Origin of the sequence: Nonomuraea sp. NPDC048901 (assembly GCF_040649695.1) — a bacterium.
GTDB lineage: Bacteria > Actinomycetota > Actinomycetes > Streptosporangiales > Streptosporangiaceae > Nonomuraea.
Genome location: NZ_JBEZFW010000029.1, coordinates 1 through 57,671 on the forward strand (window position 1 = coordinate 1; position 57,671 = coordinate 57,671).

At 71.2% G+C, this 57,671-nt stretch carries 44 protein-coding genes and 3 tRNA genes (1 of these 47 running past the window's edge); 33 read left to right on the forward strand and 14 right to left on the reverse strand.

Annotated elements, in window-relative coordinates:
- Nucleotides 1-132 precede the first annotated feature (132 nt).
- On the reverse strand, nucleotides 133-1,275 hold the full coding sequence (locus AB0C30_RS53570) for a nucleotide disphospho-sugar-binding domain-containing protein (protein ID WP_357959322.1): 1,143 nt from the start codon (nucleotides 1,273-1,275) through the stop codon (nucleotides 133-135).
- A gap of 135 nt (nucleotides 1,276-1,410) precedes the next feature.
- Here AB0C30_RS53570 and AB0C30_RS53575 point away from each other — a divergent pair, with 135 nt between their 5' ends.
- The 21 genes from AB0C30_RS53575 (at nucleotide 1,411) to AB0C30_RS53675 (ending at nucleotide 29,871) form a co-directional block, all read left to right on the forward strand.
- The gene (locus AB0C30_RS53575) at nucleotides 1,411-2,460 is read left to right on the forward strand and encodes an LLM class flavin-dependent oxidoreductase (RefSeq protein ID WP_357959325.1); all 1,050 of its coding nucleotides are present in this window, start codon (nucleotides 1,411-1,413) and stop codon (nucleotides 2,458-2,460) included.
- The gene (locus tag AB0C30_RS53580; RefSeq protein ID WP_357959328.1) at nucleotides 2,457-3,125 is read left to right on the forward strand and encodes an SDR family NAD(P)-dependent oxidoreductase; all 669 of its coding nucleotides are present in this window, start codon (nucleotides 2,457-2,459) and stop codon (nucleotides 3,123-3,125) included. The genes AB0C30_RS53575 and AB0C30_RS53580 overlap by 4 nt, the downstream gene beginning before the upstream one ends.
- Nucleotides 3,126-3,150: 25 nt before the next feature.
- A complete protein-coding gene (locus AB0C30_RS53585) occupies nucleotides 3,151-4,110 on the forward strand; it encodes an alkaline phosphatase family protein (RefSeq protein ID WP_357959331.1) in 960 nt (319 codons plus the stop codon).
- Entirely contained in the window at nucleotides 4,110-5,264 is a 1,155-nt protein-coding gene (locus AB0C30_RS53590; protein ID WP_357959334.1) for a nucleotide disphospho-sugar-binding domain-containing protein, read from the forward strand. Before AB0C30_RS53585 ends, AB0C30_RS53590 begins: the two co-directional genes overlap by 1 nt.
- A gap of 14 nt (nucleotides 5,265-5,278) precedes the next feature.
- Entirely contained in the window at nucleotides 5,279-7,771 is a 2,493-nt protein-coding gene (locus tag AB0C30_RS53595; protein WP_357959337.1) for a nucleotide disphospho-sugar-binding domain-containing protein, read from the forward strand.
- A 69-nt stretch (nucleotides 7,772-7,840) separates the two neighbouring features.
- The gene (locus AB0C30_RS53600; protein ID WP_357959340.1) at nucleotides 7,841-9,073 is read left to right on the forward strand and encodes a nucleotide disphospho-sugar-binding domain-containing protein; all 1,233 of its coding nucleotides are present in this window, start codon (nucleotides 7,841-7,843) and stop codon (nucleotides 9,071-9,073) included.
- Nucleotides 9,070-10,260 carry a nucleotide disphospho-sugar-binding domain-containing protein gene (locus AB0C30_RS53605; RefSeq protein WP_357959343.1) on the forward strand — a complete coding sequence of 397 codons (1,191 nt, stop codon included), beginning with the start codon at nucleotides 9,070-9,072 and terminating at the stop codon, nucleotides 10,258-10,260. Before AB0C30_RS53600 ends, AB0C30_RS53605 begins: the two co-directional genes overlap by 4 nt.
- The gene (locus tag AB0C30_RS53610) at nucleotides 10,257-13,463 is read left to right on the forward strand and encodes an AMP-binding protein (RefSeq protein ID WP_357959346.1); all 3,207 of its coding nucleotides are present in this window, start codon (nucleotides 10,257-10,259) and stop codon (nucleotides 13,461-13,463) included. Before AB0C30_RS53605 ends, AB0C30_RS53610 begins: the two co-directional genes overlap by 4 nt.
- A gap of 29 nt (nucleotides 13,464-13,492) precedes the next feature.
- On the forward strand, nucleotides 13,493-14,686 hold the full coding sequence (locus AB0C30_RS53615) for a cytochrome P450 (protein WP_357959349.1): 1,194 nt from the start codon (nucleotides 13,493-13,495) through the stop codon (nucleotides 14,684-14,686).
- Nucleotides 14,673-15,713: a Gfo/Idh/MocA family oxidoreductase gene (locus AB0C30_RS53620; protein WP_357959353.1), complete on the forward strand. Its 1,041-nt coding sequence runs from the start codon at nucleotides 14,673-14,675 to the stop codon at nucleotides 15,711-15,713. The genes AB0C30_RS53615 and AB0C30_RS53620 overlap by 14 nt, the downstream gene beginning before the upstream one ends.
- Nucleotides 15,710-17,341, forward strand: a complete 1,632-nt coding sequence (locus AB0C30_RS53625; RefSeq protein ID WP_357959356.1) for an FAD-dependent oxidoreductase — start codon at nucleotides 15,710-15,712, stop codon at nucleotides 17,339-17,341. Before AB0C30_RS53620 ends, AB0C30_RS53625 begins: the two co-directional genes overlap by 4 nt.
- A 22-nt stretch (nucleotides 17,342-17,363) precedes the next feature.
- Nucleotides 17,364-18,431: a glucose-1-phosphate thymidylyltransferase gene (locus AB0C30_RS53630; protein WP_357959359.1), complete on the forward strand. Its 1,068-nt coding sequence runs from the start codon at nucleotides 17,364-17,366 to the stop codon at nucleotides 18,429-18,431.
- On the forward strand, nucleotides 18,428-19,411 hold the full coding sequence (gene rfbB / locus AB0C30_RS53635; RefSeq protein ID WP_357959361.1) for a dTDP-glucose 4,6-dehydratase: 984 nt from the start codon (nucleotides 18,428-18,430) through the stop codon (nucleotides 19,409-19,411). The genes AB0C30_RS53630 and rfbB overlap by 4 nt, the downstream gene beginning before the upstream one ends.
- Complete coding sequence (locus tag AB0C30_RS53640) at nucleotides 19,401-20,138, forward strand: class I SAM-dependent methyltransferase (RefSeq protein ID WP_357959364.1); 738 nt, start codon at nucleotides 19,401-19,403, stop codon at nucleotides 20,136-20,138. The genes rfbB and AB0C30_RS53640 overlap by 11 nt, the downstream gene beginning before the upstream one ends.
- A gap of 15 nt (nucleotides 20,139-20,153) precedes the next feature.
- A complete protein-coding gene (locus AB0C30_RS53645) occupies nucleotides 20,154-21,362 on the forward strand; it encodes a macrolide family glycosyltransferase (RefSeq protein ID WP_357959366.1) in 1,209 nt (402 codons plus the stop codon).
- A 102-nt stretch (nucleotides 21,363-21,464) separates the two neighbouring features.
- Nucleotides 21,465-23,078 carry an FAD-dependent monooxygenase gene (locus AB0C30_RS53650; RefSeq protein WP_357959368.1) on the forward strand — a complete coding sequence of 538 codons (1,614 nt, stop codon included), beginning with the start codon at nucleotides 21,465-21,467 and terminating at the stop codon, nucleotides 23,076-23,078.
- Between the two features lie 15 nt (nucleotides 23,079-23,093).
- On the forward strand, nucleotides 23,094-24,332 hold the full coding sequence (locus AB0C30_RS53655) for an FAD-dependent monooxygenase (protein ID WP_357959371.1): 1,239 nt from the start codon (nucleotides 23,094-23,096) through the stop codon (nucleotides 24,330-24,332).
- 92 nt (nucleotides 24,333-24,424) lie between these two features.
- A complete protein-coding gene (locus AB0C30_RS53660) occupies nucleotides 24,425-25,777 on the forward strand; it encodes an NDP-hexose 2,3-dehydratase family protein (RefSeq protein WP_357959374.1) in 1,353 nt (450 codons plus the stop codon).
- Between the two features lie 9 nt (nucleotides 25,778-25,786).
- Nucleotides 25,787-26,536, forward strand: coding sequence for an NAD-dependent epimerase/dehydratase family protein (locus AB0C30_RS53665; RefSeq protein ID WP_357959377.1), 750 nt, complete (start codon nucleotides 25,787-25,789; stop codon nucleotides 26,534-26,536).
- A gap of 28 nt (nucleotides 26,537-26,564) precedes the next feature.
- Nucleotides 26,565-28,109 (forward strand): tryptophan halogenase family protein, encoded by a 1,545-nt coding sequence (locus AB0C30_RS53670; RefSeq protein ID WP_357959379.1) that lies wholly within the window; start codon nucleotides 26,565-26,567, stop codon nucleotides 28,107-28,109.
- Nucleotides 28,110-28,113: 4 nt separating this feature from the next.
- A complete protein-coding gene (locus AB0C30_RS53675) occupies nucleotides 28,114-29,871 on the forward strand; it encodes a cation:proton antiporter (protein WP_357959382.1) in 1,758 nt (585 codons plus the stop codon).
- Here the strand turns inward: AB0C30_RS53675 and AB0C30_RS53680 are convergent.
- Both AB0C30_RS53680 and AB0C30_RS53685 read right to left on the reverse strand, forming a co-directional pair.
- Nucleotides 29,865-30,938: a hypothetical protein gene (locus AB0C30_RS53680; RefSeq protein WP_357959384.1), complete on the reverse strand. Its 1,074-nt coding sequence runs from the start codon at nucleotides 30,936-30,938 to the stop codon at nucleotides 29,865-29,867. The genes AB0C30_RS53675 and AB0C30_RS53680 overlap by 7 nt on opposite strands.
- Complete coding sequence (locus AB0C30_RS53685) at nucleotides 30,935-31,891, reverse strand: hypothetical protein (RefSeq protein WP_357959386.1); 957 nt, start codon at nucleotides 31,889-31,891, stop codon at nucleotides 30,935-30,937. Before AB0C30_RS53685 ends, AB0C30_RS53680 begins: the two co-directional genes overlap by 4 nt.
- A gap of 168 nt (nucleotides 31,892-32,059) precedes the next feature.
- Between AB0C30_RS53685 and AB0C30_RS53690 the strand changes: the two genes are divergently transcribed.
- Nucleotides 32,060-35,080 (forward strand): BRCT domain-containing protein, encoded by a 3,021-nt coding sequence (locus AB0C30_RS53690; protein WP_357959389.1) that lies wholly within the window; start codon nucleotides 32,060-32,062, stop codon nucleotides 35,078-35,080.
- 383 nt (nucleotides 35,081-35,463) lie between these two features.
- Complete coding sequence (locus tag AB0C30_RS53695) at nucleotides 35,464-36,351, forward strand: PhzF family phenazine biosynthesis protein (RefSeq protein ID WP_357959392.1); 888 nt, start codon at nucleotides 35,464-35,466, stop codon at nucleotides 36,349-36,351.
- Between the two features lie 190 nt (nucleotides 36,352-36,541).
- Here AB0C30_RS53695 and AB0C30_RS53700 read toward each other — a convergent pair whose 3' ends face one another.
- From AB0C30_RS53700 to AB0C30_RS53720, 5 genes are all read right to left on the reverse strand, one after another.
- Nucleotides 36,542-37,132, reverse strand: a complete 591-nt coding sequence (locus tag AB0C30_RS53700) for an HD domain-containing protein (protein WP_357959395.1) — start codon at nucleotides 37,130-37,132, stop codon at nucleotides 36,542-36,544.
- Between the two features lie 204 nt (nucleotides 37,133-37,336).
- Nucleotides 37,337-37,411 (reverse strand) — tRNA-Val (locus tag AB0C30_RS53705).
- A 1-nt stretch (nucleotide 37,412) separates the two neighbouring features.
- Nucleotides 37,413-37,486: transfer RNA gene (locus tag AB0C30_RS53710), tRNA-Cys, on the reverse strand.
- Nucleotides 37,487-37,500: 14 nt separating this feature from the next.
- Nucleotides 37,501-37,572 (reverse strand) — tRNA-Gly (locus AB0C30_RS53715).
- A gap of 38 nt (nucleotides 37,573-37,610) precedes the next feature.
- Nucleotides 37,611-38,246 carry an ACT domain-containing protein gene (locus tag AB0C30_RS53720; protein WP_357959398.1) on the reverse strand — a complete coding sequence of 212 codons (636 nt, stop codon included), beginning with the start codon at nucleotides 38,244-38,246 and terminating at the stop codon, nucleotides 37,611-37,613.
- Between the two features lie 81 nt (nucleotides 38,247-38,327).
- On the opposite strand from AB0C30_RS53720, the gene dusB reads away from it, so the two are divergent.
- Entirely contained in the window at nucleotides 38,328-39,437 is a 1,110-nt protein-coding gene (dusB, locus tag AB0C30_RS53725) for a tRNA dihydrouridine synthase DusB (protein WP_357959401.1), read from the forward strand.
- A gap of 9 nt (nucleotides 39,438-39,446) precedes the next feature.
- On the opposite strand, the gene AB0C30_RS53730 is transcribed toward dusB, so the two are convergent.
- Complete coding sequence (locus tag AB0C30_RS53730; protein ID WP_357959404.1) at nucleotides 39,447-40,226, reverse strand: phytanoyl-CoA dioxygenase family protein; 780 nt, start codon at nucleotides 40,224-40,226, stop codon at nucleotides 39,447-39,449.
- A gap of 34 nt (nucleotides 40,227-40,260) precedes the next feature.
- Between AB0C30_RS53730 and AB0C30_RS53735 the strand changes: the two genes are divergently transcribed.
- Complete coding sequence (locus AB0C30_RS53735) at nucleotides 40,261-41,238, forward strand: helix-turn-helix domain-containing protein (protein ID WP_357959578.1); 978 nt, start codon at nucleotides 40,261-40,263, stop codon at nucleotides 41,236-41,238.
- A 29-nt stretch (nucleotides 41,239-41,267) separates the two neighbouring features.
- On the opposite strand, the gene AB0C30_RS53740 is transcribed toward AB0C30_RS53735, so the two are convergent.
- Nucleotides 41,268-42,419: an ROK family protein gene (locus AB0C30_RS53740; protein WP_357959407.1), complete on the reverse strand. Its 1,152-nt coding sequence runs from the start codon at nucleotides 42,417-42,419 to the stop codon at nucleotides 41,268-41,270.
- A 166-nt stretch (nucleotides 42,420-42,585) separates the two neighbouring features.
- Between AB0C30_RS53740 and AB0C30_RS53745 the strand changes: the two genes are divergently transcribed.
- Genes AB0C30_RS53745 through AB0C30_RS53775 form a run of 7 tightly spaced genes read left to right on the forward strand, consistent with a single transcriptional unit; the run spans nucleotide 42,586 to nucleotide 52,024 of the window.
- On the forward strand, nucleotides 42,586-43,884 hold the full coding sequence (locus AB0C30_RS53745) for a glycoside hydrolase family 36 protein (RefSeq protein WP_357959411.1): 1,299 nt from the start codon (nucleotides 42,586-42,588) through the stop codon (nucleotides 43,882-43,884).
- Nucleotides 43,881-44,762, forward strand: coding sequence for a sugar ABC transporter permease (locus tag AB0C30_RS53750; protein ID WP_357959414.1), 882 nt, complete (start codon nucleotides 43,881-43,883; stop codon nucleotides 44,760-44,762). Before AB0C30_RS53745 ends, AB0C30_RS53750 begins: the two co-directional genes overlap by 4 nt.
- An 8-nt stretch (nucleotides 44,763-44,770) precedes the next feature.
- Nucleotides 44,771-45,580, forward strand: a complete 810-nt coding sequence (locus tag AB0C30_RS53755; RefSeq protein WP_357959416.1) for a carbohydrate ABC transporter permease — start codon at nucleotides 44,771-44,773, stop codon at nucleotides 45,578-45,580.
- Nucleotides 45,581-45,590: 10 nt separating this feature from the next.
- On the forward strand, nucleotides 45,591-46,919 hold the full coding sequence (locus tag AB0C30_RS53760) for a sugar ABC transporter substrate-binding protein (RefSeq protein WP_357959419.1): 1,329 nt from the start codon (nucleotides 45,591-45,593) through the stop codon (nucleotides 46,917-46,919).
- On the forward strand, nucleotides 46,916-48,460 hold the full coding sequence (locus AB0C30_RS53765) for an alkaline phosphatase D family protein (RefSeq protein WP_357959422.1): 1,545 nt from the start codon (nucleotides 46,916-46,918) through the stop codon (nucleotides 48,458-48,460). Before AB0C30_RS53760 ends, AB0C30_RS53765 begins: the two co-directional genes overlap by 4 nt.
- 10 nt (nucleotides 48,461-48,470) lie before the next feature.
- Nucleotides 48,471-50,408 (forward strand): NPCBM/NEW2 domain-containing protein, encoded by a 1,938-nt coding sequence (locus AB0C30_RS53770; protein WP_357959425.1) that lies wholly within the window; start codon nucleotides 48,471-48,473, stop codon nucleotides 50,406-50,408.
- An 11-nt stretch (nucleotides 50,409-50,419) separates the two neighbouring features.
- Nucleotides 50,420-52,024 (forward strand): beta-N-acetylhexosaminidase, encoded by a 1,605-nt coding sequence (locus AB0C30_RS53775; RefSeq protein ID WP_357959428.1) that lies wholly within the window; start codon nucleotides 50,420-50,422, stop codon nucleotides 52,022-52,024.
- On the opposite strand, the gene AB0C30_RS53780 is transcribed toward AB0C30_RS53775, so the two are convergent.
- The 4 genes from AB0C30_RS53780 to AB0C30_RS53795 form a co-directional block, all read right to left on the reverse strand.
- Nucleotides 52,021-52,518 (reverse strand): DUF2087 domain-containing protein, encoded by a 498-nt coding sequence (locus AB0C30_RS53780; protein ID WP_357959431.1) that lies wholly within the window; start codon nucleotides 52,516-52,518, stop codon nucleotides 52,021-52,023. The genes AB0C30_RS53775 and AB0C30_RS53780 overlap by 4 nt on opposite strands.
- Before the next feature lie 170 nt (nucleotides 52,519-52,688).
- Complete coding sequence (locus tag AB0C30_RS53785; protein WP_357959582.1) at nucleotides 52,689-55,196, reverse strand: DUF3516 domain-containing protein; 2,508 nt, start codon at nucleotides 55,194-55,196, stop codon at nucleotides 52,689-52,691.
- 62 nt (nucleotides 55,197-55,258) lie between these two features.
- The gene (locus AB0C30_RS53790; protein ID WP_357959433.1) at nucleotides 55,259-55,741 is read right to left on the reverse strand and encodes an N-acetyltransferase family protein; all 483 of its coding nucleotides are present in this window, start codon (nucleotides 55,739-55,741) and stop codon (nucleotides 55,259-55,261) included.
- Nucleotides 55,742-55,818: 77 nt separating this feature from the next.
- Nucleotides 55,819-57,102: an acyltransferase gene (locus AB0C30_RS53795; RefSeq protein ID WP_357959436.1), complete on the reverse strand. Its 1,284-nt coding sequence runs from the start codon at nucleotides 57,100-57,102 to the stop codon at nucleotides 55,819-55,821.
- Nucleotides 57,103-57,296: 194 nt separating this feature from the next.
- Here AB0C30_RS53795 and AB0C30_RS53800 point away from each other — a divergent pair, with 194 nt between their 5' ends.
- On the forward strand, nucleotides 57,297-57,671 hold the start of the coding sequence (locus AB0C30_RS53800; protein WP_357959439.1) for a sensor domain-containing protein. The gene runs 861 nt beyond the window's last position; 375 of the gene's 1,236 nt are visible here — the first part of the coding sequence; it begins with the start codon at nucleotides 57,297-57,299; its stop codon lies off the right edge, out of view.

A 57,671-nucleotide genomic window follows, 5' to 3' on the forward strand; every position in this document is an offset into this window, starting at 1 on the left:
GCCGTCAGCTCCTTCTTCTGCGGCGTCTCTGTGCTGTCGGGGGGGCGTTGGCCCCCCCCCCCCCCCCCCGCGGGGGGGGGGGGGGGGGGGGCGCCCCCCCCCCCCCCCCGCCCCGTTTTCTGGAAGTCGCTCCTAGCGCACCAGCTCCACCAGCTTGTCGGCCACTGTGGCCGGCAGCGGCTGCGCGGCGATCTCCGCTTGGACGCGGCGCGCCGCGTCGGCGAAGGACGGGGTGGCGAGCACCTCGGCGACCCGTGCGGCGATGGAGGCGGCGTCGGCCCCGGCGTCCAGCACGTCACCGGCGCCGGTTTTGGCGAGCTGACCGACGTTGACCTTGTGGTCGGGCAGGACGGGCGCGATCAGGTGCGGCACGCCGAAGGCGGCGGTGGTCAGTGTGGTCCCCATGCCGCCCTGGGAGATGACCAGGTCGCAGCCGGGTAGCACGGCGCCCAGCGGCACCGTCTCGGCCACGTGCACATTGTCCGGCATCGGGCCCAGCGCGCGGCGATCGGCCTCCGACAGTGCGGCGACGACGTCCACGCCGAGCTCCGCGACCGCTTTGATGATCTTCCCGGCCACGAAATCGTAGTACTCGAAGCGGTACATGCTCGTACCCCAGGTGACGCAGACTCTCGGGCGCTTGCCGCCGTCCAGCCAGGAAGGCAGCTCGGCCGTGCCGTTGTAGGGGACATAGCGCATGAGCTGGCGCGGGAAGTCGCCTTCGACCTGCATGCTCGGCGGGCAGGCGTCCACCGTCACCCGCCCCGCCAGGTCGACCATGCCGAGCCCCAGCCGCTCGGTGAGCTCGGCCAGCGCGGGCGACTCCGTCCAGCGCAGCGGTGACAGGCAGTCCAGGCCCAGCAGGTGCCGTACGGCGGGCACCCCCGTCAGCTCGGCCACCAGCGGCGCCGCGTAGGTCGTCTCCTCGAAGACGATCAGGTCGGGCCGCCAGGCCCGCACCGCGTCCGTCAGAGGCCCGGCCATCGCCTCGGCGATCTGCGCGAAATCCCTGATGGTGCGCGACTCGGTCTTGCCGCCCACCTGCACTTTGCGGGGCAGGGCTCCCGGCTTGAGAAAGCGCTCGACCGCCGCGCTCACCTCCTCGTCGGTGCCCAGCGGCATCGCGGGCAGCCCTGAGCGCAGCACGTGCCGCGTCAGCCGGGGCTGGGTCGCGATCATCACGTCGTGTCCGGCCAGCCGGAACGCCCAGGCCAGCGGAACCAGCGGTTGGTAGTGAGAGGGACCCCAGGCCCACATGGTGATCATCACACGCATGTCCTCACCATCGCAGGACCGCCTCGAGGCTCGCTGGAGGGCGGAGAGCGCCCCGCGAGCGCGCCTCGATCGGGACTCAAGACGCCACTGTCACCTTCTCGGGTGAGGTGCTGTCCCTCCGACAAGGACTGTCCCATGGAGATAAGTGTTGGCCTGCCGGCCATGGTTCCCGGCACGGGCCCCGACCAAGTCGTCGGATGGGCGCGCGCCGCCGAGGAGTACGGCTTCGCCGGCGTCGCGGCTCTGGACAGGGTCGTGTTCGGCAACTACGAGCCGATGGTGACGCTGGCGATGGTGGCGGGCGCCACCACCCGGGTGCGCCTGGCGACGACGGTGCTCCTCGGCCCCCTGCGTGGCAACGGCACGCTACTGGCCAAGCAGGCGGCGACGCTGCACCTGCTGACGGGCGGCCGCCTGATGCTGGGCGTGGCCGTGGGCGGGCGCGAGGACGACTACACGGCCACCGGCGCGCCGTTCGCCGAGCGGGGCCGGGACCTGGACGAGATGCTGGCGCGGATGCGCGGCGTCTGGCGAGGCGCCGCCCGGGTCGGCCCTGAGCTGTCCGGCGACGGGCCGCCGATCATCGTGGGAGGTCACTCGCCGGCCGCCCTGCGCAGAGCGGCTCTGCACGCCGACGGCTGGATCGCGGGCGCGGGCTCCGCCGAGCCGTACGAGGCGCGGGTGCGGCGGCTCACCGCCGCGTGGCGCGCGGCGGGCCGCACCGACCGGCCGAGGCTCATGGCCCTGGTCTACTACGCGCTGGGGCCCGGCGCGGACGACCAGGTCAGCGCGTACGTCGACGCCTGCTACGGCGGGCTCGGCCCTTACGCGGGCCGGGTGGCCTCGGGCGCGGTGACGACCGCGGCGCAGGTCGCGGCGGTGGTGGACCGGCACGCCGAGGCGGGCTGCGACGAGCTGGTGTTCTTCCCCTGCGCGGCGGGCGCCGACCAGCTCGAGCGACTGGCCGGGCTGGTCGAGCCGACCGCCACGACCGCCACGACCGCCACGACCGCCACGACCGCCACGACCGCCACGACCGCCACGACCGCCACGACCGCCACGACCGCGACGACCGTGACGGCGACGACCGCGACGAGCGCGACGACCGCGACGACCGCTGCGGCGACTGCGACCACCGCCGCGACCTCGGCGACCTCGGCGGCTTCGGTGGGCAGGTCGCGATGACGCGCAGAACCGCGTTGGTGACCGGTGCCGCCAGAGGTCTAGGGCGCGCGGTCGCCGAACTGCTGGCCAGGAACGGGCACCGGGTGATCGTCACCGCCCGCGACCGGGAGGCCGCCGTGGAGACCGCCCGCGCCATCGGGCACGACGCGCTGGCGGTCCGGCTCGACGTGATCGACGAGGAGTCGGTGGCCAAGGCCCTCGACCGCGTCGGCGCCGTCGACATCCTGGTCAACAACGCGGGCATCCTGCTGGACGGGCGGGCGGGTGAGCCGGCCGTGGAGGAGCGGACCCTCGCGGTCAACACGCTCGGCTCGTGGCGGGTGTCGCGGGCCTTCGTCCCCGGCATGGTCGAACGCGGCTGGGGCCGCGTCGTGATGGTCTCCAGCGGCACGGCCTCCTTCGCGGGCGGCCTGCACGCGGGCACCCCCGCCTACACAGTCTCCAAGGTCGCGGTCAACGCGCTGACGGTCGTGCTGGCCAAGAGCGTCCACGGCACCGGAGTCCTGGTCAACGCCGTCAACCCCGGCATGGTCAGGACCCGCATGATGCCCCAGGCCACGACCTCGCCCGAGGAGGCGGCGCCCGACGTCGTCTGGGCCGCCACCCTCCCCGACGACGGGCCGACCGGCGAGTTCCTCCGGTCCCGGCGAAGCATCCCCTGGTAACCGATCCGACAACTGATGAGGTCCCGTGCGAAGAACGCTCATGATGCTGGCGCTGCTGATCGGCCTGACACCGCTGCTCACCTCGCCGGCGGCGGCCGCCACACTCGCCTACCCGTGCGGCTGGCGCTCGGCGGCGCCGCAGACCTACGACCATGTGATCTGGATCTGGCTGGAGAACACCTCCTACGGCCAGCTCATCGGCAACAAAGACGCGCCCGCGTTCAACCTGCTCGCCCACCAGTGCGGCACGGCCACCTCTTACTACGGGATGACCCATCCCTCCTTCCGCAACTACATCGCGGCCACCAGCGGGGTCGACTGGCACGGCGCGCCGGCCTCCTGTGACCCCGGCGTCCCCGACTACTGTTACGCGCCGTTCCCCTCGATCCTCGACCAGGTCAAGGCGCAGGGAAGGGAATGGCGGATCTACTCCGACGGGATGCCGGAGAACTGCCGGGCGACCGACGCCGAGCCGTACGTCGTGCACCACAACCCCGCGCCCTACTACCCGCAGATCGCCGACGACTGCGCCCGCTGGAACGTCCCCGCCGGCACGCCCAGGTCGGGCGCGCTCCACGACGACCTGGGCGCCGGTACTCTGCCCGCGTTCTCGTTCCTGGTCGCGGACAAGGACCACGACATATCGGGTACGGAGATCTCCGCGGGCGACACCTGGCTCGGCGGGTGGCTGCTGCGCATCCTGTCCAGCCGCGCGTACCTGTCCGGTAAGACCGCGGTGATCGTCTCCTTCGACGAGGGGTACGGCCTGGGCACCGACGAGGAGTGCGTGACCACCCGCAGCGAGACCTGCCACGTGCCCACCTTCGTGGTCTCCCCGTCCACCCGCCCAGGCGCCAAGTCCGACGTGTTCTTCAACCACTACTCGCTGCTGCGCACCACCGAGGAACTGCTCGGCATCCCCGACCACCTGGAGCAGGCCGGCGATCCCGCCACCCAGAGCATGCGATCGGCGTTCACCTTCTGATGCGCGTGCTCTTCACGGCGTGGGGCTGGGCCACGCACGTGCATCCCATGCTCCCGCTGGCCGGGGCCTTGGCCGCGGCGGGCCATCAGGTGCTGTTCGCGGTCCCGCCCGCGGTGAAGGGCATCCCCGCGACGGCAGGGCTCCCGGCCGTCGCGGTCGGCGGCGACCTCGACGTCCTCCCGGCATTCCGCGGCTTCGCCGTCGGCTCCGTCGCGGGCTCCGTCCCGCCGCCCCGCCCCGGCGGGGCGCCGCGGGTCCTGGGCCTCTTCGCGGATCTGGCCCAGGAGATGGCGGGCGATCTGGTGGACGTGGCCAGGGAGTTCGCTCCCGACGTGGTCCTGTACGACCCGACGGCCCTCGCGGGCCCGGTCGCCGCCGCCACCGTCGGCGTCCCCGCCATCCGCCACCTGTACGGCCTGGACCTGCTCAGACCGGCGGCCGTCGCGGTGACGAGGGCGCTCGAACCCCTCTGCGACCGGTTCGGGCTCCCCCCGATCGACCCGGTGACCGCCCCCGCCGTGGATCCCTGGCCGGGACCCGCACGGCCGGGAGACCTGCCCATCCGCTACATCCCGCACGGCGACTACATCCCGCACGGCGACGGCGACCGGGCACTCCCGCCGCCCGCCGCCGGCCGTCGCCGGGTCTGCGTCACCTGGGGACACACCATGGCCAGGCTCGACGACGAGCTCTTCCTGGCCGGCCGCGTCGCCCGCGCCGTCGCCGCCGATCCCTCGCTCGAGGTGGTCGTCGCGGCGGCTTCCGGGAACCGGCGCCTGCTCGGCGACCTACCGCCGACCGTGCGGGTCGTCGAGGACGAGCCGCTGGGCCGCACCCTCCTGGGCTGCGACGCGCTGATCTCCCAGGGCGGTGCGGGCACCGTACTCACCGGGCTCGTCCGCGGCGTCCCCCAGCTCGCGGTGGGTCAGCTCCCCGACCACCTGGCCCACGCGCGCCGCGTCGCCGAACACGGGGCGGGGCGCGCGCTCACCCCGGACCAGATCCAGGACGGCATCCTGCGGCGGGAGCTGGCGCTCCTGCTGGACACCCCGTCCTACCTCGAGGCCGCGGTCCGCCTGCGCGACGAGATCCGGGCTCGCCCGGCCCCCGCGGATGTGGCGGCCCGTCTCATCGCCATCCTGACAGCTCGCTGAGAGGGCTGAATCCCATGCGCGTGCTCTTCACCTCCTGGGCCTGGCCGACGCACTTCTACCCGATGGTCCCGCTGGCCTGGGCGTTCAGGACCGCCGGGCACGACGTGCTGGTGGCCACTCAGCCGGCCATGACCGAGGCGGTCACCCGGGCCGGGCTGCCGATCTCCGCCGTGGGTCACAGCCGGGACGTCGGAGCCGCCATTCGCGACGTCGGCGGGCCGCGGCGGCCAGGCACCCGGTCCAGCGGCCCGGCCGACCTGCGCCACCTCAGATCGCTGAACTCCCGGCTCTACGTACGCCTGGCCGAGGAGATGATCCCCGGCACCCTCGCGCTCGCCCGGGCATGGCGGCCCGACCTGGTGGTGTTCGAGCCCACCACGTACGCGGGCCCGGTCGCCGCCGCCGACCTCGGCGTGCCCGCCGTACGGCATCTGTGGGGGGTCGACTTTCCCTACCTGCTGCGCGAGTTCGACGATGAGGCCCTCGCCCCGTTGCGCGCGCGTTTCGACCTGGACCCGCTGGAGACGACGGGGGCGATCACCGTGGACGTGTGCCCCGAGCGGATGCAGGTGCCGCCGAGCCCGGACGTGCCGGTCACCGTGGAGCGGCTGCGGGCCCGCTACCTGCCCTACAACGGCGCCGCCGTCATGCCCGGCTGGCTGCTGACGCCGCCCGGCAGGCCCCGGATCTGCGTCACAGGCGGGACGTCATGGATCCACATGACCTCCGGCTCCCTCACCGGCGCGATCGTCGAGGCCGCGGCCAAGCTCGATGTCGAGATCGTCGCCGCCGTCACGGCCGAGGCCGCGCGTGACATGGGCCCTCTGCCGGGCAATGTCCGCCTCGTCGACGGCCTCGCCCTGCACCTGCTGCTCCCCAGTTGCGCGGCCTTCGTCTCGCAGGGCGGCATGGGCAGCGTCATGACCGCCCTGGCGTACGGGGTGCCCCAGCTCGTGGCCCCCCAGGTGGGCGACCAGGCGCTCAACGCGGAACGGCTGGCCTCGACGGGCGCCGGCCGCGTGGTGCTCCCGCACGAAGCCGACCCCGACACCCTCAGGTCCCATCTGGCCGAACTCCTGGAGACCCCCGGGTACGGCGAAGCCGCCGCGACCCTCCGTGCCGAGTCGGAGGCGCAGGCGGCACCCGCGCGCGTGGTGGCCGAGCTGGAGTCGCTGACCGGGCCACGGGTCCGGGCGCGCCGGGCGGCGGGCTCGGCGAAGCGCACCGTGAGTACGGTGAGCACCGCGAACACCGTGCCCTCCGTACGCGCGATGCCCGCGCGGCCGCCCGCCAGGAGCCTGCGGGTGCTGTTCACGCCCGGGTACGGCGGCCCGGGCCCGGCCAGGGCGCTGGTTCCCCTGGCGTGGGCGTTCAGGCTCGCCGGGCACGAGGTGCGCTTCGCGGCCACCCCCGTGATGGAGCGGGAGGCGGGCGACGCCGGTCTCGCCTCGGTGGCCGTCGGAGAACCGGCCGACGTGGGAGCCGCGCTGCGCGCGCAGCTGCCGGCGGCCGACGAGTGCGCGGCTCTTGTCACCGCCCAGTACCACGCGGGGTACGGTCCAGCCCTGTACCTCGCGAAGGAACTGGCCGACCCGTCAGGCGAGCTGACGCCGTGGGCGTTGTCCTACCGGGACGCACTGGTCGGCTCGGTCGAGCGGGGGCTGCGGCTGGCCGGTCCCGCGATCGGGCAGACTCTGGAGTTCGCCCGGTGCTGGCGGCCCGACCTGGTGGTCTTCGGCCCGCGCGGCTACGCGGGCCCGCTGGTGGCGCGGGTGCTCGGGGTGCCGGCCGTACGGCACCTGCCGGGCATGGACTTCGGCTGGATCACCCAGGCCGTGGAGGCGGCGGCGCTGGAGCCGCTGTGGGCCCGGCACGGCCTGGCGGACCCCGACATGTCGGGTACCGTCACGATCGACCCCTGCCCGACAGGCATGCAGGCCCTTGACGGGTCGCCACGGCTGCCCGTGCGCTTCGTTCCCCACAGCGGAGCGCCGGGACCGCTGCCCGCCGGGGCCGGGCGCGTCTGCGTGGCGATGGGCGCCGAGAGCTGGTGGCTGCCCGAGCAGCAGGCCGTGACCGGCCTGGTCACCGCGGCGCTGGAGGCCGCGGCGGAGGTCACGGGCACTGTGGAGGTCACGGTGGAGGTCACGGGGGAGTCCCCGTCCCTCGCGGAGGCGCTGCGCGGCTGCGACGTCCTGGTGACGGCGGGGGACGACGCGAGTCTGCTGACGACGGTCACCGCCGGCGTGCCCGCCCTGGTCCTGCCGCAGTTGCCCGACCACGCCTGGCGGGCGCACCAGTTCGCGGCCACCGGAGCCGGGCTTGTCGTCCCGCCGGCCGAGCTCACGGCCGACAGCGTGCGGGCGGCCGTGGCCGAGCTCCTGGCGGGCACCGGGCACCGGGCACCGCTCAGGCACCTGGGGCGGGAGATGGCGGGGCGGCCGACGTACCACGACGTCGTGGCCGGGCTGCCGGGCATCCTCGGCTTGGCCGAGCGGGTGGCGTGAGCCGTACTCGACCCCAGCTTGAGGGCCGCGGCGGATGCTGGCGGCAGATCGCGACGTCTGGAGGTGCTTGTGCGGGTTCTGTTCGCCTCGTGGGCGTGGCCTTCGCACTTCTATCCGATGGTCCCGCTGGCATGGGCGTTCCAGGCAGGGGGACACCAGGTCAGGGTGGCCAGCCAGCCGAGCCTGTTGCCGCTCATCGTCAAGACGGGGTTGCCGGCCGTCGCCGTGGGGCACGATGTGGACGGCTCGGACATCATGCGGCGGTTCATGAGCCGTCCCGCCGCGCAGGGACAGCCACTCGACATGAGCCGCGATGAGCGGGGCGCGCCCCGCAAGCGCCGCCCGCTGGCGCTCTATGAGCGCATGGCCGACGCCATGCTGCCGGACCTGCTCGACCTTGCCGGGGCCTGGCAGCCGGACCTCATCGTGCACGAGCCCACCACGTACGCGGCCCCGCTTGTCGCCGCCGCGCTGGGCATCGTCAACGTACGGCACCTGTGGGGCGTGGACTTCCAGTACCAGGCGCGGCAGTTCGAGCTCGAGGTGTTCGACCCGCACCGCGAGCGGCTGGGCGTCGACACCTTCGCCCCGCAGGGCGTGGTGACGGTCGACCCCTGCCCGGCAGGCCTGCAGATTCCCACCGACTGCCCGACTCTGCCGGTCGGCTACCTCCCCTACAACGGCAGCGGCGTCATGCCCCGCTGGCTGCTCGATCCGCCGGATCGGCGCAGAGTCTGTGTCACCTGGGGGACCACGATGGGCACCTTCGCCGCCGGGCGGAGCGGGATCGCGCAGGTTCTGGACGCGCTGAGTGACGCCGACATCGAGGTGGTGGCGGCGGTCTCCGAGCGCGACCGGCAGACGCTCGGTACGGTCCCCGCCAACGTCAGGGTCGTCGAGATGCTCCCGCTCCACCTGCTGCTGCCCACCTGCGACCTGCTGGTCACGCAGGGCGGCTCTGGGACGGTGATGACCTCGGCGGTCGCGGGCGTCCCGATGGTGGTCGTGCCGCAACTACCCGACCAGACCCTGAACGCGCAGCGGATCGCGGCGGCGGGCGCGGGCGTCCACCTGCCGCCCGAGGCACGAGAGCCGGCCGACATCCGCGCCGCCGTGGAAAAGACGCTCAGTGAGCCGGGGCACGCGGCGGCGGCGCGCGAGTTGCGCGGGGAGAACCGGCGGCGGCCCGGGCCCGCCGAAGTCGCCGCGCACCTGCAGGGGACCGTGCACCTGCAGGGGACCGCGCACTTGCAGGGGACCGCGCACTTGCCGGGGAAGGCCCACGAAAGGGACATGACATGAGGGTCCAGTTCATGACGTGGGGTTGGAAGACGCATTTCTTCCCGCTGGTGCCACTGGCCTGGGCCTTCCGCCTGGCCGGGCACGACGTGCGGGTGGTGAGCCAGCCCACGCTGATCCCCACGATCACCGAGGCCGGGCTGCCCGCGGTACCGGCGGGGCCCGCCCTCGACCAGGCCCTGCTGCAGCGCGGCTACCGCTACCTGGTCGCGGAGGAGGGGACTCGACCGCTGGAGTGGCCGGACCTGCGCAAGCACGGAATCTGGACGCTCGCGCCTTACCTGCGCATCGCCGAGGCCATGCTCGCCGACAGCCTGGACTTCACCCGGGCCTGGCGCCCCGACCTGATCGTGTACGAGGCCACCACCTACGCGGGCCCCATGGTCGCGGCCCTGCTGGACATCCCGGCCGTACGGCACGGCTGGGGGGTGGACTACAGCTACCTTTTCCACGAGTTCGCGCACGAGGCCCTCGCTCCGCACCGGGCGGCACTGAAGCTGGACGCCATCGACACCCTGGGCGTGGCCACCGTGGACCCGTGCCCGCGCAGCATGCAGATCGGGCCGACCGAGCACGTGGACGCGGACGTACGGCGGTTGTGGATGCGCTACATCCCCTACAACGGCCCCGGCGTGGTGCCCGCCTGGCTGGCCGAGCCGCCCGAGCGACGCAGGATCTGCGTCACCTGGGGATATGTCGTCGGCAGCTTCTACCGCCGCTCCTTCCGCATCGGTGACGTCCTGCGGGCGCTCAAGGGCGTCGACGCCGAGATCGTCGCCGCGGTGCCGCCGGGTGCGCGCGAGGAGATCGGCCAGGTGCCCGAAGGGATGCGGGTGGTGGAGGGCGTGCCGCTGCAGCTCATCCTGCCGACCTGCGACCTGTTCGTCAGCCAGGGCGGTCTCGGCGGCATGATGACGGCCATGAGCTGCGGAATTCCGCAGCTCGTCCTGCCACCCGTGCCCGACCAGGTGCTGAACGCCCGGCAACTCGCCCGGACCGGGGCCGGCCGCTTCGCCTTCCTGGAGGAGACGGGGCCGGACAAGCTCGCCGGCCTGGTCGACGACCTCCTGGACACCCCCGCCTACGGCCTGGCCGCCGGCCGCCTGCGCGCCGAGTCGGCCGCCCAGCCCACCCCGGACCTGGTGGCCCGCACGCTGACCGAACTCGCCTTCGCGGGGAGCACACGATGAGCGGGTCGCACGGGTCGAAGGCCAGGCCGGACGGGGACCGGGTCGAGGCGCCGGCCGGGTCGCACGGGCCGAAGGTCGGCTATCCGGATGGGGATCGGGTCGAAGTGCTGGTCGCCCGCGCGGCGGCCGGCCATCCCGACGCGCCCGCTCTGCGCTGGCGGGGCGCGCCGATTTCCTACGCCGCCCTGCTGGCGGCCGCGGAGCGGGTCGCAGCCGGTCTCGCCGTGCGCGGCGTGCGGCCGGGGGACGTGGTCGCGGTCCGGCTGTCACGCGGGCCCGAACTCGTGACCGTGCTGCTCGGGGTGCTGATCTGCGGCGCCACGTACGCCGCGGTGCCCGAGGACTGGCCGCTGCCCAGGTACCGGCAGCTCGCGGCGCGGGCGGGCGTCCGCGTGTGCGTCACGGGCGACCCCGAGGTACCGGGAGCGATCCAGCCCGCCACGCTGCCGACCAACGAGGGGCGGATACGCGCGGGGGAGCGCGGCGGGCCGGGTACGGAGGCCTGCTGCGTCTTCCTCACCTCCGGGAGCAGCGGCGAGCCGAAGGCCGTACTCGCGCCGCACAGAGGGGTGGTCAGAACCGCCTACGACCTGCCGCACATCCCCGAGGGCCCCATGGTCACCCTGCAGGCGGCCCCCGTGGCCTGGGACGTGTTCGCCCTGGAGCTGTGGGTGCCGTTGATCCGCGGCGGGACCTGTGTGCTGTACGAGGGATCGCATCTGTCGTCCCTGGAGATCAGGGCGGCACTGGCCGACGGTGTGACGTCGATGTGCGTGCCGTCGGCGGTGCTCAACACGCTCGCCGAGGACGACCCCGGCTGCCTGGCCGGGTTGCGGCTGCTCGTGACAGGAGGCGAGCGCGCGTCGGCCAAACACCTGGAGATCCTCCTGCGCCGCCACCCCGACCTGCGGATCGTGAACGCCTACGGGCCCGTCGAGAACACCATCACCACGACCCGGTGGGAGCTGGCCGGCCCGGAGCCGCCCCCGGAGATCCCGATCGGCACCCCCGCGGCCAACACCTCGGTGTACCTGCTCGACGACGAGCGCCGTCTGGTGCCGGACGGCCAGGTGGGGGAGATCGCGGCCGCGGGAGACGGCCTGGCACTCGGGTACGGCGGGGACCCGGAGCAGACGGCCAGGGCCTTCCCCACCCTGACACTCGACGGCGAACGCCATCGGGTCTACCTGACAGGAGACCTGGCTCGCCGCGACGAGCAGGGCCGCCTGGTCTTCGTCGGCCGCAGGGACAGGCAGGTCAAGATCCGCGGTGTCCGGGTCGAGCCGGAGGAGGTGGAGCGGGCGGCCGAGCGGATCCCCGGCATCACCAGGGTGAGCGCCGTCGCGGTCCCCGCCCCCGACGGCGCCGCACGCCTGGCGGTCTTCTACACGCCGGAACCGGGGGCCGAGATCACGCCCGACGCGCTCAGGGCGAGTCTGGCCGCCGTGCTCCCCTCGGGGTTCGTGCCCGACCTGGCGGTGCCGGTGGAGGCGTTGCCCATGTCGCCGAACGGCAAGGTCGACCAGGAGGCGCTCATCGCGCTGCTCCCCTCCATCGAGCCCGTCACCGGGGGACCGTCGTCCGGACGTCCTTCCGGGACGCGGATGGGACCAGCGGGACCAGCGGGACCAGCGGTGGGATCAGCGGGACCGGTGGCAGGAACCGTGGGACCGGCGGTGGGAATCGTGTGCGCCGTGGCGGGGGACCTGCTGGACCGGCCCGTCGCTCCCGGCGACGACCTGTTCGAGGCGGGAGCCACTTCGCTGACCGCCATCCGGCTGGCGAACCGGCTGCTGGCCCTGTGCGCGCGCGAGATCACCGGTGCCGACGTGCTGGAACACCGGACGCCGAAGGCGCTGGCCGTGCTGCTGGACGGGCGGCCCGCCGTGGCCGCCGACGGCGCGGAGGAGATCGGCGAGCCGCGCGCGTGGCGGCCGGAGGAGCAGGAGCGGTGCGGCCCGCCGCACGTTCCCTTCCCCCAGTCGGGATTCTGGCACGCGGCGCAGGTCGCCCCCGAGCTGCACGAGACGATGCTGCCGATCCTGTACCGGCTGCGCGGCCCGCTCGACCTGGGGAAGCTGGGCGCGGCCCTGGACGCCGTGACGGCCAGGCACGAGGCGCTGCGGGTACGCTTCTCCGCGGGCGCGGCCGGCCCGGTGTCCGTGCTGCTGACGCCCGAGCAGACCGCGGGGCTGCTGGAACTGGACGACACGTCACGGGCCGGCGAGGACGCCCTGGCCGCGGCGCGGGCGTGGGCCCTGGCCCCTTTCCGCCTCGCGGCGGCCATCCCCATCCGAGCCAGGCTCTTCCCCTCGGCCGACGGGACCTGGCTGCTGGCCGTGACGGTCCACCACATCGCCTTCGACGAGTGGTCGGCTCAGGTGTTCTGCCGCGACCTCGCTCGCGCCTACAGCGCCCTGGCCGGCGGCGTGACGCCGTTCGACGGGCCGCCCCCGCTCTACTACCGCACCCTGGCCCGCCAGCGGTCCAGGGAGGAGCCGCGCAGGGCGGCAGCCGTACGATATTGGCGCGAGCTCGCCGATGGCGTCCGCGACATGCGCTTCCCCCGTACGGCCTGGCTGTCCATGCAGGGGCCCGCGGGCGAACTGCCCATACCGCTGCCCGCCGCCCTCGCCGAGGCCGCGGCCCGCGCGGGGACGGCGGCGGGCGGGACCGCCACCGCGGTCTACGCGGCGGCCTACGTGGAGACGTTGCGCGCCTACACAGGTACCCAGGACCTCGCGGTGACGACGCCCGTCTCCGGCAGGTCGCTGCCCGAGGCCGACGACGTCGTCGGCTGCTTCGCCTCCCTGGTGCCGCTGCGGCTGCCGCCTTCGGAGCGCGGGCCCGCCGCGCTCGTCGAGACCGCCGCCCGCCAGCTGCGCGCCGCGATGAGCTCCCCCATCCTGTCCGTGGACGAGCTCATGCCCGAGGTCCCCGCCGAGCACCGGCGGCACCCGCTGCTGCAGGCCTACCTGCAGGTCGAGGAGCTCGCCCCCGAGCGCGTTCTCGCCTTCGCCGACGACGTCCAGGCCGAGCTGATCGACGTGCCGCTGCGCAGCGTCATGGCCGAGGTGGCGCTGCACCTGCGCCCCGGCTCCGGCGGTCTGTTGCGCTACCGCCGCGACGCCGTGCCCGACGCGGACGCCGCCTGGCTCGCCGACCGGTGGCTCGCCGAGGTCCGCAGGATGACGGACACCTGAACGTCAAGCCCCCGACACAAGGAGTGCCCATGCACGACAGGCTCTTCCCGTTCGTCACCGCCGACCCCGGCGAGCCCGTTCCCGAATACGCGGAGCTGCGGGAGACGGAACCCGTCGCCAGGGTCACCCTGCCGACCGGCCATCGCGGGTGGCTGGTCACGCGTCATGAGGACGTGCGGGCGGTCTGCGGCGATCCCCGGTTCAGCAAGGAGCTGGCCACCGCGCCCGAGGCGCCCAGGCTGCTGCCGATCGCGCGCGGGTCCAGGTCGATCGTCAACCTGGACCCGCCCGCGCACACGCGGCTGCGGCGGCTGGTCGCCCAGGGCTTCAGCCGCCGCCGCACCGACGCTCTGCGCCCGCGCGTGACGGAGATCGCCGGGGATCTCGTCGACGCGATGACGGCCTGGGGCACCACGGCCGACGCCGTGGCGGCGCTCGCGCTGCCCCTGCCGGTCACCGTGATCTGCGAACTGCTCGGCGTGCCGGTGGACGACCAGGAGCGCTTCCGCGCCTGGAGCGACCGGCTGCTCAGCGTGCCCGGACCCGAGGTGAGCGCCGAGGAGACCGCCGAAGCCGGGATGAACCTGGCGGTCTACCTGGCGGGCCTCATCGAGGACAAGCGGGTGAACCCCGGTGACGACGTCCTGACCACCCTGGTCTCCGCTTACGAGGAGGGCGACCGGCTGAGCGAGGAGGAGCTGATCACCTTCGGCATGACGCTCCTCGTCGCCGGCTACCACACCACGACCAGCGCGATCGCCCACTCCCTGCTCCAGCTCCTCTCCCGGCCCGAGCGGTACGCGATGCTGGTGGCCAGGCCCGAGCTCGCCGAGCGGGCCGTGGAGGAACTGCTGCGTTACTCCCAGATCGCCAGTGGGTTCGGGGCGCTCAGGATCGCGACGGAGGACGTCGAGCTGGGCGGCGTCCGCATCCCGGCGGGTGACCCGGTCATCCCGCTCTTCACCTCGGCGAACAGGGATGAGAAGGTCTTTCCCGACGCGGGCACCCTCGACCTGGAGCGCGCCGACAATCCGCACCTGGCCTTCGGCGCCGGCATGCACTACTGCCTCGGCGCTCAGCTCGCCCGGGTGGAGCTGCGGGTCCTGCTGGAAGAGCTCGTACGGCGGCTGCCGACACTGGCGCTCGACGACCAAGAGGACGGGATCGAGTGGCTGACCGCCACCGCCTTCCCCCGACCGCTCAGCCTCCATGTCTCCTGGTAACCCGGACACGGGAAGGCCGCTGGGCATCGGTGTGCTCGGCGCGGCCGACATCGCCTGGCGGCGTACCATCCCCGCGATTCAGCGCTGCGACCGGCTCCGGCTGGTCGCCGTGGCCAGCCGCGCGCCGGAGCGGGCGGCGGCCTTCGCCGGCCGGTTCGGCTGCGAGCCCGTGACCGGCTACGAGCGGCTGCTGGAACGCGACGACGTGGAAGCGGTCTACATACCGCTGCCGAACGCGCTGCACGAGCAGTGGGCCGCCACCGCGCTGCGGGCGGGCAAGCACGTCCTGGTGGAGAAGTCGCTCAACGCCGACGCGGCCGGCGCGGCCGCGTTGGCGCGGACCGCCGCGGCCGGCGGCCTGGCATTCATGGAGAACTTCACCTTCCTCCACCACGGCCAGCACGACCGGGTCCGCGAACTGGTGGCCGAGGGCGCCATCGGGACGCCGCGTGCTTTCAGCGCCTCCTTCGGCATCCCGCCCGCCGACCTCTCGCTCATCAGGTACGACCCCGAGCTGGGCGGCGGAGCGCTCCTGGAGACCGGCACCTACACCGTGCGCGCCGCGCAGCTCTTCCTCGGCCCCGACGCCGAGGTGGCCGGCGCCGTCCTGCGGCATGACCCGCGGACCGGTGTCGACGTCGCGGGCTCGGCGCTGCTGGTCGACGGGCAGGGCGTCACCGCCCAGTGTGACTTCGGCTTCACCCACCTCTACCGCTGCACCTACGCGATCTGGGGGAGCGCGGGCCGCATCTCGCTGGACTGGGCGTTCACCCCGCCGCCCGAGGCACGCCCCGTGCTCAGGCTGGAGCGGGCCGGCGTGCGGGAGGAACACGTGCTGCCCGCCGCCGACCAGTTCCTCGGCGCGCTCACCGCGTTCGCCGGGGCCTGCGCCGATCCGGTGAAGCACGAGGAGCACGGTACCGCCGCGGTCCGCCAGGCGGCGCTGCTGGAATCGATCAAACGGCAGGCCCATGTCGTACCTCCTCAATGCCAGACACCCGCGCGACCGGATGGGAGACGGCCATGACCGAACCCGAGGTGCTGATCGTGGGAGGTGGTCCCGCCGGGCTGGCCTGCGCGGTCTTCCTCGCCCAGCGCGGGGTGGCGGTGACGCTCGCCGAACGGCACGAGGGCACCCTGATTCACCCCCGAGCACGGACGATCAACCCGCGCACCGCCGAGTTGCTCCGTCAGGCCGGAATCGAGGACGAGGTGCTGGCCGCCCGTACCTACGTCGGCGAGATGGCGTCCGTGGCCATGCTCAAGGTGGAGACCCTCGCCGGGGCCGAGCTGCGGCGCACCGAGCAGCGGCCGCCCACCGACGCGGCCGGGGGAGAGCAGGTCAGCCCCAGCGGCTGGGGCATGATCGATCAGGATCGGCTGGAGATCCTGCTGCGCGCCCGCGCCGCCGAGCTCGGTGCCGACCTGAGGTTCGGCACCGCTCTGACCGGCTTCACCCAGGATGACGACGGGGTGACCGCCACGCTCGAGGACCTGGCGAGCGGGCGTGAGCGCGAAGTGCGGGCGCGCTACCTCGTCGGTGCCGACGGCCACCACAGCACGGTGCGCGCGCTCACGGGCATCGAGGTCGAAGGACCAGGAACGATCTCCGAGGTCCTCAGCATGGTCTTCGACGCGGACTTGACCGTACCCCTGCGCGGCAGGCACGATCCGGCACGCGAGACGTTCATCGCCTCCTGCCACTTCACCGTCCCCGCCGAGGGCACCGTCCTGTTCCCGCACGGCACCGACAATCGCTGGGTCTTCAACACCCCCGGCACGGGGCAGCCCGACGACGCCGCCTGCGTCGAGCTCGTACGGGCCGCGATCGGCGTGCCCGAGCTGGAGGTCACCCTCGTCCCCCAGCTCGCCAACGGCGTCAAGGTCCTGACCTACAAGATCGCGGCGCAGGTGGCGAAGCGGTTCCGCGACGGCCGCGTCTTCCTCGCGGGCGACGCGGCGCACGTCATGCCGCCCACGGGGGCCTTCGGCGCGGGCACCGGTATCCAGGACGCGCACAACCTGGCCTGGAAGCTGCACGCCGTGCTGTCCGGGCAGGCGGGTCCCGCCCTGCTGGACAGCTATGAGGACGAGCGGCGCCCGGTGGCCGAGTTCACCCTCGGACAGGCGCTGCTGCAGCTCCGCCAGCGGTCCGGCGTCCAGGTGGAGCACGGGGCCGAGCCGGTGGAGTACGACGCCGTCGTGTTCGGCTACCGCTACCTGTCAGGCGTGATCTGCGGAGCCGACCCCGGCGGCCCGGCCGCCGTACCGCCCAGGGAGCTGACCGGCGCACCGGGCACGCGCGCGCCGCACCTGGCGGTGCGCCGGGCCGGGCACGAGATCTCCACCCTGGACCTGTACGGCCCGCGCCACGTCCTGCTCGCGGGGCCCCGGGGGGAGGCGTGGGCCCGCGTGGCGCGCGCCCATGACGTCGACGTCTACCTCGTCGGCACCGACCTGGAGGCGGATCCCGGGCAGTGGGCGGCGTCGCACGGCGTGACCGAGTCCGGCGCGCTGCTCGTCCGCCCCGACGGCTTCGTCGCCTGGCGGGCACCGGCGGACGGCGGCGGTGAGGGTGCCGCCGAGGCGGTGATCGCCGACGTGCTCGCGCGCGTCACCTGCCGGGCTCCAGCGATCCTCAAACGACAGTCGTGATCGACGGGATACCAATTCACCTATGAAGGCTCTGATCCTGGCAGGCGGGATTGGGACGCGATTGCGTCCCCTCAGCCACTCGATGCCTAAACAGCTCGTGCCGATCGCCAACAAGCCTGTCGTCTACCACGGTCTGGAGAACATCCGCAGGGCCGGGATAACCGACGTGGGAATCGTCGTAGGCGACCGCGGCCAACAGATCCGCGCGGAGGTGGGCGACGGCTCGCGCTTGGGCCTGCGCATCACCTACATCTCGCAGAGCGAGCCGCTGGGCCTGGCCCACTGCGTCCTCATCTCACGTGACTTCCTCGGTGACGACGACTTCGTCATGTACCTCGGCGACAACGTGCTGCTCGGGGAGATCTCCGACTTCGTGGAGGAGTTCCATGAGCATCGCCCGGCGGCCCAGGTCATCGTGACCAAGGTCACCGACCCATCGGCGTGCGGCATCGCCGAGATCGACGCCAACGGCAGGGTCGTCGGCCTGGAGGAGAAGCCGCAGCGACCCAAGAGCGACCTGGCGCTGATGGGCGTCTACTTGTTCACCCCGGCCGTCCACGAGGCCGTCCAGAGCATCGGCATGGGCCGGCGCAACGAGTGGGAGATCACCGACGCCATCCAGTGGCTGGTCGAGCGGGGCAGAAAGGTCCGCGCCCAGGTGTTCTCCGGCTTCTGGCGCGACACGGGCCAGATCGAGGACCTGCTGGAGTGCAACCGGGCCCTGCTCGACGGCCTGGAGGGCAGCCTGGCCGGTGAGATCGATGCGCGCAGCCGCCTGTCGGGCCAGGTGGTGGTGGAGCGCGGCGTACGGATCCGCAGGTCCAAGATCGAGGGTCCGGTCATCATCGGCGCGGACAGCGTGATCGAGGACAGCGTGATCGGCCCGCACACCGCGCTCGGCCGCGGCTGCGCCGTACACGACGCCGGGATCAGGAACTCCATCGTCCTGGACGGCACCTCGGTCAGGGGCGTACACGGGATCCACGCCTCGGTCATCGGCAGATCGTCGACCGTCGTCCCCTCGCCCGCCGACCCCCGGCGGCACCGCCTGATCGTCGGCGACCACACCTACGCGGAACTGGCGACGTGAACATCCTGGTCACCGGCGGTGCCGGCTTCATCGGGAGCCACTACGTCAGGAGCCTGCTGCGGGGAGACCGCGCCGGCTACGAGGGCGCCCGCGTCACCGTGCTGGACAAGCTGACCTACGCCGGCGACACCGCCAACCTGCCCATGGATCACCCGAGCCTGACGTTCGTGCGCGGCGATGTCTGCGACGAGGGCCTGCTGCTCGACCTGCTCCCGGGGCACGACGCGGTGGTCCATTTCGCCGCGGAGTCGCATGTGGACAGGTCGCTGGTCGCCGCCTCGGAGTTCGTGCGCACCAACGTGGCCGGAACCCAGACTCTGCTGCACTGCTGCCTGGCCGCGGGGGTCGCCAAGGTCGTACACGTCTCCACCGACGAGGTGTACGGCTCGATCGCCGAGGGATCCTGGCGCGAGGACCATCTGCTGGAGCCCAACAGCCCCTACGCGGCGTCCAAGGCCGCCGCCGACATGATGGCCAGGGCCGCCTTCAGGACCCATGGCCTGGACGTGTCCATCACGCGATGCTCCAACAACTACGGCACGCACCAGTTCGTCGAGAAGGTCATTCCGCTGTTCGTTACCCGGCTGCTGGACGGGCGGGACGTCCCGCTCTACGGGGACGGCCGGAACGTGCGCGAGTGGCTGCACGTGGACGACCACTGCCGGGCTGTCCAGCTCGTACTCGAGCGGGGCCGCGCCGGTGAGATCTACAACGTCGGCGGCGGCGTCGAGCTCACCAACAGGGAGCTGACCGCCAAACTGCTCGACCTCTGCGGAGCCGACTGGAGCCGGGTGCGGGCCGTCACCGACCGCAAGGGGCACGACCTGAGGTATTCGGTCGACGCCACGAAGATCCACGAGGAGCTCGGCTTCACCCCCGGCATCGACTTCGACGCGGGCCTGGCCGAGGTCGTGCGCTGGTACGCGGACAACCACCAGTGGTGGGACACACGAGAGGAGCGGTTGGCACATGCTCGCTGAGTTCATGGCCGAGACGGGCCGGGCGGTACTGAAGGGGGTCCCGCCGGACGGCAGGGACTACTGGGCGGCGAGGTTCTGGGACAGGGACTCGGCCGAGCGGCACAGCATCCTGGCCGACGAGTTCCTGCTGCAGAAGGACACGATCGCCGGTTATCTGTCGACATATGGTGCGGAGGCGGAGCGGGCGCTTGAGTTCGCCTGCGGCACCGGCGAGTTCACCCGTCTGGTCGCCGAGCGGACGAAGGTGCGCGAGATCACCGCGCTGGACATCTCGGCCCAGGGCCTCGAGCTGGCCCGGGAGCGGGTCAAGCACGACGCGCTCCAGCTCTTGCTCGGCGACTTCTGGAAGGACAACGGGCTCAAGCCGGCCGACCTGGTGCTGTGCATCGACGCCATCCACCATCTCGGTGACGTGCGGCAGGTGCTGCGCAGGTTGAAGACCTTTGTAGAGCCCGGCGGGACCTTCGTCGGCAACGTGTGGATCGCCGACCACTTCCACGAGTTCCAGCGCAAGAGGTACGGCGCGCTCGAGCACTTCGGCAGGACCGCCCTGTTCTTGAGCACCGCCCTGCTGATCCGCGCCACGGGCGGGCGGGTGCGCACCGGCTCCTACCGTACGCAGCTCCTGCGCAGCGCGGAGGTCGAGAAGATCCTGGCCGAGGAGTTCTCCGAGGTCCTGGACGTCAAGGTCGAGCGCTACTTCATGGGCTTCGTCTGCCGCCCCTGACCGTCACGGAGTCCCATGGCAACCGCAGCTTTCCTGGCCTTCCCCGGCTACGGGCACATCATCCCCTCACTCCCGGTCGTCGCCGAGCTGGTCAGGCGCGGGGAGGTGGTGCACTACTTCGCGCTGGACTACTTCAGGCCGGCGATCGAAGCGACCGGCGCCGTCTTCCACACCTACGGCGACGACATGCCGCTGGAGGGCCTGGGCGGCGACGGTAACCCGCTTCGCCAGATCAACGCCTTCCTGAGCCTGGGCCGGTGGGTGCTCGAGCACACGCTGAAAGAGGTCCGCGCGCTCGAACCCGACTACATCGTCTACGACATCCTCAGCACGTGGGGCGGCCACATGGCGAGCATCCTCGGCGTCCCGGCCGCATGCTCGGTGCCGATCCTGCTGGTCAACCGGCGAATGGCCTACGCGCTGCCGCTGGAGGTGCTGCGGATCTTCGCCTGCCGGGTGGCCAACCCTGGACAGGTCGTACGCAACCGGATGCTGGCCAGGAGCATCCGGCGTGACTACGGCGTCGATCAGCCGCACGACTTCCGGGTCTTCACCAACCCGGGACCGCTCAACATCGTCTACAGCTCCAGGATGTTCCAGCCCTACGCGGCCGCGCTGCCCGAGGACCGCTTCGTGTTCGTCGGGCCCGCTCTCCAGGCCAGGCCCGAGTTCTCCTTCCCCACCGACTGGCTGGACGGCAGGCCGCTGGTCTACGTCTCGCTGGGCACCGTCTTCAACGATCGCCCCGAGTTCTACCGGACCTGTATCGAGGCCTTCGGCGACCAGGATCTGCAGGTCGTCATCTCGGCCGGCCGCTCGATCGCGTCCTGGGACCTCGGGGCGATCCCGGACAACATCAGGGTCGAGGCGTTCGTCCCCCAGGTCGAGCTGTTGCGGCACGCCTCGCTGTTCATCACCCACGGCGGCACCAACAGCGTGTACGAGGCCCTGTCCTTCGGCGTACCCATGGTGGTGATCCCGCAGGACGCCGACCAGCCGTGGATGGCCAGGAGAGTGGCCAGGCTCGGCGCGGGACGGGTACTGACGAACCGGCGGCTCGACGCGCGCTCCCTGCGCCGTGCCGCCGCCGCCGTCATGGCGCGGCCCTCCTACGCCGAGGCCGCGGCCACGGTCGGCGCGTCCCTGCACGAGGCGGGCGGCGCGCCGCGGGCGGCCGACGAGATCCAGCGCCGGCTGCGGCCGATGAGACTGACCGCCAGATGAGGCGTCACGCGCGCGTGCGCCCGCCCGAGATCGAGCGCCAGATGAGGCAGCACGCGCGCGTGCGCCCGCCGGCCACCGCCGCACCGCGGAGAGAGGACAACGATGCGCGTTGAGAGCGTTCCCGTACTGATCGCGGGGGCGGGCCCCGTCGGGCTCGCGGCCACGGTCTTCCTGAGCCGCCACGGCATCAGACCCCTGCTCGTGGAGAAGCGTCCCGGCACGTCCGTGCTCCCCCGAGCCCCGGGCATTCAGGCCAGGACCATGGAGATCTTCCGCGCGGCCGGCCTCGAGCCCGGCATCCGCGCGCTGGAGATGGACGACTCCCTCGCCTATTTCGAGGGCGGCATCCTGCGCACCCGCACGCTCGCGGAGATCGCCGACGCCCAGGTCATCGAGGCCCCCACCTTGTACGGCGAGACCATCAGCCCGGTCACCGCCATGGGCTGCGGCCAGGACCGCTACGAGACCGTGCTGCTGGCCGCGGCCAGGGAGCAGGGCGCCGAGGCTCGGTTCGGCACCAGGCTCGTCGGGTTCGAGCAGGACGAGGACGGCGTCCTGGTCACCCTCCAGAACGCCGAGGAGCGCTATCAGGTACGCACGCGCTACCTCGTGGGCGCCGACGGCTCGCGCAGCGACGTCCGCGCGGCACTCGGCCTGGAGACCCGAGGCAGAGGCGCGGTGTTCAACGCGCTGAGCATCTACTTCCGGGCGCCGGAGCTGGAAGAGCTCATGGGCGGCCGCAGGTTCATCCTCTGCTACACCACCGCCTCCACCACGCCCGTCGCGCTGTCGCGGCTGCACGGCTGCGACCCGTGGGTGGCGGCCGCCATCTACGATCCCGAAGCGGGTGAGTCGGTCGCCGACTTCACCCCTGAGCGCTGCGTGGCGCTGCTCCGGGAGGTGTCGGGCCGCCCCGATCTGGCGGTCGAGGTGGTCGACCGGGTCCCCTGGGAGGGCGCGCAGCGGATCGCGGAGCGCTTCGGCAAGGGGCGGGTGTTCCTCGCCGGGGACGCGGCCCACGTCCATCCGCCCGCCGGCGGTTTCGGTGCCAACACCGGCATCCACGACGCGCACAACCTGGCCTGGAAGCTCGCGGCCGTCCTGCAGGGCTGGGCGGGCCCCGGGCTGCTGGACACCTACGACGCCGAGCGCAGACCGCTGGGCACGGCCATGGCCGAGCAGGCGATGGTCCGCTTCCGTATCAGGCACGGCCGGGCACTGCCCGGCGACCGGCTCGTGGACGACATCATCGTCACCCTCGGCTACCGGTACGCCTCCACCGCGGTCCCCGGCGGTGTCGAGACCGAGCCGCTGTCACCCAGCTTGGAGCTGAACGGCGAGCCGGGTACGAGAGCCCCGCACGTGTGGCTGCGGCGCGGCGCCGAGCCCTTCTCCACACTCGACCTGTTCTCCGACGGGTTCGTCCTGCTCACGGGACCGGGCGGTGCGGCGTGGGCGGACGCGGCGACGCGGGTGGCCAAGGAACTGTCCGTGCCGCTGCGTGCCGTGGAGGTCGACGCCGCGGTCACCGCCGCCTACGGCATCGGCGACGGCGGCTGCGCGCTGGTCCGGCCGGACGCGTTCGTCGCCTGGCGCGCCGCGGGGCCCGCCGCGGACCCGAACGCCACTTTGCAGGAAATCATGACAAAGACTCTCTCCTGTGGCGAACCTCGTTATGATCATTCGGGTCTCGCGTCCGACCCCGTCCACCAGTGACAGGAGTGCGTGCCGATGCCGGAAGCGCCGCCACAGGTCGTGATCATCGGAGGCGGCCTCGGCGGCTTATGCGCGGCCCACGGGCTGCGCGCCGCCGGGATCGAGGTGGCGCTCTATGAGCGCGACCCCTCGCTGGACCACCGTCCACAGGGCTACCGCATCCACCTGGACTCCCGGGGCGCGGGCGGGCTGCAGGAGTGCCTGCCGCCCCGGCTGTACGAGCTGTTCGTCGCTACGGCCGGGCTGCCCAGCAGCCGGGTCACGATCGTGGACGAGCGGCTGCGGGAGCTGCACGCCGTCCAGTTCGACGGCGTGTCGGCGGGGGAGGACCCCAAGACGTTCAGCGCCGCGGTCGACCGGATGACGCTGCGCCAGGTCCTCCTGGCGGGGCTGGACGACGTGGTCCGCTTCGGCGCCGAGTTCACCCACTACGAGCACGAGGGCGAGCGGGTGCGCGCCTGGTTCGCCGACGGCACCAGCGCGGTCGGCGACCTGCTGGTGGGTGCCGACGGTGTCGGCTCCCGGGTACGCCGGCAGTACCTGCCGCACCTGGAGATCAGGGACCTGGGCACCAGGTGCGTCTACGGCAAGACGCGGCTGGACGATCGCGTGGCCAAGCTGCTGCCGCCCCGGCTGACCGACGGTTTCATGTCGGTGCGGTCGAAGCGCGCCGGCATGGCGCTCGGCCTCGTACGCCTGCGCGAGGATCCGGCCGAGGCGGCCGCGAGGCTCTGGCCTGGTCTGAGCCTGAGCTGGGCGGGTGACTACGTGATGTGGGCGCTGGCCGTGCCCTCGGCCGGGCTGCCCGGCACCGACGCCGAACTGTCGGCGGCTGGTGGCGCCGGCCTGCACGAGCTGGTGCGGGAGCGGATCACCGGCTGGCATCCCGACCTGGTGGCGCTCGTCGCGGCCGCTGAGGTGGACCAGACCTTCTACGTCCCCATCAGGAGCTCCACGCCCATCGAGGCCTGGGCGCCGACGAACGTCACCGTCCTGGGCGACGCCATCCACGCGATGAGCCCGGCCCAGGGCTCGGGGGCCAACTGCGCGCTGCTGGACGCCGCGCTGCTGTGCCGCGAGCTGTCCCGCGCGGTGGCCGCCGGCGAGCCGTTGGCCGGCGCGATCGGCGACTACGAGCGGCGGATGACCGAGTACGGCTTCGCCGCGGTCCGTGCCTCCGAGGCGGCGGCCGCGGGGTCCGGCGGCGGCCTGCTGAGCAGAATGTTCGGCTGGCTCGGACGATTGTCGCGCTAGCGGTATTCAAGTGGAATTCGATGTGACCTGCCGAACATGGGAACATGTTCGACACGCCGGTAACGGCTGATGCCGCCGGAATTCCCGAATCCATGACCATCGCATTCTCGAAGACACCCTTTCGAGAATGGCTCGAAGAACGCGGCGGAGTTCACGACTTTCACGTCTCCCGCATTCCGCTCTCCGAACTCAAGGGCTGGGGATTCGAGGCGGGCACGGGAAACATCGTCCATGACAGCGGGCGCTTCTTCAGGATCGAGGGGCTGCGGGTCCGATCCGACTACGGTGCCTTCGCCGAATGGGACCAGCCGATCATCAACCAGCCCGAGATCGGGCTGCTCGGCATCATCGTCCGCAGGGTCGACGGGGTGCTCCACTGCCTGATGCAGGCCAAGATGGAGCCGGGCAACGTCAACACCCTGCAGCTCTCTCCGACCGTGCAGGCCACGCGCAGCAACTACACCCGGGTGCACAAGGGCACCGGCATCCGCTACTTGGAGTACTTCGCCCAGCCCAGGCGCGGTCGCGTCCTGGTGGACGTCCTGCAGTCCGAGCACGGCGCCTGGTTCCTGCGCAAGCGCAACCGCAACATGGTCATCGAGATCGACGAGGACATCCCCGTCGACGACGACTTCTGCTGGCTCTCGCTCGACGACACACGGGCGCTGCTGGCGGCCGACAACCTCGTCAACATGGACGCCCGCTCCGTACTGTCGTGCCTGGTCGGGGAGGGCTCGCGGCCTCGGCGGCCCGCGGCGGGCGCCTTCGAGGCGGCGCTGGCGCGCTCCTACGATCCGGGGGCCGGCCTGCACGACTCCGGCGAACTCCTGAGCTGGTTCACCGAGACCAAGGCGCTGCACGACGTCACCACCAGGACCGTGCCGCTGCGCGAGGTGTCCCGCTGGCACCGGTCGGGAGGGGAGATCTGCCATGAGGACGGCAGGTATTTCAGCGTCGTCGGCGTCGCGGTCGAGGCGACCAGCAGGGAGGTCAGCCACTGGACCCAGCCGCTGATCGCCCCGCACGGCTGCGGGGTGGTCGCCTTCCTGCTCAAGCGGGTGCGCGGCGTGCTGCACCTGCTGGTGCACGCGCGGGTCGAGGCGGGATACCTGGACGTGGTCGAGCTCGCCCCGACCGTGCAGTGCGTGCCCGACAACTACCGTGACCCCGCGACGCAGCCGCTGTTCCTGGACTACGTGCTCAACGCCGACGAGGCTCGGGTTCACTACTCGGCGATCCTCTCCGAGGAAGGCGGCCGGTTCTACCGGGCGCAGAGCCGCTACTCACTGATCGAGACCGGAGACGACTTCTCGCTGGAGGTCCCGCCCGACTACCGGTGGATGACCGCGGACCAGCTCGGCGGCCTGCTCAAGCACAACAACTACCTCAACGTGCAGGCGCGCACTCTCCTGGTGGCGCTCGCCGCACTCGGCTCCTGGCGCTAGGAGAGATCGATGCAGATCATCGGAAACGGCTTCCTCGCCCGCAACCTGCGCCCGCTCGCCGCCAAGCACCCCGATGTCGTGGCCGTCGCCAGTGGCGTCTCCTCCACGGCCACCGTCTCAGACGCCGAGTTCCTGCGCGAGGCCACGCAGCTCTACGAGATCGTCCAGCGCTGCAAGCGCGCGCGTCACCGGATGGTGTTCTTCTCCACCGCCTCGGCCGCCATGTACGGCCCGCCCGGCGACTCGGGGCGCGAGGACAGCCCCGTCTACCCGTACTCGCCCTACGGCCGGCACAAGCTGGCGATGGAGGCGGTGCTCGACGCCTCGGGCGTCGACTACCTGGTGCTGCGGCTGTCCCACGTCGTCGGCGCCGACCAGCCCCCGCACCAGCTGCTCCCCGCGCTGGTCAGGCAGATCATGTCGGGGACCGTGCGCGTCTACCGGGGCGCCCGCCGGGATCTCGTCGACGTCGCCGACGTCGTCTCCGCCCTGGACGGCCTGCTCTCCGCCCACGTCTCGCGCGAGGTCGTCAACGTGGCCTCCGGCCTGGCCGTACCAGTGGAGTACGTCGTCGAGCACATCGAGGAGCGAATGGGGCGCGTCGCGGTCAAGGACGTCGTGGAGATCGCCGGCAACCACTCGGCGGCGCCCATCTCGATCGAGAAGGTCCGCCGGCTGGCCCCGGCCGCCCTGAGCACGCGTGACTACCGGGCCGTCCTCGACAAGTACATCCCTGCCGCGATCGGCGCGCTGGCATGAGTCACCCATTCTCGAGTAAGGGATCAAGATGGTGAAAAGAGTCGTCATCGTCGGCGGGGGCACCGCGGGCTGGATGACCGCGACCTATCTCCAGGCGAGCCTGCGCGACAAGGTCTCCGTCACGCTGGTGGAATCCGGCCGCGTCCCCACCATCGGTGTGGGAGAGGCGACCTTCAGCACGATCCGCGGCTTCTTCGAGTTTCTCGGGCTCGAGGAGCGTGAGTGGATGCCGGCCTGCAACGCCACCTACAAGCTCGCCATCCGCTTCGAGAACTGGCGCGAGCCCGGCCACCACTTCTACCACCCCTTCGAACGGCTGCGGGTCGCCGACGGCTTCAGCCTCGCCGAATGGTGGCAGCGGCTGGGTACGACCGGCCGCTTCGACCAGGAGTGCTTCCTCATCTCCGCGCTGTGCGACGCCAAGCGCTCGCCGCGCTTCCTGGACGGCACCCTTTTCGAGGACGCCGACCCCGAGGGCCCGGCGGGGCGCACCACGCTGAGCGAGCAGGTCACCCAGTTCCCCTACGCCTACCATTTCGACGCGGCCCTGCTGGCCGGCTACCTCATGCGGCTCGGCACCGGGCGCGGGATCAGCCGGGTGGTCGACGACGTGCTGGAGACCCGCCTCGACGAGCGCGGCTGGATCAGCCACCTGGTCACCCGCGAGCACGGCGAGATCCACGGCGATCTCTTCGTGGACTGCACGGGCTTCCAGGGCCTGCTGATCAACAAGGCGCTGGGCGAGCCGTTCGTCTCCTACGCTCGCGAGCTGCCCAACGACCGCGCGGTGGCGCTGCGCGTACCCACCGACATCGAGCGCGAGGGGATCAGACCCTACACGACGGCCACCGCGATGGACGCCGGCTGGATCTGGACCATTCCGCTGCACGACAGGCTCGGCATGGGCTACGTCTACGCGAGTGACTACTGCTCGCCCGAGGAGGCCGAGCGGACGCTGCGCGACTTCGCCGGGCCCGCCGCCCGCGACCTGGAGGCCAACCACATCCGGATGCGCATCGGCAGGAACCGCGACTCCTGGGTGAACAACTGCGTCGCCATCGGGCTGTCGAGCGGGTTCGTCGAGCCCCTGGAGTCCACGGGGATCTTCTTCATCCAGCACGGCATAGAGCAACTCGTGAAGCACTTCCCCGCAGGGGAGCACGAGGAGGGCCTGCGGCGTGACTACAACCTGCTCATAGCGCGCTGCCTGGACGGGGTGCGCGAGTTCCTGTCCTTCCATTACTACGGCGCCGCGCGGGCCGACACGCCGTACTGGAAGGCGACCAAGGAGCGGGACCTGCCCGAGGGGCTCGCCGAACGGCTGGCCACCTGGGAGCACCGGCTGCCCGACACCGAGAGCGTCTGGCCGTACTATCACGGCTTCGAGCCCTACTCCTGGACGTCCATGCTGCTGGGCCTGGGCGGGCTCAAGCCCAGCCCCCGCCCCGTCCTGGACCTGCTGGACCCGGCGGGCGCGCGGCGGGAGTTCGCCGCGCTGCGGGGGCAGGCCGCGCGGCTGGTCGCCGCGCTGCCGAGCCAGTACGAGTACTTCGCGAAGCTGACGGCCGGATGAGCCGATGTCAGCCGACCAGACCTTCGAGCACCTGTGTGTCGCCCTTGTCCTGATCTGGGTCACGGCGGCGGTCCTGGCCAGGGCCGCCGCCCGCATCGGCCAGCCGCCCGTGCTCGGCGAGATTCTCGCGGGGATCCTGCTGGGCCCGGTGGCCCTGGGCCGCGTCGCTCCGGGTCTGCGCACCTGGCTGCTCCCCGCCGAAATCTCCCCCTACCTGGCCGTGCTGGCCTCGATCGGGCTCGCGCTCTACCTGGGCGCGCTGGCCTACGGCCTGGACCCCAGCCCGTTGGTGGGCCGAGCGGGACTGATCGCCAGGGTCGCGGCCGGCTCGTTCGGCCTGCCCTTGGCGCTCGGGTTCGGCGTGGGCGTCGTCCTGCTGGTCCGGAGCCCGGTCTCGAGTACGGCCGGCGCGCATCCCGCCGCCTTCGTCCTGTTCATCGGGGTCGCGCTCGCCACCACCGCGATCCCGGTGCTCGTTCGCATCCTCGTGGACCTGCGCATCACCGAGACCGTGCCCGCCATGGTCGGCATCGCGGGCGCGACGGCCACCGACGTGCCCGCCTGGATCCTGCTGGGGATCGCCGCCGCCTTCGCGCAGCCGGGATTGTCCTCGTGGACGGCCGTGCTGACAGCGGGCGGCGTCATGCTGGTCGGCCTGATCGTGGTCCGCAAGGTGCTGCGGGGCCGCGTCGGGCGCTTCCTGCGCGACCTCGACACCGGGCCCGCCGCCGCGCTGGTGCTGCTCGGTGCGGTGGGCAGCGTGGCGCTGGGCCTGCACGTGGTGTTCGGCGCGCTGTGCGCGGGGGCGATCCTGCCCAGGCGCGACGACGGCACGTGCGATGAGCGCATCCTGGCGCCGATGCGGACCGTGGGCAACGCGCTGATCCCGATCTTCTTCGTCGTCTCCGGTGCCTCGATGGACCTGACGGCGTTGCCGGCGGGCGGCCTGGCCTGGCTCGGACTGATCCTGCCGGTGGCCATCGTGGGGAAGGTCGGCGGCGGCTACCTGGGCTCGCGCCTGGCCGGGCTGCACAGGAAGGACGCGCTCATCGTCGGGGTCCTGCTCAATACGCGGGGCCTCACCGAGATCGTGGTGCTCAGCGTGGGCTTGCAGGTCGGCCTGCTGACCAAGGGGATGTACTCCATGTTCGTCCTGATGGCGCTGATCACCACCGCCCTGACGGGGCCGCTGCTGGGCCGCCTCATGCGCGGGACCCCGCGCGAGCCGGTGCCGGCGGTGCCGATCGCGGACCTGGACGTGCGGGAACTCAAAGCCCTGATGAGCATGTTCCCGACGGGCGTGGCGGTCGTGACCACCCTGGACGGCAAGGGCGTCCCGCACGGCCTGACCTGTTCCTCGCTGTCCAGCCTGTCGCTGGAGCCGCCGCTGCTGCTGGTCTGTGTGCACAACAGGAGCGGCACCCTGGCCGCGCTGCGCGACAGCGGCGCCTTCGCCGTCAACCTGCTGCACCACGAGGGCGGGGAGGCGGCCGAGGCGTTCGCCGGCGGGGGGCGCTTCACGGCCGTCGACTGGCGCCCCGGCGAACTGTGGTCGACGCCCGTCCTGACCGGGCACGACGCGCACGCGGCCGCCGAATGCGCCCTGCACCGGCTCATCCCGATGGGCGACCACACGATCGTCGTCGGCAGGGTGGCCCGGATCACCGTGCTACGCCCCGCCGCCGTCCCGCTGGTCTACGGGCAGCGGCGCTACGCGGCCTGGCCGCGTAGCGCCACGGCGGACAAATCCGCGGATCAGTAGATCCCCTCGGGCGCCTGGCGGCTGATCTGCAGCGGGCGGACGTTGGCCACCCCGTCGCTCGGCCAGCGCCCGCCCGTCTCGTAGCGCAGCGCCTGGTCGCGCTCCAGCACGTTGGGCAGGAAGAGGTCCTCATGGAGCACGGTCAGCATGACCTGGCCCAGCTCGCCGTACTCGACGGTGCGCTCCCAGTCCCCCTTGTCCACCACCGACATCGTGACGTGCGGGTAATTGGGCGCGTACGGCAGGAGCGCGCCATCGCGCTCGGCGGGCAGGCTCGCGGCGTTGCCGAAGGTGTTGCCGTAACTCATCCCGACGATGCCGTCGCCGAGCGCGGCACGGAAGGAGCGGTACATCTGCGGGGTGATCTGCGTCCCGCTCAGCCGGACGCCCCCGAGCGCGGCCACGAGCTCGGGCTCGCGCCTGGCCAGCGCCTGGAACAACGCCGGGGTCGTGTTGACGTGGTCGATCCGCTGGGTGCGCAGGATGGTGGCGATCTGCTCCACGATGTGGCCGGTGTAACGCTCGGCCTCATCAAGCCGTCCGTCCCGCAGCAGCCGCTTGATCCAGCGGGGATCCAGGTCGATCCCGTAGACCAGCGAGCCGTACAGCTCCGACAGCTCCCACCAGCCGTTGCCGATGAGGTGTGGTCCCGTCGGTGTCGCCTGGACCCAGGACCGGCCGGGCTGGAAGCCCTCGGTGACGAAGGACCAGCGCCGCCACACTCCCCGATGGGTGATCATCCGCGGGGTGTAGAAGACCCGGCAGGGGTCGCCGGTGGTCCCGCCGGACTCCCACACGCGTCCCACCAGCGGCCTGGGTACGGCCATCGGCACCAGATCCGCGGGATCCAGGTGGCGGAGCAGGGGCAGCTCGAAGGGGCCGAAGGCTCTCAGCTCCTCGTAGCGGGTGATGTCGTACGGATCGAAGGGCAGCTCGGCCGCCCGCTTGAGCCAGAAGGGCGAGCCGGATTCGGGGTCGAAGTGGCGGCGGACCACCTGCCGCGTCCACTCGTCGAGGTCGAGCTGGAGCCATTGGTCAGTGAGCTCATTTTCGGGAAGCTCGTTCATCGTGCGCCTCCTGGCGAGAGCAGGACGCCGAACTCGTGGATCGCCGTCAGGGCCTCCGCCACGTGCTCGGCTGACTCCACATGGACGACGTGGACGTTGGGGGACTCCAGGAACAGGTCCACCTGGGCGGGGCCGAGCAGCAGCGCCAGCTCGGTGTCGTGCCGCTCGAGACCGGCGAAGACCTGCGGGAGGCTGACCCGCTCGATCGGGTTGCGCCGGAACTCCGCCCGCACTTCGGCCGCCGTGGTGAGCGTCCTGGGCGTCATGCACGAGCAGAGCGGGATGACCGGGTCGTCGAAGGGGACGGTGTCCAGGGCCGGGTCGAGGAAGTCGACGAGATACTGAGACAGGGGGGAGTGGTAGGCGGCCACGACCTCCTTCGGAATCCTGACCGCGCCCTTGGGCAGGCCCGCGGCGAGGTCGTCGAGTTCCGCCCGGTAGCCGGCCAGGAGGAGCATGCGGTCACGCCCGCCGACCACGCCGAGCTCGGCGGCGACGTGCAGCCCGTCGCCGAGTCTGCCTCGGAGGTAGTCCTCCACGTTCGCGTCGGCGGGGACGACGAGGGCGGCCACGCCCTGCGCGGGGCCCGGCGGCGGTGGCGCGTCACGCAGCCTGGCCAGCAACCCGAACAGCCCGCGCCTGCTGAGCGACCCCGCTATGCAGGCGCTGATCCTGCCGCCGAGGCTGAGGCCGCCCACGACATCGGGGCGCACACCGTGCTCGGCGAGTACGTCGCAGAGCCCGAGCACCACCGCGGCCTGCCGGATCGCGCCGACCTGACGGAACTCCTGCTGCGTGGGGAGCTCCCAGGCGAGGAGCCTTTCGACCGCCAGCCCCGTCCACTCGTGTACCTGAGCGTAGAGGCGGCGCACCGCGGGGAAACGCTCATAAAGGTCGGCGCCGGTTCCCGGGTTGTCGTTGAGACCTCCGTCCACGATATACGCGAGTGCCATGGGAGCTCCTCAATTTAATTTTTGTTTAAAGCTTGCCGGTGGTTGCTCGAATAAGGCTCGAGCGATGTTCGGGCGGCTGTTCTTTCTTTTCTTCCGCCGTTGGCGGCCACGACCTGCCGCCACGAACAAGGGGCGAAGTGTCGGTCATATCCGTTATGGTCGCTTGTCATGATCATCAGTGGCAGCACGATCGTGCTGGCCGGGCGGTTCAGCCGGGTTTCGAAGGATGAGGCCAAGCACGGCTTGGAGCTTTTGGGCGCGAAGGTGACCGCGTCGGTCTCGGCGAAGACGGATCTGGTCTTCGCCGGGGAGAAGTCGGGCGCCAAGGCGGGTCCGGCGGCGGTACGCGGCGTTCCGATCTACGACGAGGACGCGCTGGTGGCCGTGCTGGAAGGCAGGGAGCCCGGCACCCGGCCGCCGTCCCCGCCGTTCACCGGCGTCCCGGACGAGCGGATGGGACCCGGCGAGGCCCTCGACATCCTCAAGAACGCCGACTGGTCCGCGTTCTCCCCGGATCGCGACACCGTACCGCTCCGGGACGCCCTCCACGCTCTGGAACGCGCCCACGGCGTCACCGACGCGCATCGCCTCGCGACCGCCCGGCTCCGCGACGCGGGTGCCGCGCTGCGCCACTCCGACGTGCACCACGGCCAGTTGAACGGCCACGCACTGAGCCCGGACGGCCGCCACCTCGCGGTCGGCAGCTGGACCGGCGAAGACTACGACCGAGGCGGGGTCCTGCAGATCTTCGAGGTCGCCACCGGCCGCTGCGTCCACGCGATCGACGGCATCATGGGCGGGATCGGTTTCGAGAACTACAGCCGCAGCCTCCAGTGGTCGGCGGACGGCAGACGGATCGCGCTGGAGTACAACACCAACGCGACCGGCGTGTGGGACCCGTTCGGCACCGCCGGCGAGCCGATGGCCGATGCTTTCTTCCTCGGCTCCGGCAGGCCGTTGGGCATGGCCTTCGCTCCCGAGGGCAGGCGCGCGTTCGTGTACGGAGGCGAGTCGGACTTCCTGCGCAACGTCATCGTGGCGATGCACGAGGGCTCGGTCGCCGGGCCGCCGGATGCCCGCCCGGAGGGAACGGAGCCGATCGAGTTCAGCGCACCATCGCGGGAATCCTGGAGCGACGAGCCCGAGTTCATCCTCGGCCGGGCGTTCTGGTCGCGCGACGGTTCCCGGGTCTATGGAGAGGCGGGGGACGCGTACGCGGCGATCTCGCTCGACGTGGAGAAGCGGCAGGTCTCCTGGACTCTGGACCTGGAAGAGGATCAGGACGCGCCGCCGCCCGAGTGGAGCCTGGACGAACGGCTCCTGGCCTACCAGCGTGGCGGAAAGCTCGTCATCGCCGACGCGCTGACGGGTGAGACGACGGCGGAGCTCCCGGGCTACCCGGGCGCCGACGTCCTGTGCTGGGGGCCGGACGGCCGGCTGGCGGTGGTGGACCCGGCGGATGGCACCGTCGGGATCATCGACGCGACGACCGGCGAGCACCGCCACGACCTGAACGTACAGGCGGCCACCTCCAACCCGCGCGGCTGGGACGCCCGGTCGTGGGCCTGGTCACCGGACGGCGAGCGGGCCGCCTGCGTCACCGACGTCGGGCGGATCGAGATCTGGTCGCTCGGTGAATCCCCCGAACGGCTGCGTGTCCTGGACGGCGTCCGGCATACCGTCGGCCAGTGGGAGTACGGCTTCGGCCTGGAATGGGCCGCCGACGACGTGCTGATCGCGATCGGCGCGCACGCGGTGCGGTTCCTGCGTCCCGAGACCGGTGAGATCATGGCCGACCACCCCTTCCACCACGCCCCGGCCGCCCGTCGCCCGCTCTTCCTGGCCGGTCGTGACCTCGGCGACCGGCTCCGGCTCGACCCGACGTTCGCGCTGGACGAGGACACCTGGGCGGTGGCGTTCGAGGACGGCACGGTCATCGCGCCTCCCGGCCGGGACGACGATCTCGACGGCCGGCTCTGCTGGACCGTCGACCGCCGCTTCGCCTGGCCGTTCCGTTGGGGCGACCAGAGCGTCTTCCCCGACGCCGCCCGCGCGGGAGTGGGGGCGGCTTCGCCGGAGACCGAGCTGCTGCTGAAGCCGTTCCGGGGGCGTGGCAGCACGGCGAAGGTGGTGGGGACGTGGCCGCCGCCCGACACCGCCACCGTCACCGATCTGATCACGGTGGTCCTGGGCACGCTCGTCGACCTGACCGCTGAGCATTCGGCCGTTTACGAAGACTGGACCGTCGACACGTTCCAGCAGCTCGCGATGATCCGCGCCCGGCGGGGCGAGGCCGCCGAAGCCCGCGACCTGGCCCTCGCGATGCCGGAGCACCGGCTACGTCCCGGACACTTGGCGCGGGTCGCGCTCGCGCTCGGCGCGGCCGGGTTCGGCGCCGAAGCCGCCGCCGTCTTCCCCTACGCCGACGATGATCTCGCGCAGGTGAGTGACGGGGCGGACCTGGCGGCGGTCGCCGGGGCCTGCGCGGTCCTGGGGCGGCATGAACGTGCCGAGCGGTGGTTCGCCGCCGCACGCGAGGCGGCCGACGCCCACCGTTCGAACTGGGAGGTCCGCCTGCCGCTGATCTGGGCGCTCACCGAGTGCGGCCGGGAGCAGGAGGCCCGCGCCGTGCTGGACGAGGGCGCCGGCACGCCGGAGGACCGGTATCACGGTGTGCCCTGGCTGGTCTGCCTGCTCAGGCGGGGCGAGACCGAGCTGGTACGCGAGCTGATCGGGGAGCGCAGCAAGCCGGATGACCCGAACGAGCGGCACGAATATGGCGTGCGCTGGTTCGACGACTGGACGGCGGCCCGCGCGCTCACGCTCAACGGGCAGCCGGATCTGCTCCGGCTGTGGGGCGACATCAACCGGACTTGGGTGCGGGACGACCTGCCGATGGCCGAACGGATCGCGGCCGAGGGCAGGCCCGCCGGCCCGACCGACGACCAGTTGACCGATCTCGCCGCCCAGCACGCCGGGCTCGCGAAACTCCCCAAGGCGGCGAAGCGCCGCGAGTCCGCACATATGGCCCGGAAAGCTGCGGAGTACGGCCACGTCAGCGCCGTGCTGGACCTGCTGCCCGGGACGGGCGAGGCCGGCAACTATGGGCTGGACAGCAACACGCGTACCTGGGTGGCCTTCAGCGCCCTGCGGACCATCGCGATCGGCGTGGACGTGGACGTGTGGTGACCGGGTGCACCGGCGGCCGCCCGCCCCCGGCCGATCGTGCGGCCGGATCGCCCCCCGGCCTTTCTCAGGCTTCCAGAACTTCACTGTGCCACGAGCCATGGTCGCAGTGTGGCAGCGAAAGGACGGGCGCATCACCTCCTGCCACGGCCGGCCGCACGTCATGTTGCCGCATCGGGGCTCACTGGCGTATCTGTGGGAAAGGTGGTGATCGCCACTGACTCACCCGCAGCGCCGCCGCGGCTCGCGTGATGCTCCCGGCGCGTAGGGTCGCCGCGAACGAGCGCAGATCGGCCATGTGGAAGTCCTTCTCCATAAGCCTTCATTAGGTCTCCCACACTGATATCGCCATTCTCAATAGAGGGAGCCGCTCCTAGGCTGGTCGCATGGCTACCGGCTACCACCACGTGGACGTTTTCTCCGATCGTCCCTTCACCGGCAACAGCCTCGCCGTCTTCGTCGACCCTCCGCCGCTCGGCGAGAGCCAGATGGCGAGGCTGACGCAGGAGCTCCGGCACTTCGAGACGATCTTCGTTCGGACCACCGATGCGCCGGATGTCGTCCACGCGCGGGTCTTCGACCTGATGGGGGAGCTCGACTTCGCCGGGCATCCGGTGCTGGGCGCGGCGGCCGTACTCCATGAACGCGCAGGGGTCGCGTACGGCGAGGAGCGGCACTGGAGTTTCGCGCTTGGCGCCAGGAACGTCGACGTCACCACGCGCGGCGACACCGCCGGCCAGGTCTCGGCCCTGCTGGACCAGGGACGACCCGAACTCCTACCGCCAACCGTCCCTCGGGAGCCGGTCGCCGCGGCGCTGGGCCTCACCGCCGCCGACCTCGACGACACCTTGCCGCCGGAGGTCATCTCCACGGGCCTGCGCTATCTCGTCGTACCGGTGCGCGACGCCGACGTGCTCGCCCGAGCCCGCATCACGCACCCGGACTTCGAGGGCTTCCTCGGCGGGTACGGCGCGCAGTACGTCTACGTCCTCGACGCGGGCGCCGTCGAGGGCCGGCACTGGAACAACGACGGTGTGCTCGAAGACGTCGCGACCGGCAGCGCGGCCGGCTGCGTGGCCGCCTACCTGATGCGGCACGGCCGGGCCCGCGATGGCCAGGAACTGTCGCTGGCGCAGGGCCGCTTCACCGGACGGCCCAGCAGGATCGCCATCACCGCCTACGGGACGCCCGACGTGGTGGAACGGGTCACCGTCGGGGGAGGAGTGTCGATGGTCGCCACCGGCGCCCTGCGCGCGCTCCCCGAGGCGTCGTGAAGGTCTACGGGCCTGAAACCATCCGGCGCGCGGTCCCCGGCCTCAGCCCTGGACCTGACGTGGTCGCCCGGCACGATCGGCCCATCACCTCATGGAGCAGCACGTCATGAAAATCGCCATCACCGGCAGATCGTAGGGCCCTACTGAGCAGGCGTTTCACTCCCTGGCGGACTGGATGACACGCTTTCGGTCAGGGCTTGATCGGGTAGGTGGATTGGAAGGCGAGTCTGCTGTCGGCGTCGTTCGCGACTCGGGTGATGAACTCGTCCAGGCCCATGAACACCTGCCACGCCGGCCGCCCGCTCGCGGCGGCGAGCCGGTCGACGATGAGCTGCTCGAGGTCGACCACTCGTTTCGCCTTCCAGATCTTGTCGGCGAGGCTGACGAGATGGTCCTCGAGGTTCGTATCGGATGCGGTCCATGAGGCGTGGGTACGGGCGAAGCGAGCAAGTCGTTCTTCGACACCGTGGGCGCGGAGAAGCTCGTAACCATCGGGCTCATGGATCGAGCCCGGTCCAGACAGCTCTTCGAGGTGCAGGATCTTGCCGATGTCGTGTGATGCGGCACCGAACAGGACGGCTTCCCGGTCGATTCGCACCGTGGTGTGCTGTGCGTCGAGCCAATCGAGGATCTCGCAGGCCACGTCGTGAACCGCTCGCAAATGGGCCGCGAGGCGCGGCGGGGTGTCCAGAGATTCCAGAAGAGCGGCGACCCGGGGAGGGAGAGGGCGAATAGGCGGGTCGCTGGGATCGGTGAGCGCGTGGATCAGGGGCGCGAGCACGAACGGTATGTTACGCGCATGCTCCCTCACACCCCACCCGGACGACCGCGTCGCGTCCGCCTTTCGGTTCGCCACTGAGCTGGTCGCCTTCACCTGAGGTGCGGGCCGCAATCGGGGTGATGGCCACCCACCCGGGGCAACAGAAAGCCCCAGACTCTCGGCATCCGCCGTGAGCTGGGGCTATAACAGGTCAGACCTGCTCTGTGGTGGACGATACTGGGATTGAACCAGTGACCCCTTCCGTGTCAGGGAAGTGCTCTCCCGCTGAGCTAATCGTCCTTGGAGGTGGAGACGGGATTTGAACCCGTGTGGACGGCTTTGCAGGCCGCTGCCTCGCCTCTCGGCCACTCCACCGAGTCGCCCATCCGAGCGGAAGACGGGATTCGAACCCGCGACCCTCACCTTGGCAAGGTGATGCTCTACCACTGAGCCACTTCCGCGTTGCCCCATAACTCTAGCGGGTTTTCTGACCGGATGCTCACTTGCGGAGCTGGCGGGCCACGCTCCGTTCCGTCGCGGGCAGGCTGAGGAAGATCTCCAGGATGCGGGTGAGGCGGTGCACCTCGATGCGGTGGAAGGCCGGGCCGTCGCTCCTGGCCAGGAGCAGGGTGAGGGCCAGCGGCGGGAGCGGGGCGTGGATGACGTGCAGGCCGTCGTCGAGCGTGAGGGCCATGGGCCGAGATGGTACGTCCTTCGGCAGCGTCACCTGCTGCGGCGCGCGCCAGCTGGCGTAGATGACGCCGCGCTCGGCGGCGGTGGCGGCCCAGTCGGCGCTGAACAGCACCGGCAGCGAGTCGACCAGGGTGGTCAGCGCCCTGTCGCCCGCCGTGGTGATGTATTTGAGGATCTCCAGCTCCGGGTAGGTGCCCGGGGCCTCTCGGGTGGTCCAGATGCCTTCGACCGCCACGTCGGCGACGCTCTGCAGGCTCTTGAGCAGGGTCTGCTTGGGGGTGCCGTCGGGGCAGAAGACGGTGATGTCGTCCACGGCGCGGCCGGCGCCCCTGTCGAGAACGGTGAACTGGGTGATGTCGGCTCCGACCGTGCCGAGGACCCGGGTGATCTGTGCCAGCGAACCCGGCCGGTCGGGCAGTGCGATGCGTACTCGCAGAAGCATCCGTCCCCTCCCCACTAGATGCCAGTTCACAGCCTATCCGCGAATACCCGTCACGGCCTGACCTGCGCTACAACTGACTGGGTGAAGATTGGACCGATAGGGGTGTGGCCGCCGGTCGTGCTGGCGCCGATGGCGGGCATCACCAACGCGGCGTTCAGGGTGCTCTGCCGCGAGCAGGGCGCCGGGTTGTTCGTGTGCGAGATGATCACCACGCGGGCGCTGGTGGAGCGCAACCCCAAGACGTTCAGGATGATCAGGTTCGCGGAGTCGGAGCGGCCCAGGAGCATCCAGCTGTACGGCGTCGACCCCGACACCGTGGGCCGCGCGGCCAAGATGATCGCCGAAGAGGACCTGGCCGACCACATCGACCTGAACTTCGGCTGCCCCGTGCCCAAGGTCACCAGGCGCGGCGGCGGCTCCGCGCTGCCGTACAAGAGGAATCTGCTGCGGCGGATCCTGCGTGCGGCGGTGGCGAACGCCGGCCCGCTGCCCGTCACGATGAAGATGCGCAAGGGCATCGACGACGATCACCTCACCTACCTCGACGCCGGCCGGATCGCCGTCGAGGAGGGGGTCGCGGCGATCGCCCTGCACGCGCGTACGGCCAAGCAGCACTACGGCGGCGTGGCCGACTGGGACGCGATCGCCAGGCTGAAGGAGGCGGTGCCGGAGGTTCCGGTGCTGGGCAACGGCGACATCTGGTGCGCCGACGACGCGCTGCGCATGGTGGCGCGGACCGGTTGCGACGGGGTGGTCGTCGGGCGCGGGTGCCTGGGGCGGCCGTGGCTGTTCAGGGATCTGGAGAACGCGTTCAACGGCAGTCCGGAGCGGGTACGGCCGAGCCTCGGCGAGGTGGCCGGGATGATGGCCAGGCACGCCGAAGGGCTCACCGAGTGCTTCGACATCGAGCGTTACGCGATCGCCGACTTCCGCAAGCATGTCGGCTGGTATCTGAAGGGGTTCACGGTCGGCGGCGAGCTGCGGCGCGAGCTGGCCACCGCCGATTCGCTCGACGGGCTGCGGGAGGGGCTGGCCAAGCTGGAGCACGACCAGCCGTGGCCGCCCAACACCGACACCCCGCGCGGCAAGTCGGGCGAGCGCGGCAAGGTGCTGCTGCCGGACGGCTGGCTGGACGACCCGTGGGATTGTGTCGTGCCGTCGGACGCTGAGTCGGATATATCCGGCGGCTGAGCTGTCTATCTAGTGCGGGCCGGCCGCCTCTGTGCCGCAGGGGCCGCCGCCGGTGGCGGGCTGGAGCTGGACCGGGTCGCCCGACATCGTGAGCGTCGGGTAGTACGCGGAGATGCGTTCGGCCGAGCGGCCCGCGTAATGGCAGATGAAGCTGCGCCTGAACCGGTCGGCCGTGCTGTTGGGCTCGGAGCCGTGGACCAGGCTGCCGTTGAAGAACAGCACGTCGCCCGGATCCATGTCCACCGGCACCCGCTCGAGGCCCGGCGGTGGCGGGACGTAGTCCTTGGTGAAGGAGACGTTGTTGTCGGCCTCCTCGGGACAGAACAGGTCCATCAGGTGCGTGCCGGGCACCACCTCCAGGCCGCCGTTGGCCCGGTCGACGCGGTCCAGCGCCACCCAGGCGGCCACACACGTGCCCGGCTCGACTCGCAAGTAGAAGTTGTCCTGATGCAGCGCCTGCCCGCGCGCGCCGGGCGGCTTGAAGTAGAACATGCTCTGGGCTGCTATCGGCTCCTCCCCGAGCAGGTCGCGGAGCACGGCGGCGATCCGGGCGTCGAGGAGGTACCGTAGCGCGACGTCGTTCACCTGGTGGGGGTGCATGACGCGCGGGTAGTCGCGCAGGATGTCGTACGGTTGGCCGGGATCCTGCGGCTTGGGGGAGAAGTGACCCGGGATCGGGCCCCGGGCGTGCAGCGCCATGAACTCCTCCCGCAGCTCCACCACCTCATCCGCGGCCAGAAGACCGGGCACCAGGACGAACCCTCGATCATGGAAATCTGTCAGCCTCATACCTTCACGCTAAGGAGCCGGACCGGTGAACGGTATGCCTGTGACCGCTGAGGAGATGTCTGTTCCTGCTGCGGAGCTGACTATCGTGGGCCACTTCGACAACCGGCCCGGCTACGCCACGCGGCGCGTCAGCGGCTCGCCGAGCTGGCTGCTCATGTGGACCCAGGACGGGGCGGGACTGGTCGAGCAGGCGGGAGTGTCGTTCACGGCCGGGCCGGGGGATCTGGTGGTGCTCGGGGCCGACGCCGCGCAGCACTACCGGGTCGCGCCGGGGGCGGAGCGGTGGCGCTTCTGGTGGGCGCACTTCCAGCCGCGCCCGGCCTGGCTGGGCTGGCTCGCCGAGCACGCCCGGGCTCCGGGCTGCCACCTGGTCGAAGGCGTGCCCGAGCCGACCCGCGCCCAGATCGACGAGGCATTCGGCCGCGCCGCCAGAAACGCCCGCTGGCTCCCGCCCGCCGTCCGTTCCCTGGGCGAGCCCACGCCCGCCGCCCGCCCAGCGCAGGCGCCCGCCGCCCGTCCCGCGCAGGCGCCCACTGCCCGCCTCGCGCGCGAGTACGCGCCCGCCGTTGCCGTCTCCGGCCCCGCCCGTGAGCTGGTGCTGAACGCGGTCGAGGAGGTGATCGTGCTGGCCACCGCCGCCGCGCGGCCGGTCGGCGACGCCCGGCGTGCCGAGGAGCCCGGTGACGCGCGGGTCCACCGGGCGCTGGCCCTCATCGCCGCCGAACCGGGCGCGCCCCACTCGGTCGCCTCCCTGGCCAGGGCCGTCGCCCTGTCGCCCTCCCGGTTCGCGCACCTGTTCACGACCGAGACGGGCCACCCGCCCATGCGGGCCGTACGGAGGGCGCGGATCCGGCACGCGGCCCGGCTGCTGGAGGTCACGGACATGGACGTCGGCCAGGTCGCGGCGGCGTCGGGCTTCGTCAGCCCGTTCCACTTCAGCCGGGCCTTCAGCCACGAGTACGGCATGCCGCCCCGCGACTTCCGCTCCCGTCTCCGCCGGTCAAATGCCTAACAAGCCGCACGCCTGACAGGCCGAACGCGTCAGCGCAGCGGCGTCAGCGGTGCGTCGGAGGTGAACAGTTCGCTGTCCAGGTGGTCGGCGGCGTAGTCGATGGCCCCCATCACCACGCATTCGTCCCCCAGCGTGGACGCGCGTACCTCCGGCATCCGCATGCAGGCCCGCTCCAGCCGCTCCCGCAGCGGCGCCAGCAGGACGTCGGCCGAGCGGGAGAAGCCGCCGCCCAGCACCACCATCTGCGGGTCCAGCACCAGCACCATGGCCGCCGTTCCCACCGCGAGGTCGTCCACGTAGCGGTTGACCGCGGCCAGGGCGACGGGGTGGCCGTCGCGGGCCGCCGCCAGCGTGTAGCCCGCCGCGTCCTCGGGCGCGGTGCCCTCCGGCACGACCTCGCAGCCGTTGAGGTGCTCGGGAGCGTCGTACCAGCGGGCCTCCGGCAGCATGACGATCTCGCCGGCGGCGGCGCCGAAGCCCCGGTGCACCTTGCCGTCGATGATGAGGCCGGTGCCCATGCGCCGTCCGACGTGCAGGAACACCACGTCCCGAGCGCCCTGCGCGGCGCCCCGGCGGGCTTCGGCGAGTGCGGCCAGGCGGCTGTCGTTCTCGATCAGCACCTGGCACGGGAACATCTCGCGCAGCTTGGCCGCCAGGTCGAGGCCCGTCCAGACGGGGATCGCGGCCGAGAACGCGATGCGGCCCTCCGGCGTGAGCACGCCCGTGGTGCCGACGGCCACCGTCCAGAGGTCCGCGGCCGACCTGCCGCTGAGCGCCAGGCAGCCGGAGACCGCGCGGTCTATGGCGGCCAGGCGCTCCTCCAGTGGCGCGTCCGGCAGGACGGGCTGCCGGGTCTCGGCCAGGATCTCGCCGTCGAGGTCGGACAGCGCGGCCCGTACGTTGTGCCCGCCTATGTCCACCCCGACCAGGCAGCCGCTGTCAGCGCGGAACCGGTAGCGGCGGGCCGGCCGGCCCATCGTGCCCGGCGAAGGCGGTACTTCCTCCACCCAGCCCAGCTCCATGAGCTCGTCGGCGACCTCCTTCATGGAGGGCCGCGACAGCCCCGTCCGCTCGGCCAGCGCCGAGAGGGTGAGCGGTCCGGCGCCGCGCAGCGCCCGTATCGCGGTCAGCGAGTTGAGCTGCCTGAGCCGGGACAGGTCGCCGCCGCGCAGGTTCGCCATCGCCGCCCCTAACGTAGGTGTCCTCTGTAACTCGCCATTATGCCAGCGTTCGCTTCTGCTTCAACACCGGCAATTTTGCACAGAATCGGGCATTGACCCTCCGCAAGACCCGGTGCTACTAATGAAGCGCTCCTTCGTAAGTAGATCAACAGGAATTGAGGGTCTGATGTCGTTCGCAGACGTGGGCGAGGTCGTCCATCAGCCAGGGCAGGCCCGGGTCTTCGAGCACGGGTGGCAGTCGTGGAGCCCGACCGGCGCCTACCGCCTCGGCGAGACCCCGCCCAGGCCCGCGGACGACAACATCCAGATCCTCTGCTACCGCCCGGAGACGCCGGTGCCCGCCGGGGTGTTCCAGGGTGAGGGGCTGCTCGCGATCGACCCCGGCGGCGGCGCGCCGCTGGAGCTGTGGTCCGCGCCGAGCCCCCTGGAGGTGCCCTCCATCCGGGCGCGTGAGGAGGGCGGGCGCCTGATCGTGAGCGCGAACGGGCCCGTACGCCACCTGACCGGCGAGTCGCTGGAAACCTGGGCAGCGGGCATGGCCGAGGGCTACGCACCCAGGACGTTTCCGGCCGTGCCCCCCATGTGGTGCACCTGGTACGGCTACTGGGGCAAGGTCACCGAGGACGACGTCCTGGACAACCTCCGCCTGTCGGAGCGGCACGGGCTGGGCGCCGACATGTTCCTCGTCGACGACGGCTACGAGGCCGAGATCGGTGACTGGCTGGACCCGCGCCCCGGCTTCGGCTCGCTGCGAAAGGTGGCGGAAGCCCTGGGAGAGGCGGGCCGGCGTACCGGCGTCTGGACCGCGCCCTTCCTGGTCGGCCACCGCAGCCGGATCTTCCGCGAGCACCCCGACTGGCTGGTCGGCGGCGCCCACGCGGGCCGCATGTGGGACCAGGACCTGGCGGTGCTCGACGTCACTCACCCGGATGCCGCCGCCCACTTGGTCGAGGTGTTCAGGACCTTCGCCGCGTACGGCATCACCCACTTCAAGCTCGACTTCATCTATGCCGGGGCGCTGGCGGGCCGCAGGCACGAGGACCTCGACCCGATCGCCGCCTACCGGCGCGGGCTGGAGCTGATCCGCGAGGGCGCCGGCCCGGACGCCACCCTGCACGGCTGCGGCGCGCCCATGCTGCCCAGCCTCGGCCTGGTCGACATCATGCGGGTCAGCCCGGACATCGCGCCCACGCTGCACCCGAAGTCGGGCGACATCAGCCAGCCGTCCCAGCTGGGCGCCCGGCTGACCGGCGCGGCCCGCGAGTTCCTGCACGCCCGCTGGTGGGTGAACGACCCCGACTGCATCATCATGCGCCCCGAGGTGGAGGCCAGGCAGGAGTGGGCCGCGCACATCGAGGCGACCGGCGGCCTGCGCGGCTCCAGCGACCCGATCGCGGCGCTCGACGACTGGGGCCTGGAGACCACCCGGCGCCTGATGGTCCCCACCACGACGGAGCCGTCATGAGAGTGAGGAGGAGGCGCGACTGGCACGCCTACCTGTTCATCGGCCCGAGCCTGCTGGGTGTGCTCGCCTTCCTGCTGCTGCCGATGGTCATCGTCTTCGTGCTGAGCTTCTTCCACTGGGAGCTCCTGTCGCCCCCGACCTTCGCCGGACTGGACAACTACCGCCGCCTGGCCGGCGACGGAGACTCCTGGCACTCCCTCGGGATCACCGTCGTCTATGTGCTGCTCTGCATCCCCCTGCAGACGGTCCTGGCGCTGGTGCTGGCCCTGCTGCTCAACCAGCGGATCAAGGGCGTCAGGGTGTTCCGCTCGCTGTTCGTGGTGCCATGGATGGCCACCCCGATCGTCATGGGCCTGGTCTGGAACTGGATCTTCGACCCGCGTGACGGCGCGATCAACAGCGCCCTGGCCGTGATCGGCGTCACCGGCCCCGACTGGCTGTCGGACCCCACCTGGGCCCTGCCCGCCGTCGCGCTGGTCAACGTCTGGCAGTACACCGGCTACAACATGCTGTTCTTCCTGGCCGGGCTGCAGGGCATCCCGAGGGAGCTCTACGACGCGGCCGCCACCGACGGCGCCACCCCGCGTCAGCGGTTCTGGCGGGTGACGCTGCCGCTGCTCAACCCCACGATGTTCTTCGTCATGGTGACGAACCTGATCGGCGCCTTCCAGGTCTTCGACACCGTCTTCGTGATGACCAACGGCGGGCCCAGCCAGAGCACCGAGGTCATCAACTTCAAGATCTTCGGCACCGCGTTCAGGGAGTTCGACTTCGGCTACGCCTCGACGCTGTCGATGCTGCTCTTCGCGGTCATCCTGGCCGTGACGCTGGTGCAGGTCAGGTTCTTCGGCAAGCGCACCACCTACGACATGAGCTGAAGGACGTCATGACCAAGCGCATCCTGCTCTACGCCACGCTCACCCTGGGCGCCTTCGTCGCCGTCTTCCCCTATCTGCTCGTGGTGCTGACCGCCTTCAAGACCCAGGGCCAGCTCAACTCGACCGAGCCGTGGGTGCCCGGCCTGCCGCCCACCACCGCCAACCTGACCAAGCTCCTCGGGGGCGAGTTCCCCCGCTACCTGCTCAACACGGTGGTGATGACCGCGCTGCTCACGCTGGGCCAGCTGGTGTTCACCACGTTCGCCGCCTACGCGTTCGCGCGGCTGCGCTTTCGCGGGCGCGAGGTGCTCTTCTGGCTGTACGTGGCCACGATGATGGTGCCCAGCGCCGTCACGATGATCCCGCTGTTCCTGATCATGCGGGAGCTCGGCCTGGTCAACACGTGGTACGGCCTGCTCGCGCCGTACATTCTGGGCACGCCGTACGGGATCTTCCTGATGCGGCAGTTCTTCCGCGGCCTGCCCGCCGGGCTCGAAGAGGCGGCGCGGATCGACGGGGCGGGCCCGCTGAAGATCCTCACCCGGATCCTGCTGCCGCTCTGCCGCCCCGCGATCGGCACGCTGACGATCATCACGGTGATCTCGTCGTGGAACAGCTTCATCTGGCCGCTGATCATCACCAGTGGTGACGACACCAAGGTCATGACGGTCGCCCTCGCCACCCTCAACTCCGGCATCGGCGTGGACTACAACCTGATCATGGCCGGCGGCCTGATCGCGCTGGTGCCGATGATCGCGATCTTCATCTTCTTCCAGAAGTACATCGTCCGGTCGGTGGTCCTCACCGGCCTCAAGTAAGAGAGGTCATATGCGATCCCCCCGCATACGCGAGCTCCGCCATGCCGTGACACTGCTGGCCGCCGCCACGCTCACCCTGACCGCCTGCGGTTCGGGCGGCGGCGGTGAAACCGGCGGAGACGGCAAGGTCACGTTGACCTACCGGCTCTGGGACGACCAGCAGAAGGTGGGCTACGACAAGGTCATGGCGGCCTTCGAGAAGGCCAACCCCAACATCGACGTCAAGATCGAGCTGATGCCGTACGACGAGTACTGGACCAAGCTCACCGCCGACGCGGTGGCCGGCACGGCGCCGGACGTCTTCTGGATGACGCCGTCGCAGTTCCCCGAGTTCGTCACCAAGGGCGTCCTGGCCGACATGTCGCCCCTCAAGCTCGATGCCACGAAATTTCATCCAACGGTGGTCGGGTCGTTTACCTACCAGGACAAGCTGTATGGGGTGCCCAAGGACTGGGGCATCGTCGGCCTGCTCTACAACAAGGATCTGTTCAAGAAGGCCGGTGTCGAGATGCCGGCCAGCCTCACCTGGAAGCCCGACGGCTCCGGCACGTTCCTGGAGATCGCCCGCAAGCTGACCGTGGACGAGGCCGGCAAGCACCCCGAGGACCCGGGCTTCGACCCGGCCAAGGTCAAGACCTACGGCTTCGCCTCCTGGAACCACTACCAGACCCAGTGGATGAACTGGGTCAACTCCAACGGCGGCAAACTGCTCGACCAGCCGTTCGGCAAGTACGCCTTCAACGACGACGCCTCCGTGCAGGCCCTGCGGTTCGGCGTCGACCTGGTGAACAAGTATCACGTCTCGCCGCCCGCGACCCAGACGAACCCGCCGACCGGCAAGGCCACCGACATGTTCAAGGCGGGCGAGGTGGCGATGTTCCCGGCCAACAACGCGCTGTTGCCCTACGTCGCGCCGGAGGCGAACTTCGAGATGGGCGTCGCCCTCATGCCCGAGGGCCCGGCCGGCCGCGCGGTCAACCTCAACGGCCTGTCGGAGGCCGTGTACACCAAGAGCAAGCACCCCCAGGAGGCCATGAAGCTGGCCGCCTACCTCGGCAGCGAGGAGCCGCAGAAACTGATGGCCGCCGACGGCTACATCCTCCCCGCGCTCAACGGCCTCACCCAGGGCTACGTCGACTACTGGCAGAAGAAGAAGATCGACGTCTCGCCGTTCGTCGAGGAGTCGAAGGGCACCACGTTCCCGCTGCCCGTCACCACCGGGTTCACCGGCTTCGAGACCAAGCTCAACCAGATCTTCAACGAGATGTACCTCGGCAAGCTCGACCCCAAGCAGGCCGCCGACCAGGCCGTCACGGAAGGGAACGCGACCGTCAAATGATCAGCCGGCGCTCACTCCTCGCTGGGGGCGCCGGACTGGGACTGACCGCCGCACTGGGTGCCTCACCCGTGCGCGCGGCGGCCCGCCGTGCCCCGATCTCCGACCCCTTCCAGCTCGGCGTCGCCTCCGGCGAGCCGGCCCCCGACGGCGTGGTCCTGTGGACCCGCCTGGCCATGGACCCCGTCGCCCTCGACGGGCTCGGCGGCATGCCGTCGCGGCCCGTACCGGTCGAATGGCAGCTCGCCAAGGACGAGAACTTCCGCCATGTCGTACGGCGCGGCGCCGAGATCGCCGGGCCGCAGGCGGCCCACAGCGTCCACGTCGAGCTCGACGGCCTGAACCCCGGCACCGAGTACTTCTACCGCTTCAAGGCCGCCGGCGAGATCTCCCCGGTGGGCCGCACCCTGACCAGCCCCGCCCGCGGCACCCGCAGCCGCGCGCTCAACCTGTCGTTCACCTCCTGCGCCGACTACCAGACCGGCTGGTTCACCCCCTACCGGAGGATGGCCGAGGACCAGCCCGACCTGATCGCCTTCCTCGGCGACTACATCTATGAGTACGGCGACTACAAGTACCCGGTGCGCGACCAGGCCGGGGGAGAGTGCTTCGACCTGGCCGGATACCGGCTCAGGCACGCCCAGCACAAGGCCGACCCGGAGTCCCAGATGGCCCACGCCATCGCTCCCTGGGTGGTGGTGTGGGACGACCACGACATCGAGAACGCCTGGGCCGGCGACGTGCCCGAGCAGCCCGACCCGCCCTTCCTCGCCCGCCGGGCGGCCGCCTTCCAGGCGTACTACGAGAACATGCCGCTGCGCCGCGCCCAGAAGCCGGACGGGGCGGCGCTCAAGCTGTACCGGAGCATCCGCTGGGGTGCGATCGCCAACCTGCACCTGTTAGACACCCGCCAATATCGCGACATCTACCCCTGCACCGGCAAGAGCGGCACCGTCGGCGCCGACTGCCTGGAGCGGTTCGCCCCCAACCGGACCATCCTCGGCGCCGCCCAGGAATCCTGGCTCGACGGGGAACTGCGCGGCTCGAAGGCCACCTGGGACCTGCTCGGCCAGCAGGTCTTCTTCATGGAGATGGACTGGACCAACGGCGAGGGCAAGGGCTACTCCAACGAGGGCTGGGACGGCTACGTCGCCTCCCGCAACCGCCTGGCCGCCGCCATCGACGACTACAAGCGCAACGGCGTCGTGCTCACCGGCGACGTGCACTCCCACTGGGCGGGCGAGATCAAGCGCGACTACCAGGACCCCGCCTCCAAGTCGGTCGCCGTCGAACTCGTCACCACCTCGGTCACCAGCGCCGGCAACGGCCTGGACGAGTACCCGAACACGCAGGTCCTGCTCGAGGAGAACCCGCACGTCAAGTTCTTCAACGGCCGCCGCGGCTACGTGCGGGCCAAGCTCACCGAGCGGGAGATGAAGGTCGACTTCCGCTCGCTGTCCCGCGTCACCGAGCCCTACGCCCCCGCCTATACCTCCGGCTCCTTCGTCATCGAGCCCGGCGACCCGGCGCTCCACCCAGCCTGACGGGACTCCCATGCGCACAACCACGGCCGCCCTCGCGGCGGCCCTCATCGCCCTGCCCTTCGTCCCGTTACCCGGCAATGCCGACGCCGCCCCGCAAGGGCCGCCGATGGGCTGGAGCAGCCGTACGCTCGGCTGCTCGGTCTCGGAGGCGTCCGTACGGCAGGCGGCCGACGCCCTGGCCGCCCTCGCCCCGGCCGGCTACGACCACGTCATCCTGGACGACTGCTGGCTGGCCGCCCAGCGTACGAGCGGCGCCCTGGCCCCCGACGCCACCCGCTTCCCCGCCGGCGTCAAGGCGCTGGCCGACTACCTGCACGGCAAGGGGCTCAAGCTCGGCCTGAGCCTGTCGGCGGGCACCAAGGCGTGCTCCGGCGGCGGCGCCGGCTCCTACAAGAGCGAGGCCGCCGACGCCGAGCAGGTCAAGGGCTGGGGCGTCGACTACGTCAAGTACGACTGGTGCAACGTCCCCGCCGCCGACTTCCCCGGCCAGAACGTCCAGCAGATCGCCCAGACCCTCTACCCGCGCATGCGCCAGGCGCTCGGCGACGCGATCGAGTTCGCGATGAACAACGAGGACGGCAGCACCGTGCCGTGGCTGTGGGGCAAGGAGGCGAAGGCCACCACCTGGCGGACCAACGTCTACAACAAGCCCCTGCCCGACAGCTACGCGACCATGGTCGACGTCTGGGAGACCAACCAGCTCAGGGTCCAGTACGCGGGTCCGGGCAGCTGGGCGGACCCCGACCTGGTCCAGGCGGGCCGGGGCGGCATGACCGACGCCGAGTACCGCACCCAGGTCAGCCTCTGGGCCGTCGGCGCCGCTCCGCTCATCCTCCAGGCCGACCCGGCCAAGGCGCCGCCGGCGATCGTCGCCAACCCCAAGGTGATCGCCGTCGACCAGGACGCGCTGGGCGTACCGGGCCGGTTAGTGACCTCCGACGGCTGGTACCACGTGCTGTCCAAGCCCCTGGCGAACGGGGATCAGGCGATCCTGCTGTTCAACGAGAGCGACCGGGCGGCGACGATCTCCACCAAGCTGAAGCCCGCCCGCTACCGCGTCGAGGAGCTGTGGACCGGCGCGGTCACGACCACGGAGGGCGACCTGGCGGCCCAGGTGCCCGCCCACGGGTCGGTGCTCTACCGGGTGAGCCAGAGCCGGGAGAAGGCCCCGCCCGCCGTGCTGGTGGAGGTGGACCCGGGACTCCTGGGCGACGATCACCCGTCCGTGCTGGAGCCGGGCAAGGAGCGGGAGGCCGTCACCAGGGTCACCAACACCGGGGCTACGGACCGGCTGCGGGACGTCGAGGTGGCGCTGGCCGTACCTGAAGGGTGGCGGGCCAGGGCGCGCACGGCCACCAGGACCGGGCGGCTGGACGGCGGCGAGAGCTTCACCGTGAAGTGGGCGGTTACACCGCCCGCCGGAGCCGAGCTCAAGGACTACGAGCTCTCGGCCACCGCCGCCAAGTCCGCGGCCACCGCCGTCGTCAAGGTCGCGCGGGCGCCCGGCTCCGGCCGGACGTACCTGAGCGACCTGCCCTGGACCCGCGTCGCCAACTACTTCGGCCCGGTCGAGAAGGACACCAGCAACGGCGAGAAGGCCGCCGGAGACGGCAAGCCGATCACCATCGAGGGGGTCACGTACGCCAAGGGGCTCGGTGCCCACGCGCCCGCCGACATCGAGTTCTACACCGCCGGCCGCTGCTCGACCGTCGAGTTCCAGGCCGGAATCGACGACGAGGTGGGCCAGGCGGGCTCGGCCGACCTCGAGGTCTGGGCCGACGGCGGCCGGGTCGCCCACTCGGGCATCGTCACCGGCGCGCAACCCGCCAGGAAGGTCATCGCGTCCGTGAAGGGCGCCACCTACGTCCGGCTGGTCGCGACCAACGGCGGCGACAACGCGACGTCGGACCACGCCGACTTCGCCGACGCCTCTATCACCTGCCAGTAGAAAGAGAGCTCATGATCGTTCCCAAGCCCGTCCGGTACGAGATCCGGCAGGGGCGGTTCGTCCTCGATCGGGAGACCTCGGTGACGGCGTCGCCGCCGCTGGGCGAGGTCGCCTCCTGGTTGCGGGGCGAGCTGAGCCCGGTCGTCGGCGGGGAGCTGCTGCCGGGGCCGGGCTCGGGAACGATCACGCTCGGGCTCCGCGACGATCTGCCGCCCGAGGCGTACCGGCTGAGCGTGGCCGACGACGGCGTGGTGATCGAGGGCGGCGGCCCGGCGGGGGTGTTCTACGGCGCGCAGAGCCTGCGGCAGCTGCTCCCGCCCGCCGCGTTCAGGAAGGCGTCGGCGGGCGGGCCGCTGGTGCTGCCGGCCGTCCTGATCGCGGACGAGCCGAGGTTCGGGTGGCGCGGCTGCATCCTCGACGTCGCCCGACATTTCATGGTCAAGCAGGACGTGCTGCGCTTCATCGACCTGATGGCCCTGCACAAGCTCAACGTGCTGCATCTGCACCTCACCGACGACCAGGGCTGGCGCGTCGAGATCAAGCGCTACCCCCGGCTGACCGAGGTCGGCGCCTGGCGCAAGGAGAGCCAGACCGGCTGGAACGGCGCCATGGACGGCCGCCCGCACGGCGGCTACTACACGCAGGACGACATCCGGGAGATCGTGGCCTACGCGGCGCGCCGGCATGTCACCGTCGTGCCCGAGATCGACCTGCCCGGTCACACCCAGGCCGCCATCGCCGCCTACCCCGAGCTGGGCAACCTCGACACCCCGCTGGAGGTGCGCACCACCTGGGGCGTCGGGGTGAACGTGCTGAACGTCGAGGAGAGCACGATCGCCTTCTTCCAGAACGTCTTCGACGAGGTGCTGGAGCTGTTCCCCAGCCCGTACGTGTGCGTCGGCGGCGACGAGTGCCGCAAGGACCAGTGGCGCGACAGCCCCGCCGCGCGGCGCCGCATCCGCGAGCTCGGGCTGCGGGACGAGGAGGAACTGCAGAGCTGGTTCATCCGCCGCTTCGACGACTACCTGGCCGAGCGCGGCCGCCGGCTGGTGGGCTGGGACGAGATCCTGGAAGGCGGTCTCGCGCCGGGCGCCGTGGTGGCCTCCTGGCGCGGCGACCTGGGGGCGGTGTCGGCGGCCCGCGCCGGGCACGACGTGATCACCTGCCCCAACACCTCTGTCTACTTCGACTACCGGCAGGGGCCGGGGGAGGACGAGCCGGTGCCGTTCGGGACCGTGCTGACGCTGGAGGAGGTGTATGCCTTCGACCCGGTTCCGGAGGAGTTGCGCGACGATCCGGCAGAGGCGCGGGTCCTCGGGTCGCAGTGCGGCCTGTGGAGCGAACTGATCGACTCCAACCGGCACATGGACTACATGGCCTTCCCGAGGGTGGCGGCGTTCGCGGAGACGGTGTGGAGTCCGCCCGCCCGTGATCTGGCCGACTTCCGCGTACGGCTGGCGGCCCACCTGCCCCGGCTGGCCGCGATCGGGGTGGAGTACCGGCCGGAGTCGGGGCCGCTGCCCTGGCAGACCCGCCCCGGTGTCCCCGGCCGCCCGGAGGACCGCGCGCGGTGGCAGGCCAAGATCGACGCCTGGACCAGCAACCTCCGGAGCTAGATCTCGACCGGCCCGCCGCTGCGCCAGTAGACGTTGTCGTGCCTCGACAGCAGGTCCTCGTCCACCAGATAGCGGCGCAACGCCGCGTAGTCATCGTGGAAGGCCCGCAGCGCCACGTTCACGTCCTTCTCCGAATAGCGCACGCCCGGCTCGAACACCCGCGAGATGTAGCGCAGCACCACGAGCTTCTTGTCCCGCTTCGTGGGCATGGTCGTCAGCCGCCCGTCCACCAGGAACGTCCGGAGCAGCCGCTCCTCGGCGCCGACCTCGTCCGAGGGCTCGGCGGCCCGTGCCCGGAGCAGCTCACGGAACTTCTCCGGCGCCGCCCGCCACGCTCCGTCCTCGCCCCGTACGGCCAGCCCACCGGCGGCCAGCCGGGCGAGGACCTTCGGCGACAGCCCGTCGGTGACACCGAGCACCAGAGAGGCGAACGCCCGGAGCGTGTCGTCCTGGGCGAGCAGCCCGAGCACGCGCCTGTTCTCTTCATCGCTCATTCGGTTATTTTGTCCCATGATCGCCGGATCGACGCCTGCGGCGGGACTCCCACCAAATGTCCCGATCTTGAGACATTGTCATGACCTTATGACGAACTTAGCTGTCGGAGACTAAAGGAACGCGCGTGTGCCGGAGCGCCCTTGCCAGTCCGCTCCGGCACACGGCTATATCACAATCTGTTGAGACCCTGTACGTGCACCACCGCGCGGCCCTCCTCGTCGGAGGCGGCCAGGTCGATCTGCGCGTCGATGCCCCAGTCACCGTCACCCGCCGGGTCCTTGACGGTCTGGCGCACCTTCCACAGTCCGCTCTCCTCCTCGATGCGCAGCAGCGCGGGCCCCCGCGCGTCGGCGTCGGTGAAGATCTCCTCGTGCTCGGCGTAGTAGGCGTCGAGCGCCGCGCCCCAGTCGACGTCGGGCGCCAGCTCCGCCAGCTCGTCCTCCTTCTCGATGGCGCAGAGCTCGACCAGGCGGAACATCGCGTTGCGCACCAGCACCCGGAAGGCCCGCGTGTTGGCGGTGACCGGCCGGACCTTGGCCTCCAGCTGCTCCTGGCGCTCCAGCGCCTCCTCCGGGTTGGCCAGCTGCTCCCACTCGTCGATCAGGGACGAGTCGACCTGCCTGACCAGCTCGCCCAGCCACTCGATCAGGTCGATCAGGTCCTCGGTCTTGAGATGCTCGGGGACCGTGCGCGACAGCGTCCGGTAGGCGTCGGCCAGGTAGCGCAGCACCGTGCCCTCCGACCGGGCCAGCTCGTAGAACTGGATGTAGTCGGCGAACGTCATCGCCCGCTCGTACATGTCGCGCACCACGCTCTTCGGGCTGACCGTGTAGTCGCCCACCCACGGATGCCCGTGGCGGTATGTCTCATAGGCCCCGAGCAGCAGATCGTCCAGCGGCATCGGGTACATGACCTCGGCCAGCTGCTCCATCCGCTCCTCGTACTCGATGCCGTCGGCCTTCATCTGCGCGACCGCCTCGCCCCTGGCCTTCTTCAGCTGGGCCGACAGGATCTGGCGCGGGTCGTCGAGGATGGACTCCACGATCGACACCATGTCGAGGGCGTAGCTCGGCGAGTCGTGGTCGAGCAGGTCGAAGGCGGCCAGCGCGAAGGTGGACAGCGCCTGGTTGAGCGCGAAGTCCTCCTGTAGGTCGATCGTCAGCCGGGCCCGCCTGCCCTGCTCGTCGGCCTCACTGAGCTGCTCCACGATGCCGCCCGCGAGCAGCGACCGGTAGATGGCGATGGCCTGGCTGATGTGCCGCCGCTGCCACTTGCGGTCCTCGTGGTTGTCGGTGAGCAGGTGCTTCATCGCCTGGAAGCAGTCGCCGGGCCGGTTGATGACCGCGAGCAGCATGGCGTTGGTGACCTTGAACCGGGAGTTGAGCGGCTCCGGCTCGGCGGTCTGCAGCTTCTCGAAGGTCTCCTCGCTCCAGCCGACGAAGCCCTCCGGCGGCTTCTTGCGGGCGTAGCCGCGCCGCCGCTTCGGGTCGTCGCCGATCTTCGCCAGCGCCTTGGCGTTCTCGATGTCATGCTCGGGCGCCTGGCAGGCGACGTAGCCGATGGTGTCGAAGCCCGCCCGCCCGGCCCGGCCGGCGATCTGGTGGAACTCGCGGGCGCGCAGGCGGCGCACCTTGTTGCCGTCGTACTTGGACAGCGCGGTGAACAGCACGGTCCGGATCGGCACGTTGACGCCGACGCCGAGGGTGTCGGTGCCGCAGATGACCTTCAGCAGGCCGGCCTGGGCCAGCCGCTCCACCAGGCGCCGGTATTTGGGCAGCATCCCGGCGTGATGGACGCCGATGCCGTGGCGTACGAGGCGGGACAGGGCGCGGCCGAACCGGGTGGTGAAGCGGAAGCCGCCGATCAGCGTCGCGATGGCCTCCTTCTCGGCCTTCGTCGACATGTTGATGGACATCAGGGACTGCGCCCGCTCCATGGCGGCGGCCTGGGTGAAGTGCACGACGTAGACCGGCGCCTGGCCGGTGCGGAGCATCTCCTCCAGCGTCTCGTGGAGCGGCGTCATCCGGTAGGAGTAGATCAGCGGCACCGGCCGCTCGGTGTGCTTGACGACCGAGGTGGGCCGGCCGGTGCGCCTCGTCAGGTCGCGCTCGAACATCGAGACGTCGCCGAGCGTGGCCGACATCAGGATGAACTGGACGTTCGGCAGCTCCAGCAGCGGCACCTGCCACGCCCAGCCCCGGTCGGGCTCGGCGTAGAAGTGGAACTCGTCCATGACGACCTGGCCGATGTCGGCCGCCGCGCCGTCGCGCAGCGCGACGTTGGCCAGGATCTCGGCCGTGCAGCAGATGATCGGGGCGCCCGGGTTGACGCTGGCGTCGCCGGTCATCATGCCGACGTTCTCGGTGCCGAAGACCGAGACCAGGTCGAAGAACTTCTCCGACACCAGCGCCTTGATCGGCGCGGTGTAGAAGGTGCGTACGTCCCTGGTCAGCGCGGCGAAGTGGGCGCCCGCCGCGACCAGGCTCTTGCCGGAGCCCGTCGGGGTGGACAGGATCACGTTGCTCCCGGAGACGACTTCGATGAGCGCCTCCTCCTGGGCGGGATAGAGCGTGAGCCCCCGTTCGGAGTTCCAGGAGACGAACGCGTCGAAAATAGCGTCCGGGTCGGCGTCGATCTCTTCCGGCAGTCGGTCAACGAGGAGGCTCACACCCTCTATCCTGCCGAAGTTTGCCGAATGCTCGAACCCGAGCCGGCGCGACGGCGCCCGATCCCCGTGACTTAGGGGAGTTCGAGCTGGTAGAGGATGGTGTCGATCCATCGCCCGTGCTTGAAACCGACCGACTTCAGCCGGCCCGCCTCCGCGAATCCGAACGCCGCGTGCAGCTTCAGCGAGGCCGGGTCACCGCCGTCGGCGATCACCGCGATCATCTGCCGGACGCCGGTCTCGCCGGTGCGGGCGATCAGCTCGCCGAGCAGCAGCCGTCCCAGCCCGCGCCCGGTCGCCCCCGGCGAGAGGTAGATCGTGTCCTCCACGGTGTGCCGGTAGGCGGGCTTGGGGCGGTAGCGCCCGCAGTAGGCGAACCCCAGCACCCGGCCGTCCTCCTCCTTGGCCACCAGGAACGGCAGGCCCGCCTCGGTGATCGCCGCCGCCTTCAGCCGCCACGCCTCGATGTCGAGGGGCGTCTCGTCGAAGGTCGCCACCGACTCCGTCACATAGTGCGCGTAGATCTCGGCGACGGCGGGCAGGTCGGTCTCAGACAAAGGCTGAATGAGCGTCATAGGACTGCATTCTTAGACGATTCGCGTGACCATCATGTTTCCGCATCCTCACCCGCGCGTCACACCCGGGCCTTCGGGCCGGTGAGCAGCAGGCCGCCCAGGATCGCCAGGGCCGCCAGGAACGGCGTGTTGCCGGGCGCGAACCCCGCCACGGTCAGCCCCAGCAGCCCGCCGCCGACCAGCCCCGCCGACGTGAGCGCGCTGCGCCAGGTGGCCTTCCCGTACGGCAGCGCGGGCGGCTCCTCGAACCGGGAGAAGCCCTTCAGCAGCGGCCACATCACCAGGCAGAGCATCCCGAACCAGATCGGCCACCCGGCGAACCACGCCAGGCCACCCGGCGCCGGCGTGTCGATGCCGAGACCGACGACGACCACACCGGTGACCGCGAACAGCGCCGGCATGTGCCACAGATAGGCGGTCATGATGCGCGGCCCGGCCCAGGCGAGCAGCTTCTCGGTCCGCAACCGCAGGATCCACGGCCGCAGCAGCGTGGCCAGCCCGATCTGGCCGATCGAGGCGGCCAGCATGGCCAGCGTGGGCGGGGCCATGTTCGACACCTCGGCGCCGGGCAGGCCGATCATGCTGCCCGGGTACGGGCCGAACGCCACGAGCAGCGCCGCGGCCCCGAAACCGCCGATCGCCATCAGACCGGGGCGGGTCAGCCGTCCCTCGGCGTACCGGAAACCGAGCTGGTGCACCGCCAGCCAGACGAACACGATGTTGAGGTAGCCCAGCGCGTCGACCCCCGTCGAGAACCGCAGCACGTCCGTCAGCACCGCCCCGGCCGCCAGCGCGGCGGGGACGCGCAGGCCGTACCTTTCGTGCAGGCTCATCATGTACGGCGTGGCCGTGACCGCGATCAGGTAGACGGCCAGGAACCACAGGAGCTGCCCGGTGAGCTGCGCGCCCACCTGCAGCGGCTGCGCGGGCACGCCCAGCGTGAGCAGCAACTGGGGGAGCGGGATCCAGACCGCGGCCAGTGGCAGGAGCGGCCAGGCCAGCCGGCGCAGCCGGGTGGCGAGCCACTGCGGCCCGCCGTGTGCCGCCCGGCCGAAGCTGATCGCGTTGGCGGCGCCGCCCGCGAAGAACACCAGCGGCATCACCTGGCTGATCCAGGTCACCACCCAGACGCCCGGCGTCGACAGGGCGTTGCCGGTGGTCAGGCGGGTGCCGTCGAAGGCGAGCACCGGGATCGTCCAGTGCTGCAGCACCACGAGCGCCATGCCGAACACCCGCAGCAGGTCGATGAACGGGTCCCTGACCGTCGCCCGCGCCGCCGGTGCGGGGCGGACCGGTGCGGCGGCCTCGGGCAGGGCCGCCGGATGGTCGAGCAACGCGGTCATGGGGGCCTCGATTCGTGATGGACGTGAGGCCTCAAGACTTCCGTCGCGGGCGGCCCGGCACAGTGCCGTGAGCCGCCCTCTTCCGGGAAGATCACACCACCATGGAAGGTAGGGCAGGCCCTACCGCCATATACCGGCGCACAGGGTCGATGCGGGCATGGCACAGTCGTACCGTGAACGCCATGCGCTCCCTCATGAGACGTGTCCTCCTGGACACGCGCTACACGCTGGTCGGCTTCCCCACGGCCGTCATCGCCTTCGTGCTGCTGGTCGTGGGCATGGCCGCCGGCGTGGGCACGACGGTCATATGGATCGGCGTGCCCCTTCTCGCGGGGACGCTCATGATCGCCAGGGGGTTCGCGGACGCGGAGCGCGGCTGGCTCTCCGACGTGCTCAAGCGCCCTCCGGTGCGCCCCCGCTACAAGCCCGCGCCGGCGGGCGCGGGCCGGTTCCGCCGGCTGGTGAACCCGCTGACCAGCGGGCAGTCATGGCTCGACCTGCTGCACGGGATCTTCAACTTCCCCCTCGCCATCGTGTCGTTCGTGCTGACCGTGGTGTTCTGGGCGGTG

Bases quoted from the DNA above. Each gene is read 5' to 3' on its own strand.
- AB0C30_RS53665 (WP_357959377.1), top strand. From the start codon at position 25,787: ATGCAGATCATCGGAAACGGCTTCCTCGCCCGCAACCTGCGCCCGCTC.
- AB0C30_RS53660 (WP_357959374.1), top strand. From the start codon at position 24,425: ATGACCATCGCATTCTCGAAGACACCCTTTCGAGAATGGCTCGAAGAA.
- AB0C30_RS53795 (WP_357959436.1), bottom strand. From the start codon at position 57,102: ATGACCGCGTTGCTCGACCATCCGGCGGCCCTGCCCGAGGCCGCCGCA.
- AB0C30_RS53680 (WP_357959384.1), bottom strand. From the start codon at position 30,938: ATGAACGAGCTTCCCGAAAATGAGCTCACTGACCAATGGCTCCAGCTC.
- AB0C30_RS53740 (WP_357959407.1), bottom strand. From the start codon at position 42,419: ATGGCGAACCTGCGCGGCGGCGACCTGTCCCGGCTCAGGCAGCTCAAC.
- AB0C30_RS53780 (WP_357959431.1), bottom strand. From the start codon at position 52,518: ATGAGCGATGAAGAGAACAGGCGCGTGCTCGGGCTGCTCGCCCAGGAC.
- AB0C30_RS53690 (WP_357959389.1), top strand. From the start codon at position 32,060: ATGATCATCAGTGGCAGCACGATCGTGCTGGCCGGGCGGTTCAGCCGG.
- AB0C30_RS53630 (WP_357959359.1), top strand. From the start codon at position 17,364: ATGAAGGCTCTGATCCTGGCAGGCGGGATTGGGACGCGATTGCGTCCC.
- AB0C30_RS53760 (WP_357959419.1), top strand. From the start codon at position 45,591: ATGCGATCCCCCCGCATACGCGAGCTCCGCCATGCCGTGACACTGCTG.
- AB0C30_RS53615 (WP_357959349.1), top strand. From the start codon at position 13,493: ATGCACGACAGGCTCTTCCCGTTCGTCACCGCCGACCCCGGCGAGCCC.
- AB0C30_RS53775 (WP_357959428.1), top strand. From the start codon at position 50,420: ATGATCGTTCCCAAGCCCGTCCGGTACGAGATCCGGCAGGGGCGGTTC.
- AB0C30_RS53625 (WP_357959356.1), top strand. From the start codon at position 15,710: ATGACCGAACCCGAGGTGCTGATCGTGGGAGGTGGTCCCGCCGGGCTG.
- AB0C30_RS53620 (WP_357959353.1), top strand. From the start codon at position 14,673: ATGTCTCCTGGTAACCCGGACACGGGAAGGCCGCTGGGCATCGGTGTG.
- AB0C30_RS53670 (WP_357959379.1), top strand. From the start codon at position 26,565: ATGGTGAAAAGAGTCGTCATCGTCGGCGGGGGCACCGCGGGCTGGATG.
- AB0C30_RS53645 (WP_357959366.1), top strand. From the start codon at position 20,154: ATGGCAACCGCAGCTTTCCTGGCCTTCCCCGGCTACGGGCACATCATC.
- AB0C30_RS53595 (WP_357959337.1), top strand. From the start codon at position 5,279: ATGCGCGTGCTCTTCACCTCCTGGGCCTGGCCGACGCACTTCTACCCG.
- AB0C30_RS53655 (WP_357959371.1), top strand. From the start codon at position 23,094: ATGCCGGAAGCGCCGCCACAGGTCGTGATCATCGGAGGCGGCCTCGGC.
- AB0C30_RS53580 (WP_357959328.1), top strand. From the start codon at position 2,457: ATGACGCGCAGAACCGCGTTGGTGACCGGTGCCGCCAGAGGTCTAGGG.
- AB0C30_RS53765 (WP_357959422.1), top strand. From the start codon at position 46,916: ATGATCAGCCGGCGCTCACTCCTCGCTGGGGGCGCCGGACTGGGACTG.
- AB0C30_RS53610 (WP_357959346.1), top strand. From the start codon at position 10,257: ATGAGCGGGTCGCACGGGTCGAAGGCCAGGCCGGACGGGGACCGGGTC.
- AB0C30_RS53570 (WP_357959322.1), bottom strand. From the start codon at position 1,275: ATGCGTGTGATGATCACCATGTGGGCCTGGGGTCCCTCTCACTACCAA.
- AB0C30_RS53745 (WP_357959411.1), top strand. From the start codon at position 42,586: ATGTCGTTCGCAGACGTGGGCGAGGTCGTCCATCAGCCAGGGCAGGCC.
- AB0C30_RS53730 (WP_357959404.1), bottom strand. From the start codon at position 40,226: ATGAGGCTGACAGATTTCCATGATCGAGGGTTCGTCCTGGTGCCCGGT.
- AB0C30_RS53720 (WP_357959398.1), bottom strand. From the start codon at position 38,246: ATGCTTCTGCGAGTACGCATCGCACTGCCCGACCGGCCGGGTTCGCTG.
- AB0C30_RS53750 (WP_357959414.1), top strand. From the start codon at position 43,881: ATGAGAGTGAGGAGGAGGCGCGACTGGCACGCCTACCTGTTCATCGGC.
- AB0C30_RS53575 (WP_357959325.1), top strand. From the start codon at position 1,411: ATGGAGATAAGTGTTGGCCTGCCGGCCATGGTTCCCGGCACGGGCCCC.
- AB0C30_RS53675 (WP_357959382.1), top strand. From the start codon at position 28,114: ATGTCAGCCGACCAGACCTTCGAGCACCTGTGTGTCGCCCTTGTCCTG.
- AB0C30_RS53755 (WP_357959416.1), top strand. From the start codon at position 44,771: ATGACCAAGCGCATCCTGCTCTACGCCACGCTCACCCTGGGCGCCTTC.
- AB0C30_RS53735 (WP_357959578.1), top strand. From the start codon at position 40,261: ATGCCTGTGACCGCTGAGGAGATGTCTGTTCCTGCTGCGGAGCTGACT.
- AB0C30_RS53590 (WP_357959334.1), top strand. From the start codon at position 4,110: ATGCGCGTGCTCTTCACGGCGTGGGGCTGGGCCACGCACGTGCATCCC.
- AB0C30_RS53695 (WP_357959392.1), top strand. From the start codon at position 35,464: ATGGCTACCGGCTACCACCACGTGGACGTTTTCTCCGATCGTCCCTTC.
- AB0C30_RS53605 (WP_357959343.1), top strand. From the start codon at position 9,070: ATGAGGGTCCAGTTCATGACGTGGGGTTGGAAGACGCATTTCTTCCCG.
- AB0C30_RS53770 (WP_357959425.1), top strand. From the start codon at position 48,471: ATGCGCACAACCACGGCCGCCCTCGCGGCGGCCCTCATCGCCCTGCCC.
- AB0C30_RS53685 (WP_357959386.1), bottom strand. From the start codon at position 31,891: ATGGCACTCGCGTATATCGTGGACGGAGGTCTCAACGACAACCCGGGA.
- AB0C30_RS53650 (WP_357959368.1), top strand. From the start codon at position 21,465: ATGCGCGTTGAGAGCGTTCCCGTACTGATCGCGGGGGCGGGCCCCGTC.
- AB0C30_RS53640 (WP_357959364.1), top strand. From the start codon at position 19,401: ATGCTCGCTGAGTTCATGGCCGAGACGGGCCGGGCGGTACTGAAGGGG.